This is a genomic window from Gilliamella sp. wkB72 (assembly GCF_001693745.1).
Classification (GTDB): domain Bacteria; phylum Pseudomonadota; class Gammaproteobacteria; order Enterobacterales; family Orbaceae; genus Gilliamella; species Gilliamella apicola_E.
In genome coordinates, this window is sequence record NZ_LZEI01000012.1 from 1 (window position 1) to 57671 (window position 57671).

The 57671-nt window shown below is 36.6% G+C and carries 52 protein-coding genes, 1 pseudogene and 1 riboswitch (1 of these 54 running past the window's edge); of the genes and pseudogenes, 28 read left to right on the forward strand and 25 right to left on the reverse strand.

Going from position 1 to position 57671, the window contains the following annotated elements; translation table 11 throughout:
• Nucleotides 1–72: 72 nt before the first annotated feature.
• The 3 genes from A9G07_RS07150 to sohB form a co-directional block, all read right to left on the reverse strand.
• Nucleotides 73–1455 (reverse strand): hypothetical protein, encoded by a 1383-nt coding sequence (locus tag A9G07_RS07150; protein ID WP_141677491.1) that lies wholly within the window; start codon nucleotides 1453–1455, stop codon nucleotides 73–75.
• Nucleotides 1456–2411: 956 nt separating this feature from the next.
• Nucleotides 2412–3746, reverse strand: a complete 1335-nt coding sequence (locus tag A9G07_RS07155; RefSeq protein WP_141677492.1) for a hypothetical protein — start codon at nucleotides 3744–3746, stop codon at nucleotides 2412–2414.
• Between the two features lie 595 nt (nucleotides 3747–4341).
• Entirely contained in the window at nucleotides 4342–5385 is a 1044-nt protein-coding gene (gene sohB / locus A9G07_RS07160; RefSeq protein ID WP_065734628.1) for a protease SohB, read from the reverse strand.
• A gap of 145 nt (nucleotides 5386–5530) precedes the next feature.
• Between sohB and A9G07_RS07165 the strand changes: the two genes are divergently transcribed.
• Together A9G07_RS07165 and A9G07_RS07170 are read left to right on the forward strand one after the other, a co-directional pair.
• A complete protein-coding gene (locus tag A9G07_RS07165; RefSeq protein WP_065563546.1) occupies nucleotides 5531–7237 on the forward strand; it encodes a formate--tetrahydrofolate ligase in 1707 nt (568 codons plus the stop codon).
• Nucleotides 7238–7250: 13 nt separating this feature from the next.
• The gene (locus tag A9G07_RS07170; RefSeq protein WP_065734629.1) at nucleotides 7251–7637 is read left to right on the forward strand and encodes an RnfABCDGE type electron transport complex subunit B; all 387 of its coding nucleotides are present in this window, start codon (nucleotides 7251–7253) and stop codon (nucleotides 7635–7637) included.
• A gap of 39 nt (nucleotides 7638–7676) precedes the next feature.
• Here A9G07_RS07170 and typA read toward each other — a convergent pair whose 3' ends face one another.
• Both typA and hemG read right to left on the reverse strand, forming a co-directional pair.
• Entirely contained in the window at nucleotides 7677–9500 is a 1824-nt protein-coding gene (gene typA, locus A9G07_RS07175; RefSeq protein WP_065734630.1) for a ribosome-dependent GTPase TypA, read from the reverse strand.
• 154 nt (nucleotides 9501–9654) lie between these two features.
• Nucleotides 9655–10191: a menaquinone-dependent protoporphyrinogen IX dehydrogenase gene (gene hemG, locus A9G07_RS07180; protein WP_081299578.1), complete on the reverse strand. Its 537-nt coding sequence runs from the start codon at nucleotides 10189–10191 to the stop codon at nucleotides 9655–9657.
• 153 nt (nucleotides 10192–10344) lie between these two features.
• Here hemG and glmU point away from each other — a divergent pair, with 153 nt between their 5' ends.
• Nucleotides 10345–11721, forward strand: coding sequence for a bifunctional UDP-N-acetylglucosamine diphosphorylase/glucosamine-1-phosphate N-acetyltransferase GlmU (gene glmU / locus A9G07_RS07185; protein ID WP_416380476.1), 1377 nt, complete (start codon nucleotides 10345–10347; stop codon nucleotides 11719–11721).
• 3 nt (nucleotides 11722–11724) lie between these two features.
• Complete coding sequence (glmS, locus tag A9G07_RS07190; RefSeq protein WP_065734632.1) at nucleotides 11725–13557, forward strand: glutamine--fructose-6-phosphate transaminase (isomerizing); 1833 nt, start codon at nucleotides 11725–11727, stop codon at nucleotides 13555–13557.
• Nucleotides 13558–13695: 138 nt separating this feature from the next.
• Here the strand turns inward: glmS and A9G07_RS07195 are convergent, their stop codons facing one another.
• The gene (locus tag A9G07_RS07195) at nucleotides 13696–14013 is read right to left on the reverse strand and encodes a hypothetical protein (protein WP_065563552.1); all 318 of its coding nucleotides are present in this window, start codon (nucleotides 14011–14013) and stop codon (nucleotides 13696–13698) included.
• Nucleotides 14014–14480: 467 nt separating this feature from the next.
• Between A9G07_RS07195 and A9G07_RS07200 the strand changes: the two genes are divergently transcribed.
• From A9G07_RS07200 to rlmKL, 5 genes are all read left to right on the forward strand, one after another.
• The gene (locus tag A9G07_RS07200; protein WP_141677493.1) at nucleotides 14481–15014 is read left to right on the forward strand and encodes a hypothetical protein; all 534 of its coding nucleotides are present in this window, start codon (nucleotides 14481–14483) and stop codon (nucleotides 15012–15014) included.
• Nucleotides 15015–15323: 309 nt separating this feature from the next.
• Complete coding sequence (locus A9G07_RS07205) at nucleotides 15324–17207, forward strand: PTS mannitol transporter subunit IICBA (protein WP_065563554.1); 1884 nt, start codon at nucleotides 15324–15326, stop codon at nucleotides 17205–17207.
• A gap of 70 nt (nucleotides 17208–17277) precedes the next feature.
• Nucleotides 17278–18438, forward strand: coding sequence for a mannitol-1-phosphate 5-dehydrogenase (locus tag A9G07_RS07210; protein WP_065734634.1), 1161 nt, complete (start codon nucleotides 17278–17280; stop codon nucleotides 18436–18438).
• A 6-nt stretch (nucleotides 18439–18444) separates the two neighbouring features.
• Entirely contained in the window at nucleotides 18445–18987 is a 543-nt protein-coding gene (locus tag A9G07_RS07215; protein WP_065563556.1) for an MltR family transcriptional regulator, read from the forward strand.
• Nucleotides 18988–19200: 213 nt separating this feature from the next.
• On the forward strand, nucleotides 19201–21321 hold the full coding sequence (gene rlmKL, locus A9G07_RS07220; RefSeq protein WP_065734635.1) for a bifunctional 23S rRNA (guanine(2069)-N(7))-methyltransferase RlmK/23S rRNA (guanine(2445)-N(2))-methyltransferase RlmL: 2121 nt from the start codon (nucleotides 19201–19203) through the stop codon (nucleotides 21319–21321).
• 329 nt (nucleotides 21322–21650) lie between these two features.
• Here rlmKL and A9G07_RS07225 read toward each other — a convergent pair whose 3' ends face one another.
• A complete protein-coding gene (locus A9G07_RS07225) occupies nucleotides 21651–22079 on the reverse strand; it encodes a universal stress protein (protein ID WP_065734636.1) in 429 nt (142 codons plus the stop codon).
• A gap of 138 nt (nucleotides 22080–22217) precedes the next feature.
• Here A9G07_RS07225 and A9G07_RS07230 point away from each other — a divergent pair, with 138 nt between their 5' ends.
• Together A9G07_RS07230 and A9G07_RS07235 are read left to right on the forward strand one after the other, a co-directional pair.
• A complete protein-coding gene (locus tag A9G07_RS07230; protein WP_065563559.1) occupies nucleotides 22218–22628 on the forward strand; it encodes a GNAT family N-acetyltransferase in 411 nt (136 codons plus the stop codon).
• Nucleotides 22625–23206 carry a Maf family protein gene (locus A9G07_RS07235; RefSeq protein ID WP_065734637.1) on the forward strand — a complete coding sequence of 194 codons (582 nt, stop codon included), beginning with the start codon at nucleotides 22625–22627 and terminating at the stop codon, nucleotides 23204–23206. The genes A9G07_RS07230 and A9G07_RS07235 overlap by 4 nt, the downstream gene beginning before the upstream one ends.
• Nucleotides 23207–23230: 24 nt before the next feature.
• Here A9G07_RS07235 and A9G07_RS07240 read toward each other — a convergent pair whose 3' ends face one another.
• The 10 genes from A9G07_RS07240 to A9G07_RS07285 form a co-directional block, all read right to left on the reverse strand.
• Nucleotides 23231–23896 (reverse strand): ABC transporter ATP-binding protein, encoded by a 666-nt coding sequence (locus A9G07_RS07240; RefSeq protein ID WP_065563561.1) that lies wholly within the window; start codon nucleotides 23894–23896, stop codon nucleotides 23231–23233.
• Nucleotides 23896–25101, reverse strand: coding sequence for an ABC transporter permease (locus tag A9G07_RS07245; RefSeq protein ID WP_081303378.1), 1206 nt, complete (start codon nucleotides 25099–25101; stop codon nucleotides 23896–23898). The genes A9G07_RS07240 and A9G07_RS07245 overlap by 1 nt, the downstream gene beginning before the upstream one ends.
• A 62-nt stretch (nucleotides 25102–25163) precedes the next feature.
• A complete protein-coding gene (locus tag A9G07_RS07250; protein ID WP_065734639.1) occupies nucleotides 25164–25631 on the reverse strand; it encodes a DUF4418 family protein in 468 nt (155 codons plus the stop codon).
• A gap of 20 nt (nucleotides 25632–25651) precedes the next feature.
• Nucleotides 25652–26311, reverse strand: coding sequence for an ABC transporter ATP-binding protein (locus A9G07_RS07255; RefSeq protein WP_065563564.1), 660 nt, complete (start codon nucleotides 26309–26311; stop codon nucleotides 25652–25654).
• An 11-nt stretch (nucleotides 26312–26322) separates the two neighbouring features.
• The gene (locus A9G07_RS07260) at nucleotides 26323–27468 is read right to left on the reverse strand and encodes an ABC transporter permease (RefSeq protein ID WP_141677494.1); all 1146 of its coding nucleotides are present in this window, start codon (nucleotides 27466–27468) and stop codon (nucleotides 26323–26325) included.
• Between the two features lie 10 nt (nucleotides 27469–27478).
• Nucleotides 27479–28747, reverse strand: a complete 1269-nt coding sequence (locus A9G07_RS07265; protein ID WP_065734641.1) for an ABC transporter permease — start codon at nucleotides 28745–28747, stop codon at nucleotides 27479–27481.
• 22 nt (nucleotides 28748–28769) lie between these two features.
• Nucleotides 28770–29990 carry a Fe-S-containing protein gene (locus A9G07_RS07270; RefSeq protein ID WP_065734642.1) on the reverse strand — a complete coding sequence of 407 codons (1221 nt, stop codon included), beginning with the start codon at nucleotides 29988–29990 and terminating at the stop codon, nucleotides 28770–28772.
• Nucleotides 29991–30088: 98 nt separating this feature from the next.
• Nucleotides 30089–30652, reverse strand: a complete 564-nt coding sequence (locus A9G07_RS07275) for an iron transporter (protein ID WP_065734643.1) — start codon at nucleotides 30650–30652, stop codon at nucleotides 30089–30091.
• Between the two features lie 132 nt (nucleotides 30653–30784).
• A complete protein-coding gene (locus tag A9G07_RS07280) occupies nucleotides 30785–31972 on the reverse strand; it encodes an FTR1 family iron permease (RefSeq protein ID WP_065734644.1) in 1188 nt (395 codons plus the stop codon).
• 11 nt (nucleotides 31973–31983) lie between these two features.
• Complete coding sequence (locus A9G07_RS07285) at nucleotides 31984–32610, reverse strand: nitroreductase family protein (RefSeq protein ID WP_065734645.1); 627 nt, start codon at nucleotides 32608–32610, stop codon at nucleotides 31984–31986.
• 223 nt (nucleotides 32611–32833) lie between these two features.
• Here A9G07_RS07285 and A9G07_RS07290 point away from each other — a divergent pair, with 223 nt between their 5' ends.
• The 13 genes from A9G07_RS07290 (at nucleotide 32834) to thiD (ending at nucleotide 44796) form a co-directional block, all read left to right on the forward strand.
• Nucleotides 32834–34276: an LTA synthase family protein gene (locus A9G07_RS07290; RefSeq protein ID WP_065563571.1), complete on the forward strand. Its 1443-nt coding sequence runs from the start codon at nucleotides 32834–32836 to the stop codon at nucleotides 34274–34276.
• Nucleotides 34273–34896, forward strand: coding sequence for a LysE family transporter (locus tag A9G07_RS07295; RefSeq protein WP_065734646.1), 624 nt, complete (start codon nucleotides 34273–34275; stop codon nucleotides 34894–34896). The genes A9G07_RS07290 and A9G07_RS07295 overlap by 4 nt, the downstream gene beginning before the upstream one ends.
• A gap of 170 nt (nucleotides 34897–35066) precedes the next feature.
• Nucleotides 35067–36029: an arabinose-5-phosphate isomerase GutQ gene (gene gutQ / locus A9G07_RS07300; protein ID WP_065563573.1), complete on the forward strand. Its 963-nt coding sequence runs from the start codon at nucleotides 35067–35069 to the stop codon at nucleotides 36027–36029.
• A 188-nt stretch (nucleotides 36030–36217) separates the two neighbouring features.
• Nucleotides 36218–36739, forward strand: a complete 522-nt coding sequence (gene aroK / locus A9G07_RS07305) for a shikimate kinase AroK (RefSeq protein WP_065563574.1) — start codon at nucleotides 36218–36220, stop codon at nucleotides 36737–36739.
• 60 nt (nucleotides 36740–36799) lie between these two features.
• Complete coding sequence (locus A9G07_RS07310) at nucleotides 36800–37609, forward strand: SPOR domain-containing protein (protein WP_065563575.1); 810 nt, start codon at nucleotides 36800–36802, stop codon at nucleotides 37607–37609.
• Between the two features lie 9 nt (nucleotides 37610–37618).
• Nucleotides 37619–38437 carry a Dam family site-specific DNA-(adenine-N6)-methyltransferase gene (locus tag A9G07_RS07315; RefSeq protein ID WP_065563576.1) on the forward strand — a complete coding sequence of 273 codons (819 nt, stop codon included), beginning with the start codon at nucleotides 37619–37621 and terminating at the stop codon, nucleotides 38435–38437.
• A 39-nt stretch (nucleotides 38438–38476) separates the two neighbouring features.
• On the forward strand, nucleotides 38477–39154 hold the full coding sequence (gene rpe / locus A9G07_RS07320) for a ribulose-phosphate 3-epimerase (RefSeq protein WP_065734647.1): 678 nt from the start codon (nucleotides 38477–38479) through the stop codon (nucleotides 39152–39154).
• Nucleotides 39147–39842, forward strand: coding sequence for a phosphoglycolate phosphatase (locus A9G07_RS07325; protein WP_065563578.1), 696 nt, complete (start codon nucleotides 39147–39149; stop codon nucleotides 39840–39842). Before rpe ends, A9G07_RS07325 begins: the two co-directional genes overlap by 8 nt.
• Nucleotides 39843–39865: 23 nt before the next feature.
• Nucleotides 39866–40861, forward strand: coding sequence for a tryptophan--tRNA ligase (gene trpS / locus A9G07_RS07330; RefSeq protein WP_065563579.1), 996 nt, complete (start codon nucleotides 39866–39868; stop codon nucleotides 40859–40861).
• A gap of 114 nt (nucleotides 40862–40975) precedes the next feature.
• Nucleotides 40976–42337 carry a Trk system potassium transporter TrkA gene (gene trkA, locus A9G07_RS07335; protein ID WP_065563580.1) on the forward strand — a complete coding sequence of 454 codons (1362 nt, stop codon included), beginning with the start codon at nucleotides 40976–40978 and terminating at the stop codon, nucleotides 42335–42337.
• 54 nt (nucleotides 42338–42391) lie between these two features.
• A riboswitch (TPP riboswitch) is annotated at nucleotides 42392–42493 on the forward strand.
• A 52-nt stretch (nucleotides 42494–42545) separates the two neighbouring features.
• Nucleotides 42546–43331, forward strand: coding sequence for a hydroxyethylthiazole kinase (gene thiM / locus A9G07_RS07340; RefSeq protein WP_065734648.1), 786 nt, complete (start codon nucleotides 42546–42548; stop codon nucleotides 43329–43331).
• A complete protein-coding gene (gene thiE, locus A9G07_RS07345; RefSeq protein WP_065734649.1) occupies nucleotides 43331–43972 on the forward strand; it encodes a thiamine phosphate synthase in 642 nt (213 codons plus the stop codon). Before thiM ends, thiE begins: the two co-directional genes overlap by 1 nt.
• Before the next feature lie 11 nt (nucleotides 43973–43983).
• The gene (thiD, locus tag A9G07_RS07350; protein ID WP_065734650.1) at nucleotides 43984–44796 is read left to right on the forward strand and encodes a bifunctional hydroxymethylpyrimidine kinase/phosphomethylpyrimidine kinase; all 813 of its coding nucleotides are present in this window, start codon (nucleotides 43984–43986) and stop codon (nucleotides 44794–44796) included.
• A gap of 196 nt (nucleotides 44797–44992) precedes the next feature.
• Here the strand turns inward: thiD and A9G07_RS07355 are convergent, their stop codons facing one another.
• Nucleotides 44993–45199, reverse strand: coding sequence for a heavy-metal-associated domain-containing protein (locus A9G07_RS07355; protein WP_065563584.1), 207 nt, complete (start codon nucleotides 45197–45199; stop codon nucleotides 44993–44995).
• A 431-nt stretch (nucleotides 45200–45630) separates the two neighbouring features.
• Between A9G07_RS07355 and A9G07_RS07360 the strand changes: the two genes are divergently transcribed.
• Nucleotides 45631–46803, forward strand: coding sequence for a M20 aminoacylase family protein (locus A9G07_RS07360; RefSeq protein ID WP_065734651.1), 1173 nt, complete (start codon nucleotides 45631–45633; stop codon nucleotides 46801–46803).
• 15 nt (nucleotides 46804–46818) lie between these two features.
• On the forward strand, nucleotides 46819–48243 hold the full coding sequence (locus tag A9G07_RS07365; RefSeq protein WP_081299565.1) for an MFS transporter: 1425 nt from the start codon (nucleotides 46819–46821) through the stop codon (nucleotides 48241–48243).
• A gap of 89 nt (nucleotides 48244–48332) precedes the next feature.
• On the opposite strand, the pseudogene A9G07_RS12100 reads toward A9G07_RS07365, so the two are convergent.
• Both A9G07_RS12100 and A9G07_RS07370 read right to left on the reverse strand, forming a co-directional pair.
• A pseudogene (locus tag A9G07_RS12100) lies at nucleotides 48333–48506 on the reverse strand (tRNA uridine-5-carboxymethylaminomethyl(34) synthesis GTPase MnmE); the annotation flags it as partial.
• Between the two features lie 282 nt (nucleotides 48507–48788).
• Nucleotides 48789–49691: a DMT family transporter gene (locus tag A9G07_RS07370; protein ID WP_065734652.1), complete on the reverse strand. Its 903-nt coding sequence runs from the start codon at nucleotides 49689–49691 to the stop codon at nucleotides 48789–48791.
• Between the two features lie 148 nt (nucleotides 49692–49839).
• Here A9G07_RS07370 and A9G07_RS07375 point away from each other — a divergent pair, with 148 nt between their 5' ends.
• A complete protein-coding gene (locus tag A9G07_RS07375) occupies nucleotides 49840–50730 on the forward strand; it encodes a LysR family transcriptional regulator (RefSeq protein WP_065734653.1) in 891 nt (296 codons plus the stop codon).
• 182 nt (nucleotides 50731–50912) lie between these two features.
• On the opposite strand, the gene mnmE is transcribed toward A9G07_RS07375, so the two are convergent.
• The 3 genes from mnmE to A9G07_RS07390 form a co-directional block, all read right to left on the reverse strand.
• Nucleotides 50913–52274 carry a tRNA uridine-5-carboxymethylaminomethyl(34) synthesis GTPase MnmE gene (mnmE, locus tag A9G07_RS07380; RefSeq protein WP_065734654.1) on the reverse strand — a complete coding sequence of 454 codons (1362 nt, stop codon included), beginning with the start codon at nucleotides 52272–52274 and terminating at the stop codon, nucleotides 50913–50915.
• Nucleotides 52275–52369: 95 nt separating this feature from the next.
• Entirely contained in the window at nucleotides 52370–52972 is a 603-nt protein-coding gene (locus A9G07_RS07385; RefSeq protein ID WP_081303381.1) for a YdcF family protein, read from the reverse strand.
• Between the two features lie 10 nt (nucleotides 52973–52982).
• Entirely contained in the window at nucleotides 52983–53534 is a 552-nt protein-coding gene (locus tag A9G07_RS07390) for a DNA-3-methyladenine glycosylase I (RefSeq protein WP_065734656.1), read from the reverse strand.
• A gap of 242 nt (nucleotides 53535–53776) precedes the next feature.
• Here A9G07_RS07390 and A9G07_RS07395 point away from each other — a divergent pair, with 242 nt between their 5' ends.
• Nucleotides 53777–55126 (forward strand): MFS transporter, encoded by a 1350-nt coding sequence (locus tag A9G07_RS07395; RefSeq protein ID WP_065734657.1) that lies wholly within the window; start codon nucleotides 53777–53779, stop codon nucleotides 55124–55126.
• Nucleotides 55127–55200: 74 nt separating this feature from the next.
• Here A9G07_RS07395 and gorA read toward each other — a convergent pair whose 3' ends face one another.
• Both gorA and hldE read right to left on the reverse strand, forming a co-directional pair.
• A complete protein-coding gene (gene gorA / locus A9G07_RS07400) occupies nucleotides 55201–56553 on the reverse strand; it encodes a glutathione-disulfide reductase (RefSeq protein WP_065734658.1) in 1353 nt (450 codons plus the stop codon).
• 192 nt (nucleotides 56554–56745) lie between these two features.
• Nucleotides 56746–57671 carry the 3' portion of a bifunctional D-glycero-beta-D-manno-heptose-7-phosphate kinase/D-glycero-beta-D-manno-heptose 1-phosphate adenylyltransferase HldE gene (gene hldE / locus A9G07_RS07405; RefSeq protein ID WP_065563591.1) on the reverse strand. 499 nt of this gene lie beyond the right edge of the window, so only the last 926 of its 1425 coding nucleotides appear in the window; its start codon lies beyond the right edge, outside the window; the stop codon is at nucleotides 56746–56748.

A 57671-nucleotide genomic window follows, 5' to 3' on the forward strand; every position in this document is an offset into this window, starting at 1 on the left:
CTTTTAATCACCTAATACTATTTTTTATCACCCCCGCCCCCGCCCTAAGGATTAAGGACGAAGAAATAAAAACTAAGGATGGGAGCAAAGGCCGTAGTAGCCGTAGTAGCTGTCGGCGCCCCAACCCACTGTACCGTAGTGCACTCTACCGTAGTTTGCGTCCACGACAAACTGGTTACTTCCACGCGGGTCACTAGTCCAGTACCAATGGTTGAGGAAGCCAACGCCTGAGTAAGTGTCCATTTTGCCCCACTCCGTGAAAAAACCAGAACCCATATGACGCATGTAAAGATTGTTAGGAGAAGAAGGAGTGGCGCCGACTGAACCCTGACACCAAGTGCCTGAATTACTACCACGACAAGATGAATTGGTTAAATCCTTTACCTTAGGAAGGCGATAACCAATACTATTACACCAAGATAATGTATTAGAATAAGAATAACCGTAAGAGTCAGTACCACGGTTGACGAACCACTGTTTCAAAGTAAAACCATATTTAACAACAGGAGTACCATTAGTATCACGACCGACCAACTCGAATGTCTGAGGCAAAGATGGTGTAGAAATACGACCAGGATTGTCAGAACGATGCTGGGATGAGGTAGCGTAAGGACCCGTTAAAGTAACGCGAACGCTTGTAGCAGTAGAATTAGACATTGTGACTGTGATACCACCCCGAGAAACAGAAGACCAAGACAATGGCTGACTACTACCACTAATATCTAAATCAAAGTACAATCCATTAGCACCAGTAGTAGGAAAGTTTCTACCGTAAAGTGACGGGTCAGTTTCTTGAGTGAGAAAACCCTTAGCAGGGTCCCACATCGAAGCTGGGCCAGCAAAATCCCAAGATGGATAATAAGAGTAATCACCAAGCTTACCATTCAATAAGTTAGGCCGAGCAAAACAAACCACCGGCGAAGCCTTAGGATTGACGTAATAAGTCTCACTACTGGCACTGAAAGTACTACGATTAGGAAATCCGTAACGAGTAGATAATGTACCGTTAGTACTAGATAACTTAACTTTATAAGGTGCATTACAAACTGTTAGCACGGAATTACGTGATACTGACTGATTGTTTTTATCGACGATAGATAAACTTAAAGAACCTGTAGCAGTAACGCCAGAATCACCATCATCATCCCCCCAATAATTATTAGGTGGACCGATAAGAGAACTCAAAGCGACTGAATTAGTATCAGTAGGAACGAACATACCAATATCAGCAAAACTCTGACCCTCAACCGGCAAGACGATTGGAGTTGTAGATGATGAATTGGTAGAAGGCGTGTACCTAGTTCCGTCAGATAAAGTAATCCCAAGCAGACCGTTAGCATCAACTGCACGAGTACGACCATCGTCGAAAGTCAAATAAGGTGCACTACCCTGTATCGCATTCCTAGTTGACTGTGATGTCAATGCGTGACCCGAAAAAGAAAGGAAAAGAGCCACGAGAAAAACAATCTGCCGGGATAATTGGGAAAAGGATCGAAAACCGGATCTGAGAAAGGATCCGGAAAACGATCGGAAAAAAGATCGAGAAGAGGATCGCGGAAGCGATCGCGCGATAATTCGCAGAATTTCACTTGATTGAGTAGAAAAATAAGCGTAAGTGAAAAATTTAAGCTGAGAGATAAACTTAGACGAATTTAAATTATAGGTTGGCCAAGTTGCCTGTTGCCTGTTGCCTGTTGAAAATTATAGAACATCTGCGACAATCCTGTCAAGTATACTTATGATTAATTTACAATTTTATGTTTTTCCTATCAAATTTTAGCCCATTAGCTAAAACCGTGTAAAAAGTATAGTGATTGGAAAAACACGATGCAACACTTTTTTTCGCTCAATTGCGTTAACTTTTGTAAATAGGATCTAAAAATAATCTAAGTTATAATTATTTAACCATTGTTTTAATTGAATATATCACAGTTACAAATCTTTAAAATTAGAGCAATTGATCCTCAAAAATTTTATTTTAAGGCTTTGGATTAGAAATTTAGTGATTTTGATATTTTAATAATTTTTTAAATGAAATTTGAAACCTCAAAAACCCCACTCCTCAACTTTTTTTGATAGAAAAACACAGCTACTAAAAAGCGCCATAGTTAGGGCAGAATTATTTATTTGAGGCAACATTGCAAAGCAGAATTTTAAACCCCAAAAACCCCGTTCCTCAACTTTTTTGATGGAAAAATAGAACTACTAAAAAGCGCCACAGTTAAAGCGGAATTATTTACTTGAGGCAACATTGCAGAATTTAGAACCCCAAAAACCCCGCTCCTCAACTTTTTTTGCGATAAAAAACTCAAAAAAACCGCCCCAATTGAGGCGGATGGTTTAAGTTTCGACACCATAAGTTACTAGAAAAATATAAGCTATTTTACTATCTCTCCCTCAAAAAATAAGAATTAAGGGGTGAGATCTGAAACACAAACCCCGTTGTAGAAGGTTGCAGGATCTACCCAATGAATAAGTCCGTGGTCGGCGTGCGCGTAAAAGTAATACTTATAATCACCACCATGGGTGTACATGTCATTAGTCCAATAATACAAATTAAAGTTAGTATTCGCGTAATATAACAGAAAGCCCCACTCGGTAATAAGACCTGCCCCAATGTTACGTTGGTAATGATTACCCGGTGATGGAGGTGTAGCGGTAATCAATTGGTCATTTGATGGATAAACCGCATTGGTTAAATCCCTTACATTAGGAAGGTGATAACCTATATTTGTACACCAAGATAATTGGTTGTCGTGATTTCCGATAACGTTCCCACGATTGACAAACCACTGCTTTAGTTCAAATCCATATTTAACGACAGCGTTACCACTACTGTCACGACCGACTATCTCGAATGTCTGGGGTAAAGATGGTTTAGCTACTTTATCCGGATTACTAGAATTCCATTGTTCTAAGGTTGCAGCAGGGCCAGTTAATGTAACACGGACACTAGTATTTGTTGAATTGGTCATCGTCGCAGTAATTCCACTATGAGAAACCGGATCCCACGTTAATGCCTGATCATTATTGCTAATATCTAAATCAAAGTACAAACCATTAGCGCCAGTAGTCGGGAAATTTAAACCATAAGATGATGGCGTCGCGGTTTGAGTTAGAAAGCCTTTACCATAATTCCAGATAGTTTCGGGACCTACATAGGGAGGTGCGGTATACGCTAGATTATTCGGTTTAGCAAAACAAATCGCAGGTGATTCTTTAGGCTTAAAATAATAGGTAACACTACCTGCTCCGAACTTAATGCTATTAGGAACGCCATAACGAGTGGTCAATGTGCCTTCAGTATTAGTTAATGTCGCTTTATAAGGCGCTTTACAATACATGGGTACAGTATTTCGTGATACAGTTTGATTGTTTTTATCAACAATAGACAAGCTTATACTGCCAGTAGCAGTGACTTCACTATCTCCATCATCATCCCCCCAATAATTATAAGGTGCAGCAACAATGGTGTTTAAATCAACGGTATTACTATCAACTGGCACCAACATGCTAATATCAGCAAAACTTTCATCAATAGTTGGTAATTCGATAGGATTGGTTGCACTAGAATTATTATTTGATGGCGAGTATTGTTGACCATTAGAAAGATGGATCCCGAGCAAACCTTCGGTATCCGTTACTCGTGTATTACCACCGTCAAACGTAAAATAAGGCACTTCACCGTGAATAAAATTGGATGTTGTGGATGTTAACGCTGTACTAGTAAATGAAAACGCTAACAATATGCTAAGTACTAAAGATAATAGGATCTGTCGGGATGATATTGATCTATGTGAGGATCGCGCAAAATTTAGCGTAATTTTATAGATCTTGGTGAAAAAATAGACTTTAGTGGAAAATGAAAAATAAGAGCTTAACTTTGACGAATTTAACTTATAGGTTGGCCAAGTTGCCTGTTGCCTGTTGCCTGTTGAAAATTATAGTGCATATTACTTAATCCTGTCAACTAAATTTATGATTTATTTACTCTTTATGTTTTTACTTAAATTTGGATCGCTTATATAAAACGGTGTAAAAGTATAGTGACTGAAAAAATACGATGCAACAATTTTTCACTTTAGATCGTTAATCTTTGTAAAGAAAAACATCTAAAAAAACAAAAATAACCGAGCAGATGCGGTTTAATTTAAAAACAGTTCATTTACAATTCTTAAAGGATCACATTTTTAAGATAAATTGTTTTGTATTAGAAATTAGACTTTTTAGTAATTTTGAGATTTTTAGATCAAATTTTAGGGTTAAAAAACCCCGCTCCTCAACTTTTTTTGAGGAATCGGGGTTTTAAAGATGTAAAATAGTGATTTTAGGTTAAACCTTTTACAGTCCGTTTCCTTGTCTAAAAAATAACTTTTCCATGCCTTTCACGACATTTTTGGAGAGCTTTTCGGACAGTTTTTGTTTGCGTTGATAGTTAACAGCAATGATTTTATGCGTTTCTAGGTGCGATAAGATAAAATCATCACTGGTGCTAATTTCGTCAACCAGCCCCATTTCTTTGGCTTGAGTAGCAAACCAGTGTTCGCCTGTTGCAACCTGATCTATATCGATATTTGGTCGATATTCTTTTACAAAGTCTTTAAATAATAGATGCGTTTGTTCAAGTTCTTGTTTGAATTTTTGGCGACCTTCGTCCGTGTTTTCACCAAACATGGTTAGGGTTCGTTTGTATTCTCCTGCCGTTTGTAATTCAATATCGACATCATGTTTTTTTAGCAATCGGTTGAAGTTAGGAATTTGGGCAACAACACCAATTGAACCCACAATTGCAAATGGCGCTGCGACAATTTTGCTAGCAGTACAGGCCATCATATAACCGCCACTGGCTGCAACTTTGTCAACCACAGCCGTAAATGGAATGTTACGTGTTCTAAAGCGTAATAGTTGGGAGGCAGCAAGACCATATCCATGCACTACTCCACCAGGGCTTTCAAGTTTTACGACCACTTGATCTTCAGGTTTGATGACAGCTAGGACTGCGGTGATTTCTTGACGCAGTTCTTCAACTTCATGTGCATCCATACTGCCGTTAAACGATAAGACAAATAATTTAGGCTTTGCATCTGATGATTTAGCATTATCATCTTTCTTTTTAGCCGCTTGTTTAGCTTGTTTCTTTTCAAGTTTTTTTTGTTTTTTGAGATCTTTTGTAAACTGTTTAGCTTCGATTTCATCCATGCTCGACGTTAGCATGTCATCTTTAACTTGTTCATATTCTTCGCTAATATCTTTGACAGATAAACGTCCAGCAATTGTTGATGATTTTCGGCGTTGACTTAAAATAAAAATTAATACCGCTAAAATAGCAATAACCACCGTTGCTGTTTCAGCCAAGAAGAGAGAATACTGCGAAAACCAGTTCATTTAATCATTATCCTTTAGTTGAAAATTTTCGCTATTATAACAAGATAATTAGAGATTGTGCCGAAAATCAATAAAGATTAAATTGTTGCTTTATTCGGCATTTTAAATTCTTTATACTGACAGCCTAATTTATTGTTATACGAGAATGAAAATGCCACTACGCCCAATAACTGAAATCGCTAAACAATGTCAGATCCCTGAACAATATGTGCTTCCTTACGGTAAATATGTTGCCAAAATTGATTTATCAATCCTTAATGCGAAGGAAAATCGCGCTAATGGTAAATTAGTTTTAGTTACCGCTATTACACCAACACCATTAGGTGAGGGTAAAACCGTCAATACCATTGGTCTAAGTGAAGGCCTTAATTATCTAGGTAAATCAGCTATCGCTTGTATTCGTCAACCAAGCTTAGGACCTGTTTTTGGCGTAAAAGGCGGTGCAGCCGGTGGTGGGCAAGCAGAAGTTTTGCCGATGGAGACGCTAAATCTTCATCTTACTGGTGATATTCATGCAATAACGGCAGCACATGATTTAGCATCTGCCGCGTTGGATTCTCGTCTTTATCATGAAGATCGTCTTGGCGATGAGTTTACCGCACAAACCGGTTTACCTCGTTTAAATATTGATGTTAATCGCATTGTATGGAAACGGGTTATCGATCACAATGATCGCGCTCTGCGTAATATCACTGTCGGTGTTGGTGGCGGTGTGAATGGTGTTGAACGCCGTGACGGATTTGAGATTACGGCAGCGTCTGAGCTAATGGCAATTTTGGCTTTGGCTTCTGATTTACATGATATGCGTGCACGTATTGGTCGTATTATTTTGGCCTATAATACGCAAGGCGAGCCAATCACAGCTGAACAGCTCGAAGTTGCAGGCGCGATGACAGTACTTCTTAAAAATGCGATTAATCCTAACTTGATGCAAACTGTTGAGAATACGCCTGTACTAATCCATGCTGGACCATTTGCTAATATTGCTCATGGTAATTCATCAGTTATCGCAGATCGCATTGCAATGAATTTAGCCGATTATGTGATAACCGAAGCAGGTTTTGGTTCTGACATGGGTATGGAGAAATTCTTTAATATTAAATATCGTCAAGCTGGTATTAAGGCTTCTTGCGTGGTTTTAGTGGCAACGGTTCGTAGCTTAAAATCTAATAGTGGTAAATATAATATCAAACCAGGACAAGCTATCCCTAAAGAGATTTCAGAATCAAATGTGGAGTTACTTGAAATTGGTGCAGCCAATTTAGCTTGGCATATTAAGAATGCCAAGAGCTATGGTTTACAAGTGATTGTCGCGATTAATCGATTCCCACATGATAGCGAAGAAGAGTTGGCGTTTTTACAAAAATATGCCGTTGAACATGGTGCTTTTGCTTGCGAAGTAAGCGAAGTGTTCACTCAAGGTGGTAAAGGTGCTGAAAAACTTGCTAAACATGTTATTGAGGCATGTGATATGCCAAGTGAAATCAAATTACCTTATCCTGACAGTATGCCATTGATGGATAAAATCCAAACTATGGTTAAAAAGTACGGTGCCAATAAAGCGAACTTGTCAGAAACCGCTCTTAAGAACATTAAAGAGATTGAAGCGTTAAAACTTGATCACTTACCACTTTGTATTGCCAAGACGCCGATGTCGATTAGCGCTGATGCTAATTTAAAGAATGTACCAACTGACTTTGATGTTGATATCAGCCATTTAGCCATTTCAGCCGGTGCTGGTTTTATTCGAGTTTATGCCGGTAATGTGATGACAATGCCAGGGCTTGGCACGAATCCAGCTTATCGACATATTGATATTGACAAAGATGGTAATATTGTTGGTTTAAGTTAATTTAAATTTTATTATGCAATATAAAGCCTTTATTGATGAAGAAAATTGTATTGGTTGTGGCAAATGTATCCGTGTTTGCCCTACTGATGCTATTGTTGGTAGTAAACAGGTGTTACATACGGTATTACCGCAATTTTGCACTGCGTGTAGTAATTGTATTAATACCTGTCCAACTGACTGTATTACCTTAAGTACTCTTGGCGTTGAATTAAGTGAGCAAGAAGAGTTGCTGTTAACTGAGAAGAAACAACAACGCTTAAATCGTAATCAATTGGTTCCACCGACTATTTTATTTCCTAAGTCGATGCCAGCAAGCAATGCAATGACTCAGAAAGATCGTAAACAATCGATTGCCGATGCTATTGCTCGCGTTAGAGCTAAAAAAAACCTCGCTAATTAGCGAGGTTTTGTTGTTTGATTATTAAAATCATAATTCACATTATTCTTTATTACTTCTAAATGCACGCTTACGATCGTTTTCAGTTAGATGACGTTTACGTAGACGAACAGATAATGGTGTTACTTCAACTAATTCATCATCATCAATAAATTCTAACGCTTGTTCTAACGACATTTTTACAGGTGGTGATAAGGTAGTCGCTTCATCGGTACCTGATGCTCGCATGTTAGTTAATTTTTTACCCGTTAAGCAGTTAACGGTTAAATCATTTGAGCGAGTATGGATACCAATAATTTGCCCTTCATAAACTTCAACACCATGACCAAGGAATAATTTACCACGATCTTGCAAGCTATAAAGCGCATAAGCCAAAGCTTTACCAGTACCGTTTGAAATCATTACCCCATTATTACGTTGGCCGATTTCACCCGGACGCACATCATCGTAATGGCTAAATGTTGAGTAAAGTAAACCAGTACCTGATGTCATGGTCATAAATTCAGTTCTAAATCCAATAAGACCACGGCTAGGAATCACATAATCTAGACGTACACGTCCTTTACCATCAGGTAACATATTGGTCAAATCACCTTTACGTAAACCTAAGGCTTCCATCACTGAACCTTGGTGTTGCTCTTCGATATCTAAAGTAACTTGTTCGAAAGGCTCTTGTTTTTTGCCATCGATTTCTCTGTAGATAACTTTAGGACGAGATACCCCAAGTTCATAACCTTCACGACGCATATTTTCAATAAGAACAGATAAGTGCAATTCACCACGACCAGAAACTTTGAATGCATCTGGATCTGGGGTTTCTTCAACACGAAGAGCCACGTTATGTACAAGTTCTTTATTTAAACGTTCAAGAATTTGACGAGAAGTTACATATTTACCTTCTTTACCTGCAAATGGTGAACTATTTACATTAAAGAACATGGTAACGGTTGGTTCATCAACACTTAGTGCTGGCAGAGCTTCAACACAGCTGTTATCACAAATTGTGTCAGAAATACCAAGTTCACCTAATCCAGTGATAGCAATGATATCCCCTGCTTCTGCAACTTCAGCTTCATAACGTTGTAAGCCTAGGTGACCTAATACTTGTCCGACTTTGCCAGTACGTTTGTTACCTTCGCTATCGACAATAGTAACTTGTTGATTTGGTTTAACGCGACCGCGTTTAATACGACCAATCCCAATAACACCAACATAGTTGTTGTAATCAAGTTGAGAAATTTGCATTTGGAATGGACCATCTAAATCAACTTTAGGTGGTTCTACATGTTCAACAATTGCTTCAAATAGTGGTGTCATGTCTTGTGCCATATCTTCATGATCAAGACCTGCAATCCCCATTAAAGCTGATGCATAAACGATTGGGAAATCAAGTTGTTCATCAGTTGCACCAAGGTTAACGAATAAGTCGAATACTTGATCCACAACCCAATCTGGGCGCGCACCCGGACGGTCAACTTTATTAATAACCACAATTGGTTTTAAACCATGAGCGAATGCTTTTTGAGTCACAAAACGTGTTTGTGGCATTGGTCCGTCCATTGCGTCAACAAGCAGTAGTACAGAGTCAACCATTGACATTACACGTTCTACTTCACCACCAAAATCGGCATGGCCTGGAGTATCAACGATATTAATTCGGTAACCATTCCAATCGATAGCCGTATTTTTAGCTAAAATAGTAATACCACGCTCTTTTTCAAGCGCATTTGAGTCCATTATTCTTTCATTGTCATCACCACGCAAATTATCAAGCGTGCCTGATTGTTTTAATAGTTTATCAACCAAGGTTGTTTTACCATGGTCAACGTGAGCAATAATGGCTATATTTCTTAAATTTTCAATCACAATTAAAATCCCAGTTAGGAGACAGATTCTTTAGGCGCAATATTGTACACCTTTTTAGTAAAAAAGTTGATCTATATCACAAAGTTTCTTCAAAACAACTTTAAGACTTGATATTTAACGAAAATAGTGACTTATTTTATCAAGATAACTAAGACTAATTATCAATAAGTTCCACAAATTGCTCGGCAAATTCATCCACTTTTGTCCAATTTGTGTACTCTATTACTTCTTTTGTCACATCTGTATCACCCTTACCTAACCACATAATAAATCGAATCATATTACGATCAAACCAGTTATATTTAGGATAATAAAGCGCACCAGCAAATACCGCTTTGATAGTCGGTTGCCAAGCAATTTTGGCAAGGAATTTTTTAGTATATAGGTTAGTTTCAGGTGTATTTTTATTTGGTTTTCTAGCCACCACATTTACCCCAAAAAAACCAGTTTTTAACGCATTTAATTGCTGATAATTGGCATCAATAAACTTCTTCATGGTTTTACTGTAAAAACCATATCGAATTGAACAACCAATTAATACGGCTTTGTAGTTACCAAGATCAATCTTGGTATCGGGCAATAACTCAATCAAATCACAATCACATTTACCCTCAAGATGTGTTTTTATTCGTTGCATAATTTTAAGGGTTTGCTTTTCGTGAGTGGTGTAAAGCAATAAGACCTTGGTAATGCTATTCATAACAATGCTTCCTTTTATTAAAACACTTGGTAAATTTCAATAATTCTTTTTTTAGGATAAAAATTAACAATTACGGGATGATTTCGTGGAAAACTTTGATTATAGTATTAGCCTTATTTAACCAGACCGGAACTGATTATGGCAATTTCACCTCCAAAACGTAGTGCAATTATTTTGGCGGCAGGAAAAGGCACACGGATGTATTCCAACCTACCTAAAGTTTTACATAAAATCGGCGGTAAGCCGATGTTACAACATGTTATTGATACAGTTCAACAACTTAATACTGATCGCATCAATATTGTTTATGGTCATGGCAAAAGCGAGTTAGAAAAATCGTTACAAGATCAACCTGTGCAACTTGTTTATCAAGCAGAACAGTTGGGTACAGGACATGCTGTTCAACAAGCTATTCCCTTTATTGAAGATGATGAAGATATCTTGATTTTATATGGTGATACACCTCTTATCTCAATTGAAACCTTACAGAATCTAATTGCCAGTAAACCACAAGAAGGCATTGCCTTATTGACTGTGATTTTAGATGATCCTACTGGCTATGGGCGAATCGAACGCAAAGACGGTAAAGTGGTAGCGATCGTTGAACAAAAAGATGCCAATGTTGAACAACAAAAAATCAACGAAATTAATACCGGTATTATGCTGGTTACCGGCAAGTTACTTAAAAAGTGGCTATCTCGTTTAACCAATAATAATGCGCAAAAAGAGTATTATTTGACCGATATTATCGCCTTTGCCCACCAAGATGGTTACGACATTTTAACGTCTCACCCAGTTAAAAAATTCGAAGTTGAAGGCGTCAATAATCGCTTGCAACTTGCAACTTTAGAAAGGCATTATCAACAGCATCAAGCTGAGCAACTTTTACTTGCCGGTGTCACGTTGCTTGACCCTGCGCGTTTTGATTTACGTGGTAAATTGACTCATGGCAAGGATGTCACTATTGATACAAATGTGATTATTCAAGGTGATGTTACATTGGGTAACAATGTCGTTATCGGTTCAGGTTGTATTTTAAAAAACTGCACCATCGCTGATGATAGCGTAATTAGCCCTTTCTCAGTAATTGAAGATTCAATCATTGCCAAACACTGTACTATCGGACCTTTTGCTCGAATAAGACCTGGTAGCCAACTGGATGATCATGCCCATGTTGGTAACTTTGTCGAATTGAAAAAAGCTCATCTTGGTCATGCTACCAAAGCAGGACATTTAAGTTATTTAGGTGATAGCGAAATAGGCTGTAACGTCAACATTGGCGCAGGCACAATTACTTGTAACTATGATGGTGCGAACAAATTTAAAACCGTGATCGAAGATGATGTATTTGTGGGTTCCGATACTCAACTAATTGCACCAGTCAAAATTGGCAAAGGTGCAACCATTGCAGCTGGAACAACGGTAACCAATGATGTCAATGACAATGAGCTTGTGGTTAGCCGGGTAAAACAGAAACAACTTGCAGGTTGGAAAAGACCAACTAAATTGAAAGAGGAATAAACAATGTGTGGTATTGTGGGCGCGATCGCCAAACGTGATGTGGCAGAAATATTATTAGAAGGTTTAAAACGATTAGAATATCGTGGTTATGATTCTGCTGGGCTTGCTATTATCTCTCCAACAGGTGAATTACAGCGAGTAAGACGTGTCGGAAAAGTAAAAGCGCTTAAAGATGCGGTAGATGAGCATCCAATCAAAGGTTCAACTGGGATTGCTCACACTCGTTGGGCGACACATGGCGAACCAGTCGAACACAATGCACACCCTCATGTATCGGGTTTTATTGCCGTTGTGCACAATGGTATTATTGAAAATTTTGAGCCTCTGCGTGAAACACTCATCGCAAAAGGATATCAATTCCGTTCAGAAACCGATACCGAAGTTATTGCCCACTTAATTCACGATATTATCTCAACCGAAGATTGCTCACTTTTTGAAGCAGTACAAAAAGCAATCCCACAATTACGAGGTGCTTATGGCACCGTTGTAATGGATACGCGTAATCCCGATATTCTCGTCGCGGCACGTTCAGGTAGTCCACTAGTGATTGGTTGTGGCGTTGGTGAAAACTTTATTGCTTCAGATCAATTAGCTTTATTACCGGTTACTCGTCAATTTATCTTCTTAGAAGAGGGTGATATTGCACTAATCACCCACCGCACTGTGAATATTTTTGATAAAAACCATCAAGAAGTTAACCGTCCATGCATCGAATCTGATGCGAAATATGACGCAGGCAGTAAAGCTGGCTTTAATCATTACATGCAAAAAGAGATTTACGAACAACCTAATGCTATAAAAAATACCCTTGAAGGACGAATGGCTCATGGCAAAGTGGATTTATCTGAACTTGGCGATAATGCGGAAAATATTCTTAAGCAAGTTGAACATGTGCAAATTGTTGCTTGTGGTACCGCCTATAATGCCGGAATGGTTGCTCGTTATTGGTTTGAGGCATTAGCTGGTATTCCTTGTGATGTGGAGATCGCTTCGGAATTTCGCTATCGAAAACCCGCTCGCCGTAAAAACAGTTTATTCATCACCCTATCACAATCAGGTGAAACGGCAGATACGCTTGCAGCATTACGCTTAGCAAAAGAGAATAATTACTTAAGCACTCTTGCCGTTTGTAATGTGGCTGCCTCTACCTTAGTTCGTGAAGCTGATTTGGTGTTACTAACCAAAGCTGGCGTTGAAATTGGCGTTGCTTCAACTAAAGCCTTTACCACACAATTAACCGTATTATTGCTTTTAGTTGCCAAATTAGGCCGACTTAATGACATGGCTGAAATCACTGAACAAGCGATCGTCCATGCCTTACAAACTTTGCCAAATCGCATTGAGCAAGTGTTAATGGCCGAGCCAGAAATCAAAAAACTTGCTGGACACTTTGTCGATAAACATCACGCCCTATTTTTAGGCCGTGGCGATGAATATCCAATCGCAATGGAAGCGTCATTAAAACTAAAAGAGATCTCCTACATTCATGCAGAAGCGTATGCCGCAGGTGAATTAAAACATGGTCCTTTAGCGCTTATCGATGCAGATATGCCAGTTATTGTTATGGCTCCGACCAATGACCTACTCGAAAAACTTAAAGCTAATATCGAAGAAGTTCGTGCCCGTGGTGGACAACTTTATGTATTTGCAGAGCAAGATGCAGGCTTTGTGAGTGATGACACAATGCATATCATCAACTTACCTCATATTGAAGAACTTACAGCGCCAATCTACTACACGGTACCAACCCAATTGCTTGCTTACCATGTAGCTTTAATCAAAGGTACAGATGTCGATCAGCCTCGTAATTTGGCAAAATCTGTGACTGTGGAGTAGAAAACTGAACATTTGGCTTATCACTTGATAGGTCAAATCATCAAATATATGAAAAATTAGTCATTAATTAACAATATAAAATAACCCAATGAACTGATTAGATTCATTGGGTTATTATAATTTCTATTTTTTAGCTTTTTATGCAGCTTTTTGTCTTTTTTTCATGATAATAAAATAAATAAATGCAATTAACATTGCAACAACATGAAAACCAACATAAAAACCATAAGTACCAACACCGTTTGCACCTTGAGCACTAGAAGCTATTACCAACGATGGTGATAAAAATGCAGTACTGATGATATTAACACCAAAAGTAATGCCAGAAATGGTAGGTTGTCCACGAAAACTAATTAAAGCTAAAACACTACAACCCATAGCAATAAATAATCCAACAACCGGTACAAAAATAGAAATGATAGCGAAAATTAACGCTATAATAGATAGAGCTTTCATTTTTACCTCAATGTAAAATAATGATCCTTCATTGAATCCGTTTTAAATATTTATTTACTTACTTAAATAATTATTTTCCATAAGCACCAGTATGATATCAAATTGTTAATAAAAGTAAATTAAATATAATTGAAAAATCATGGTATTAAGCATATTGACGAGCCACCTCTTTAAATTAACTAACCGTTCTTATCAAAAACTTAAAAAACATATGTGGTTATTTATAAATTCTAATAACATTTGTGTGGTTAATAAATAATGCCATTTTGATTAAATTATCAAAAATTTCCGAGCTAGCGCATTATGTAATACTCTATGTTTTCCAGCCATTTCGCTAATTCTCGTGAATTTAAGTATTTAATTTACTATATTGCCAAAAAAGGTATGAAGATGTAGCATATCAATCTGATTTTAAAAACAAAACTATTTAATATTTCAATTTCAACAATTCAAAACTGTAAAGGATTATGATGAAAAAAATTATTTTCGCATTACTAGCATTTAGCTTATTTGGATGTTCAACTAGCCTACCGGTTAATTATATTCCTGCCCCTTCAATTAAAGGTACTGAAAAAGTATCTATTAATGAAGTTAAATATCAACCTTTCATAAATGGAAAAGTAAAGGCGAATGAAATTCAAAAAGCAAAAGGAGCTATTGGAACAGTTTACACATCAGTAAACGTTGATACATTAGTTAGAGAATCTTTCAAAAAAGAACTAATCGCCGCTGGATACGATCTTAATAATTTACCTAATCTACAAATTAACCTCACTATTGATAAGTTTTTATATGACTGGATAGGCTTTGTAGAAGTCGATTTTTATCTCGATATTACTTACACTATTACTAAAAATGGCGTAGAAATTATGAGATTTTCAACACAAGAACATCAATTAGCGCCAAAAACTATGACTTCTGACAGCGAAGCAATTAAAGCTGCAATGTCTTCTTCTTTTACTCATTTCTTATTAGAAGCAAGAAGAAATAAAATTCTATAACTAAGTGATAAAAATAATTTAAGCTCATAAGAGCTTAAATTATCCCTATCTTAAAGTTTACGATTTAATCGTTTTCTGACAAAAAATTACCTCACCAAAACTCAAAACCACCAAATAAATTTAGAAAAATTTAGCTTAAAAGCGTTCTATCACTGCATTAATGTGATCTAGCTCACAAAACCTAAAAATACCCCACTTTTAACAGTGTGATATATGTCACATTTTTTGATTATTTTGGATGAATCCAGTAACTAAATGATTCTACAATAACAGCATAATGATTATATCAATCAATAAGGAAAGATTTGTATGACAACATCAAACATTAAACTTAAAGTCCAAAATTTTGGGCGATTTCTAAGTAATATGGTGATGCCTAATATCGGCGCATTTATTGCTTGGGGCTTTATTACTGCAATTTTTTTATATAATGCTAACGATCCATCTGCTGGAGGATGGTTCCCAAATGAAGGCGTATCAACTGCTTTTATTGGACCAATGATCACTTATCTACTTCCATTATTAATTGGTTATACTGGTGGTAAATTGGTTTACGGTGATCGTGGTGGTGTAGTTGGTGCGGTCACCACAATTGGGGTAATTGTTGGCGTATCGATTCCAATGTTTTTAGGCGCAATGATCTCTGGACCTTTAGGTGGATGGTGCATTAAACAGTTCGATAAATTCATTGATGGTAAAATCAAAAGTGGCTTTGAAATGTTAGTTAATAACTTTTCAGCTGGCATTATTGGTATGATTCTTGCGCTTATCGCGTATTTTGGAATCGGTCCAGCTGTTGCTTCGTTAACTAATGTACTTATTGTTGCAGTACAATTCATGGTTGATCATGGTTTATTACCACTTACTTCAATTTTGGTTGAACCTGCAAAAATACTCTTTCTTAATAATGCTATCAATCATGGTGTATTTACTTCACTAGGTGTAACACAAGTAGCAGAAACAGGTAAGTCAATCTTCTTCTTGATTGAAGCAAACCCAGGTCCAGGTTTAGGTTTATTACTTGCTTATATGTTCTTTGGTAAAGGTGCGGCAAAAGGATCAGCAAGTGGTGCGGCAATTATTCACTTCTTTGGTGGTATCCATGAAATTTACTTTCCTTATGTTTTAATGAATCCTCGACTAATCATTGCTGTAATTTTAGGTGGTATGACAGGTGTATTTACTTTAACTTTATTTAATGCAGGTTTAACAGCACCCGCATCACCAGGATCTATTTTTGCGGTAATGAGTATGGCAAAAGGTTCATATTTAGGTGTAACGTTATCTGTGCTTGCAGCAACTACAGTATCATTTATTGTGTCGGCTATTTTATTAAAAACAACAAAAGATAATGGCAAAAGTTTAGACGAAGCCATGTCTGATGTCACTGCAATGAAAAGCGAAGCCAAAGGAGTAAGCGAAAATAGTAAACTTGATCTTGCTAAAGTGAAAAAAATCATCGTTGCTTGTGATGCAGGTATGGGCTCAAGTGCTATGGGTGCGGGTGTTTTACGTAAAAAAGCAGAAGATGCTCATTTAGATATCAGTGTTACCAATTTAGCAATTAATAACTTGCCAACTGATGCGGATATCATCATCACACATAAAGATTTAACCGCACGAGCAAAACAATATGCACCAAACGCTTATCATATTTCATTAACTAACTTTTTAGATAGTGATTTATATACTCAGTTAGTGAATGATTTAGTCAAAGCAAAAGGTGGTCAACAAGTTGTACAACCAACACCTACCCACCAACCGCTGTTTAAGTTGAATGCAAAAAATGTCTTTTTAGGTTTAACGGCGCAAACTAAAGAAGAAGCCATCCGTTTTGCAGGCCAAAAACTAGTCGAAAATGGTTACGTAAAAACAGCTTATATTGATGCCATGTTAGAACGTGAACGATTAACATCCACCTATTTAGGCGAATCGATTGCTGTACCTCACGGCACAATTGAGTCTAAAGATGATGTGATTAATACAGGTATCGTATTTTGCCAATATCCAGCAGGTGTACAGTTTGGCGAAGAAGAGCAAGATAAAGCAAAAATCGTAATTGGAATTGCTGCTCGTAACAATGAACATCTTGATGTTATCGCCAAGTTAACCAATGCACTTGATGACGAAAAGATTATTGCAAAACTGACTACCACTAATGATATTGAAGAAGTTCTAGCAATATTAAGCTAACTTAACCACTTCCTACAGAAGTAGGAAGTGTCCTAATATACTAAAAGATTCAAAATTAAGGGTTATTATTATGCAAGCATTACATTTTGGCGCCGGCAATATTGGCCGTGGTTTTATTGGTAAATTATTATCTGATGCCGGTGTCCACGTCACTTTTGCAGATGTTAATCAACAAGTTATTGATGAACTTGCTAGCCGTCATCAATATCCAGTCAATGTGGTTGGTGAGCAGTCGGTTACCGAAACGGTGAAGAATGTTGATGCCATCAACAGTACTTCACCTAAAGTCGCTGATTACATCGCGAAAGTTGATCTAGTTACCACTGCGGTCGGTCCTCAAATTTTAGCGCGCATTGCGCAAAGTGTGGCACAAGGCATTATTGCTCGACATGCTCAAGGTAATAACGCTCCACTCAATATTATTGCTTGTGAAAACATGGTACGTGGCACGAGCCAGTTCAAACAGGAAATCGTAAAGTATCTACCAGAAAATCTTCACCAATGGGTTAATGAGCATATTGGTTTTGTTGATTCTGCGGTTGACCGCATTGTGCCACCTGCAACTTCTAAAACAGGTGATATTTTAGAGGTGACGGTTGAAACATTCTCTGAATGGATTGTCGATAAAACTCAATTTATTGGCACAATCCCTCAAATCAAAGGTATGGAGCCCGTTGATAACCTAATGGCCTTTGTGGAGCGTAAACTATTTACTTTAAATACCGGACATGCTATTACAGCCTATCTCGGTTTTTATAACAATATTGCGACCATTCGGGATGCGATTTTAAACGATAAAATTCGTAAAATTGTACGTGGAGCCATGGAAGAAAGTGGACAAGTACTGATCAAACGCTATGATTTTGATCCAGCCAAACATCAAGCCTATATTGAAAAAATCCTAACTCGATTTGAGAATCCTTATCTACATGATGATACCGCACGAGTAGGACGTCAACCAATACGCAAACTAGGTCCTGGCGATCGTTTGATCAAACCATTACTTGGCACATTTGAATATAAACTTAGCAATCAAAATCTGCTTATCGGTATTGCAGCTGCGCTTAACTATCGTAATGATGACGACGAACAAGCAATCGAACTGGCAAATCAAATTGCTAACAAGGGTTTAAAACAAGCATTTTGCGATATTTCTGGTATTGAAAGTGATAATCCAGTTGTTAGCCAAATCGAACAACTTTATACTGCTATGCAAAATCATCAATTTTAAGTGACAATGCAAACATTAGCAGAAGACACCATACTTGAAAAACTCAATCAGCAAGCGGATATACACAGCTTGCTGAAAGTTGCGATCAATTTGATTAATGACAGTGTCAATCAATTGATTCTAAAGGTTTTTCGTAAAGAGCCTCATGCTATCAAGTTTGTTATTCCATCATTGGTGGGCAAAAATGGCCCACTTAATGACACCTCAGTCTGTTTGAAATTACTTTATGCACTAGGCATCATCACGCGTGAAGATTATGAAGATATTGAATTGTTAATGGCAATTTTAGATGAGCTAGAACAAGACGATAAAAATTACACCTATCTGGATGACGAAATCCTAGGTCCAATCAGCTTACTGCACGACATGATCCTTCCCCCTAACTCTCCATTAAATAACCCGCAAGAGAACGGTATTGTCGATACCTTAAAATCATCCATGTACCAAAACCGTTATCAACAAATGATTCGCTCAGCGTTGATCATCGCCATTACAGATTTAACCTTACGTATCGTAAATAAACAGAAAATTGATTATTTCCCTGAGTAATATTAATTTATAAAGATGAATTTTAAGTATTAATATAAAAAGGATGTTAAGTGAATCGTCAAAAATTGGGCGATTTTTAAGCTCAAAAACCCCGTTCCTCAACTTTTTTTTGATTACTTTTTAGTTAGATTGGCTATTGTTTAGGGCAATCATTTCCCACTCTGGTAATTAGTCGGTATAATGCCTGCAATTTTATTGTTAAGTGGATTATGCATGAAAACGCTATTTGCCAGCACATCACGCGGGCTTGAAGAGTTATTAAAAAAAGAGTTAGAAAATATTGGGGCGAATCATTGTCGGGTGGCGCAGGGTGGTGTCTATTTTGATGCTAATGAGTCAACTATGTACCAATCGTTATTGTGGTCTCGTTTAGCCTCTCGTATTTTATTGCCAATTGCCGAGTTTGACATCTATAGTGATTTAGATCTTTATTCATGTGTGATGAATATCAAATGGACCAATATCTTCGCGGTAGATAACTCATTTGTTATCAACTTTGTTGGTGTTAATGACTTTATTCGTAACAGCCAATATGGTGCGCTAAAGATCAAAGATGCCATTGTTGATCACTTTATGCGACAAACCAATCAGCGCCCAAATGTTGCAAAGCAAAATCCTGATGTTCGTTTACATGCTTATCTTAGCAAAAATCGAGTTACACTATCATTAGATCTTAGCGGTGAAAGCTTACACCAACGTGGTTATCGCCAACAAACAGGGCAAGCACCGTTAAAAGAGAGTCTAGCCGCGGCTATTATTCTCCGTTCTGGCTGGCGGTTTGATGAGCCACTTATCGATCCAATGTGTGGTTCAGGAACTTTATTGATTGAAGCTGCGATGATGGCGTCTCATATCCCTCCAGGACTGCTACGCAAACAATGGGGATTTTTTGCTTGGAAAGAATTTAACCCAACACTTTGGAATGACTTACTGTTCAGCGCTAAGCATAATGTAAAAAAAACTAACACCATTTTTATCGGTTATGATAATAACCCTACAGTACTGGAGCGAGCCAAACAAAATGCGATCCAAGCAGGAGTTGGTGATTTAATTACGTTTGCATTGCAGGATGTGACACAATTAACCAATCCACTTGATCACCATATACATGGCATGATCATCAGCAATCCGCCTTACGGTGAACGGTTAGAAAGCGAACCAGCACTTGTAGCTTTACACTCAGCACTTGGTCGCCAAATTAAACAACAATTTGGTGGGTGGAGATTATCGTTATTTAGTGGTACTCCACAGCTTTTAGATTGTTTACAAATGCGTGCTGACAAACAATTTAAAGCCAAAAATGGCCCTTTAGATTGTCTACAAAAAAATTATTCGATTGCGGATCGTCAAGTGGATCAGGCGGTCATATCAACAAATTTACCTGCTGCCGACTTTGCCAATCGTTTACGTAAAAATTGTCAAAAATTGGAAAAATGGGCCAGTCAAGAACAACTTGAATGTTACCGTCTTTATGATGCTGATTTGCCGGAATATAATGTGGCTATCGATCGTTACAAAGATAAAATTGTGGTACAAGAATACGCTGCACCTAAAAATATTGATCCACAAAAAACGCGACAACGACTATTTGATATTATTAATGCTACTATGTCGGTATTGAAATTAACCGCCGATCAATTGGTACTAAAAACCCGTGAAAAGCAAAAGGGAAAACAACAATATCAAAAACTTGGGCAAAAACAGGATTATTTTTTAGTCCATGAATATCCAATTAATCACAAAAAAACGCAGTTTTGGGTTAATGTGGTGGATTATTTGGATACTGGTTTATTTTTAGATCACCGCTTAGCCAGAAAAATGATCGGACAAATGAGTGCAGGCAAAGACTTTCTAAATCTATTTGCCTACACGGGTAGTGCAACCGTCTACGCAGGTCTTGGTGGAGCAAAATCGACCACGACAGTTGATATGTCACGCACCTATTTAGAGTGGGCCGATCGTAATCTAAAACAAAATGGCTTAACCGGTAAAAATCATCGATTAATACAGGCTGACTGCTTGCTCTATTTATCTCAAGCTGATGAGCAGTTTGATTTAATTTTTATCGATCCTCCAACATTTTCCAACTCTAAACGGATGAACGATACTTTTGATGTTCAGCGCGATCATCTTAAATTAATGAGTGATTTAAAACGATTATTAAGACCAAACGGTGTAATTGTCTTTTCTAATAACAAACGAGGCTTCAAAATGGATGCCGACGGTATGCAAAAATTAGGTCTGACGTTTCAAGACATCACCGACAAAACCTTATCGCTCGATTTCAGACGCAATAAACAGATCCACTGCTGTTTTCTTGTTAAACATCAATAATAAAATACCGCCGAAAGGCGGTATAATCTTAGCTTAGCTATGATGTTCAATTCTTTAGGAAAGCCCCACGAGAAATCATGTCGGCATACCCCCTACTCCATCATTCCATCTTCGCGTACACTAGATTATGCCATTAATTATCTCTAATTTATAAAAAGACAACCTTTTGCACAACAATCTTATTTGGAGTAAATAAATTCTTTATTATCGTTTCCAGCACTTACTTTTTGTGAATATATTGGAGCTTAAGATCTTTTTTAAAATCAAAAAAGGTTGAAGATTTTGAGCAAAAACTGATGTCCTTTTGGAGGACATCAGAAAAATAAAAATTAACGTACTACTAGCACTGATGTTTGTGCACCTCTCACTACACCAGAAGCATTTGATCCAAGTAGATGTGTTGAGATATTTGGGCGTCTTGACCCTATGATAATTAGATCGGGCTCAATCTCTTCCGCTAGATGTAAGATCTCATCTCGTGGATTACCAAACGCGATTGAAAAAGATAAATTTTCTTTTGGTAAATTAATTGAGTCAATCAAGCGATGTAGCCATTGCTCTGTTTGTACTGTAGCTTGATCTTTAAACTCATCAAAACCAAATGAGTAAGCATTTACAATAGCCGATGCAACCGGTAAGGTATGAAAAAAGATAACTTGCGCATTGGATAACTTCGCTAAACACTCAACATGGGGGATCACTTTTTGAGTGAGTTCATCTTCAAGGACATCAATCGGAACTAATATTTTTTTGTACATACCGCCTCCTCATTTTAACTTATCTTTCTTAATTAATTTAAGATGGTGTTAATTTTAAATTAAATCTAATATTGTTATCCTAACGCTAATTTAAAATATTGAAATAACTTTTTTGCAAAATCATGATGGAGATCAACTATGGATAATATTATTTATCGCCATGACATCAAACCCAGTATAGAACAAGCGACATTATTATATTCTCGCTGCTCATTGGCGGAACGTCGACCAATAAGTGATAAACCTCGTTTTCAAGCAATGTTAGATAATGCTAATTTAGTCATTACCGCATGGCATGATCAGAAACTTGTCGGTATTGCCCGCTGTTTAACTGACTTTGTCTACATAACTTATTTAGCTGATTTAGCCGTTGATGAAGCTTATCAAAAATCAGGTATTGGTAAACAGTTGATAAAAGAGATTCAAATTCATACCGATAATCAATGTGCAATTACTTTGCTTGCAGCACCTCAAGCAGTCGATTATTATGGTCATATTGGTTTTAATGCTCATCCTTCCGCATGGATTTTACAAGAACAGTTAAAATGAAAATTATCCTAGCATCAACATCACTATCACGTAAAAAAGTACTTGAAAAATTAGCTATTCCTTTCGATTGTGTGCCACCGATTTGTGATGAAACACCACTGCCAAATGAAAGTGCACAGCAGCTGGTGGTACGATTGGCTAATGCTAAAGCGCAGTCATTGGTGGCAAGCAATCCTGATAGTTTAATTATTGGTTCCGACCAAGTAGGTGTTTTAGATGGAAAGATTGTATGTAAACCCCTCACTATTGAAAACGCCCAGCAACAATTAAAAAATAGCAGTGGCAAAGCGTTTTACTTTTATACAGGAATGACGGTCATTAATACTCACACAGGCCAATCGCAAACGATTTGTGAACCGTTTAAAGTCACCTTTCGTCAGTTAACTGATGCAGAAATCGATGCTTATATCGCTAAAGAGATGCCACTACAATGTGCTGGCAGTTTTAAATGTGATGAGTTAGGGATTACTCTTTTCGATAAGCTTGAAGGCGATGATATAAATTCTTTAGTCGGATTACCGCTAATAAAGTTAAATAAAATTATGATTGATATGGGCTGTAATCCGCTGTTTTTATAATTGATGATAATGACAGCGCCGAATTTAATCGATTAACCGCCCCGCTGACATTTTTAATGTTTTTTGGCTGTAACTTGCTACATCATTATCATGAGTAACAATCAATAGTCCTGTGCCTTGTTGATGAATATCGGCTAATAATGCCATAATTTGTGTTGAACTTTCATCGTCAAGATCGCTGGTGGGTTCGTCGGCAATGACTATTTGTGGTTGGCAAATTAGTGCACGTAAAATAGCTATTCGACGCATTTCACCACCTGACATGTTGGCTGGATAAGCATCTTTTAAATAACTAATTTGGGCTTTTTCTAGCAGTTCCATTGCAGAATTTAAGCTCGATTGGTTTTCACGTTTCGTTAAAGAAAACGGTAAGCGAATATTTTCCAGAGCAGTTAAATTAGGTAATAAACTGCTGCCTTGTGGAATGTAACCAATATTTTGATTACGAAATGCTGATACTTGTTTGTCATCAAGATCGAATAAATTGGTGCCGTTAATCGTGATTTTACCTTGAGTAGGCGTTAACAACCCAGCAATCATATTAAGCAGCGTCGTTTTACCACTACCTGATTTACCCATAATGCTGATAAAGTCACTTTGTGCCATTGAAAAACTAACATTATTCACCGCTGAAAAGTGTTGTGATCCGCGCTTGTAATCTTTGCGAAGGTTTTTGATATCCAATAACATTATTCACCCTCTCTTAATGTTTGATAAGTATCAAACTTAGTTAATGATAATGCTGAATATATACTAGACAGCGGACCAATAATTAATGTCAGCAAAAATACGATGAATGCATAAATTAATCCATCTGTAATTGAAATATTCATACATGGCAAACCTATCGTTTGGCATATCAATAAGCTGAAGGCATAAATTAATACGCCAGCAACCACTATACCAGCAAGGCCACCTAAAGCACTAATGATAAGGGATTCTCGCAGTAACATTTTAACCAGATCACTGCGCGATGCACCTAGAATACGTAATAAGCTGATTTCGCGTTTTCGTTCATTAAGAGATGATGAAAATATTACAAAGATCACAATAATCGCTAACACCCAAAATATTGCCGATAAGCTATAGACAATAGTTGAGAAGCCATTTAACCATTTAGATATATTACTTAACATACCTTTGGTCATCACAAAATCAATATTGTAATCGATAGCATATTTGGGCATGATTTGATTAACAATATCTTTAGACTGATAGTCAGGGTCGACTTTAACAAAAATCGATGACACATAGTTAGCAAAGTGGTCAGTATCGCCTTCAATTAAATTGGCTTCTTTCATAAGCGAATGAGCAGCAGGGATGGTCATAAAAACTGAGGTGTCAAAACCCATTCCTGTACTATCCATTTTAGCTGCAATTTTAAAGGGATGATTGAAAAATTTAATTTCATCACCTACATTTGAGGTAATTTTACTGCCTACCACGACCTGATCGTCTTGCAGTGGTTGTTCTAACTGTGATTGTAGCCAAGGTTTGATCACAAAATCGCTTTGCTGATCAAAACCAATTAATTGAACTTTTGATGTGCAACAACCAGCACTTAACGAAGCAATAAATAGTTGTGGCGAGACGGCTTCGATCCCTTTTATATCTTTGATTTTATCAACTAAGTCAGCTTTTAGATAAAAGCTACTTGGTTCACCACGTAATAAGGCGACTTCAAGATTTTTTTCATAACCATAAGGTACAATAAGAATGTCCGCACCTAACCGATTAGCCATGCCTGAAATTCCTAAGCTTAGGTTTTTCATCAATACACTACCACCAAATAGCGTAGCGGAAAAAAGCATAATGATGATAATCAAGCAACAACTTCGAAATGGTCGTCGTTGGATATTTCGCCATGCTAAATTCGCTATAGTTATTTCTTGCATGTTGGAGTTCTCTATAATTGGTGTTAAGGCTGACTAATGCTTTTAATAGTTGCTAATAGTTACTAGCGATTAGCTTGTTTATTTAAATATATCACATTGATAATAGCAACAATCGCTAATACTACTGACAATAATATCAATGCTGGTTTAGCTCCCATATTGCAACGCATCATTTCATTACCACATACACCAATTAAAATAGTTGGAATCGCTGCTGCTAAGACCGCAGTACAAGCTATAGCCATACTTAATCCCATACGTACAAATAACGAACGGCTAAGTAATACTAAGGCACCAATGGCTATCACTAAACTACCAATACCAATTTCCGCCCTTGATGTCCAAAAACATTTCATGATTTTGCCACCAGCATTGTGCATGTGCCCATCCATTGGCGCAGAATGCATAGCATCGGCTGGCATAGATTGCACATCCGGTAGTGGGCAGACAGGTAAAATATAGAGCGGGAACAGAATAAGTAACGCTCCGATTAAGATAAATAGTACAGATGAAACAATGCGATTTTTCATAAATATAGACCTTATAATCATTAATTATTGATAATACTTGCTACTTTACCATGTTCAAGAACTACCGTTGTTTGCGCATGTTTTGATACTTCCGGTGAATGCGTAACAACGATGATTGTGCTTCCTTCTTCGTGAAGTTGATGTAGTAAGTTCATGACCATTGCTTCATTGCTTTCATCTAAATTACCGGTTGGCTCGTCAGCTAAAATCAGTTTTGGATAATTGATTAATGCCCTAGCAATACAAACGCGTTGTTGTTCACCCCCCGATAATTGACGCGGTAAATGTTTGGCCCGCGCTGCAAGCCCCACACGCTCTAATGCTTGTAAGGCTTCCTTTTCATCTACCATACTATGATAATATTGCGCCACCATCACGTTTTCTAATGCGGTTAAATAAGATACAAGGTGAAATTGTTGAAAGATTAAGCCGATTTTATCCCGCCGAATTTCCGTTAGTTGGGGTAATGAAAGTTGGGTAATATCTTGTCCATCTAGAATTACTGAACCCAGCGACGGTTTATCCATGCAACCAATAATATTCATTAACGTGGTTTTACCACTGCCTGAAGGTCCCATAATGGATAGCCATTTACCTTCTTCAACGGTTAAGTTAACTTCTGACAAGGCATGTAAAGAGCCATAGATCTTTGAAACATTATTAACTTCTAGCATATTCATACTTTACTATCCTATTCGCCACGTAAAACTAATGCTGGTTCAACTTCAAGTGCACGTTTTACCGGAATCAAACACGCAATGATGGTTACCACAGCCGAAATGACAATCGTTGTTGGTATCAAATAAAATTCAATGACAATTGAGCGCCCAAATACATTGTCGCTAATCACTTGAGCAAAAATTAAACCACAAATTACCCCTATCACCCCACCAATAATACCTAAAATTAGCCCTTCTACTAAAAACTCTTTGGCAATACTCCTATTGGTTGCACCGATGGCTTTTTTCAGTCCTATCTCTTTGCGACGCTCCATTACTACAGTCATCATGGTAGTGGCCACACAGATCATAGTCAAAATTAACACCACTAAAGTTACTAGGTAGAGTAAAGATGATAGCTTACCGAGCACAGATGCTTCTGATTGCGTTACCCATTTTATAAGATGCGGTTCGATTGTGGTGGAGTGTTCTTTGATGGTTTGAATATAGTGCTGTAACTCATCTTGGGTTGCTGTAATACTAATTTCGACTACTTCAGCTTGATTGCTTTCTTCAAGTAGCGTTTCAAGAACGCTAAGATCGATAAAGATAAAATTATCTTCAACACGGCCAGTTTTCACGATACCAGTAATAGTTAAATCTTCATCAAAACGAGAGTTTTCTTTAGATTTTCCTGAAATCGGCATGGTGCTACCAATGCTAAGTTTAGCAAACTGGGCTATATCGGTACCGATCATAATTTCATTGGCTTTTTGAGGTAATTCACCTTCTATTTTCCAATAAGGACTGGTTTTGATGACCTGATCAAATTGTGTGCCAACGATGGTATAGGGTTGTTGATTACTGCGGATGGAGTTATAACGAAAAGGTGTGACACCTAGTACTTTATCTCTCGGTAGTAAGTCAACCGCTTTTTTCACCTCAGTCATTGATATGGTAGGTTGATTATTGGCTGGCATCATTAATAAATTTGCGCCATAAGAGCGGAACTCTTGTCCCATTTGTCTTGGAATATCATAACAAAGCGTCACCATACCAAGTAATACTGTCGCTCCAATTGCTACGCCGAGTAGAGCAATAATAATCCTAGAACGACGGCGAATTAGCGAGCTAAATATCGTTTTTAAAATAAAACGTTGGTTTCTATTCATCATCATTTAGCCTCGCTTATCGTCCATGCAATACATCGGTTGGGCGTAAGAACATCATAATACGTAATGCTGGCAAGCTACCTAATAAGGTAATCAGGCTTACCATAATTAATACCAATGGAACAATAATCATTTTAGGCTCAACATACGAACCAAACACCGTCTGGCCAATAATTTGTGCAAAGCCGAGACCAATAAAATAGCCGGCCATACCGCCGAATAATGCAATAATCAGTATTTCGCTAAGAATCAACATGGATACTGAGGTATTAGTTGCGCCTAGTGCTTTTAATAAGCCAATTTCAGTGCTACGTTCAATCACGTTAGCAGTAACTAAGTTAGATATCGCCAGTGCCGAACAGATTAACGATAAAATTGTCAGCAATAACATTAATAATTGTGTTTTTTGTAAAATAGAGCCTTCTGATTCAGCTACTTGCATTATCGCTTTTACTCGAATATCTGGCATTAATTCTTCTAATTGATAGGCGATCGAACTGATGTAAGCAGTACAATACCATTTATCCCACTCAGCTCGCGTTAAGCTGTTGGGATCTTGTGCTGCTTTACGGGCTAAATCGTTTTCAGGAGTGGTGAGAGCACTTACTTCAACCCGTTCTACCAAACCTTCTTTGTTCGCCATATACTGAGCAACTGGCAGTGATACATAAAGATCGTTGTCTTCAACACCACCACTATGAAAGATGTTATTCACAGTTAGGGTAGTTTTTTTAGTAGCTGAAGTTATCTCAATATTATCACCTAATTTAAGATTCAATTGCTTGGCAATAGTTTCTCCCACCATTACGCCTTGCAAATTATCATCCTTCATGGTGTTGCCTTCAATCGACCACCATGACTTCATGGCTAATATTCCAGTATCAACTTTGTCACCAGTTGGAATAGTCAGATGTTTATTAAACCATGTTCCAACTAGTGTAACCGGTTTATCATTAACCGTAACTTGGGTGGTTAAATAAGGGGCAAAATCAACAATGTTATACGCCCAGAAAATCATTTTAATTTTGACTAAATCATCTTGCTTAATATATGCGTTTTGTTTGTCATCGAGCTGATATAACTCATTAACCATCGACGCACCTTTTGGCACAATGCTTAAGTTAGCGCCATAGGCTTTTAACTCTTGGTTAACTTTGTCACCAACATCAAACATCACATTTAACATGGCAGTCGCAAGTGAAACACCTAAAGCAACGGTTAAAGCAATTAAAAATAGCTTCTTTTTTTGACGAACTAACACGCTAAGTAACATTCTACGAAACATATTTTCTTCCTTTTTATACCGTCTACTTAAAGCGGCTCTTTTCTGCTTCAAGATGAGTAGGTCGAATAATCATATTGCCATCTAAAATTTCGTATTTGAGCGGGACAGGATTACAGCCACCAGAAAAACCAATCGTGGCAATGTTCATCACCACATCACACAAAATGCAGACAACTTGATTACCGCGCTGATAGTAACCACTTGCACCACAGATGTCACAAGCATCAAAGCCAACACCATAAGCATTTTCACTTTTCTTTATTACAATAAATCTGATTAATGTTCCATCCGTTGCTTTGTAACCATAACGATGCAGATTGCCATCATTGACTTTATCTAATGGGATTACAATCAAACCATCGGCATTAGGTGTTACTGGCTCAGCCGGGGTTAATTCCACCCCTTTTTCAAAAATATAGCGCGCACGAGTAACGGTGTAAGCGGTGATAGCAATGCCCGCCATTAATAATAATGAGGTCCGACGATCCCGGCGTAAACTTGCTTTCAATTTACGCACTTGGGCAGGATTACTGCCGACTAAGGAGGTAGTTTTGGATTTAATGTATAACAAAATGCTTAGTACTAGCACCAATACAATAAAGATAAAGGTAAACAAATTGACATGATCTAAAACGGAAGTCACTAAATCCATCATCCACTTTTGTGGCGAGATAAACCGTCTCACAATTAGGATTCGAAGTAAGTTAATTGCATTTTGTGCAGTAAAGAAAATAATGGCTAGCGATGTAATGGCAATTACAAATCGAGTTGAAAACCTTGTACAAAGCCGATAAACAAACAATCCAATTAAAATACAAACGAATAAAGAAAAACCGTAACCCACCCATTTAAACAGATAATCATTATTGAAAATTGAGTCCATGCCAACATCAAATTCAAATGGGTAAAGCAAAATATTCGGTAGGTTTTGTGAGGTGATAATTCCGGTAGCAATCACTATTAATAAAATATTGAGAGCTTGAGATTTTCTAAAAAATAAACTAATAAGCAATGGAACAACAATGATGCACCAAGCAACATTGGTACCAAGATCATAAAATTCACGAACTGCAATACCCGTATTTCGTTTTAATATTGCATAAATAAACGCGGCTATCATGCCCAATACAAAACCGATGATAAGATGTTTTTTACTTAATTGAATAACTGTCGCACTAAGTAATGCAAACATGATCACTGGTATAAAAGTATTATCGGTAATTTTGATAAGATATTGGAGCATAATAATTGCCTAAAAATTACAACGTCTATTGGCGAGCTGTTATACTCGCCAATATTACAACTAATTATTTATTAATTTAATTCAATTAAAAATAATTATTACCATGCATGAGGGATATAGTTAAAGTCCCAAGAAACTTCAATTGGTTTAGTCCAGAAACGACCTTCAACACCAGTTTCTTTATCAACATGTAATAAATAACCTTGTTTTTCAGGGTTTTCGATAGTAAAGGTTACTTTATATTTACCAGCACCATCTAACTTAATATTGTTACCATAGTGAGGACCATCTGAAGCATTCATAGGCATAAAAGTACCTTCGATAGCTTTATCACTGCCTTCTTTTTGGATTTTATATTTTACAGTTAAGTAAGGCACGAAATCACCAGTACCAAAACCTAAGTTATTACCTTCAGCCGCTGAAATATCAGCTTCAATATGCATATCAGATTTTGAAGCAGGTAACCCCCCCATACCAGCAGGTTCCATATCAACAGGTTGGAAATAAACTGCACCGATATGTAAAGGACCAACAGTTACTTCATCACCAATCGGAAACTCTTCGAAGCCTTTTTCTTCACCTGGTGCAGGTGCAGCAGCATAAGCCATTGAAGAAAGTGCAAGTATTGATGAAATACCAGCAGAGACTAATAGTTTTTTCATTGAAAACTCCTTAATTTTGTTTTTCACTTTTGATCACTAATCAATAAAATCATGACTAGTCAATAACAATTTACTACCAATGTATTTACGATTTATCACTAATCATTAATCGTTTTTAATGTTTTATATTAATTATTTCTTTTTATATTTTGTGGAATAGATAATCGACCCTATCACTGCCACTACCATGAACAACTGTGGTAGTAATGTTTCAACTGTTGGATAGATACCCAATATCTCAACCGAATGAACAAAATCGACCGGTGTAACCTGAATAATATCAGCTTCTTGCAACTCTTTTACACCACCACCAGCAAACGCAATCGCCATCAGATACATTAAGGCACTGGTACAAATAAAGAACGGTTTAAGTGGCAATTTAACCGTACCAAAGCGAATAATAACAAACACAAACGCTAATACAATCATTCCCACGGCCAAACCATACCACACCATATCCATATGCTCATTAGCATCTGCTAACATGGCTTGATAGAAGATGATAGTTTCTGCGCCTTCACGAAATACTGCTAAAAAGGCAGCAAATCCTAAAGCAAAACTACTGCCTGTAGAAACCGCATTTTGGACCTTACCTTCCACATAGTTTTTCCATGCTATGGATTCTGACTTAGACAGCATCCAATTACTAATAAAGAACAGCATTACCGTTGCCAATAACATGGCGCAACCTTCCATAATTTCTTGGTTGGCACCGCTTAATCCTACAATTGTATGTAACGCTATCGCCGCTAAAATACTAGCGAACACCGCAAACAAACTGCTAAGATAAACGACTTTAAGCATCGGTTTATTATTTGAGCGAACAAGATAGGCAGAGATAGCCGCGATAACCAATATCGCTTCTAACCCTTCTCGGAAAATGATGATAAACGACGCCAAAAATACACTCCAACCACTCTCTTTTTTACCATCTAACTCGTTGGCATCTTCATGGAGCATTTTTAAAATAACGTCAATTTCTGCTCGCACCGTTTTATTCGGCGCATTTTGTGTCATTAATCGTTTAATTTTTGCAAACTGGTATTCAGTGTCAGTACCGCGCTTACCTGAAATATAAGACATCACTGCGCGCTCAACGCCATGCTTTTCGTAAAATCCAAAGTAAGCATTGTTAACACGGGCTTTAGCACCTTCGACGTCTTTCATAAAATAGATGTTGTAGGCATCATTCAAAATGATATCCATCTCATCAATAATTGCATTCCAGCTTTCATATTTCTTTTCGGCTGCATAAGAAGGGGAACTAAAAACAGCTAAACTGGCAATTAGTAGAACAACTAAAGTTAAATACCTTTTCACTTCCTACTCCTTTATTTTCCTAACAACATAATCCCTATTGGTTTGCTGTTTTCTGGCAATTGTAATGATTGACTAATAAATTCAGGATTGATTGAATGGATATAACGTGTGCTGAGTTTTAATGCTGTCGCCGACAAATAAACATTTTGGCTCATTGCGCCAACAGCAATTTGACTAAAATCATTGGCTTGTTGGGTATCATAATCTTTAAGATTGTCACCATCAGACACAAAAATAAAAATATAAGGTGCACGTTTAGTAAAACTTTGTTTACCGATGTCGCCACGAATATCTTGATTATTGATCTCACGAAGATAGTGCCCTTCCCACTCGTATATAAAGGCTCCCTTTTCACTTGCAACATACAGGCGAACATAAGGCGGTTTACCACTTGCCATTGGTACTGTCCAACCGTTTTTACCTCGATTTAAGCCACTGGCTGCCCAAAGTACACTTGAAAGCTCATCGTCAGACACCATACCTGTTGGAAATCCTCCACCCGGCGTTGAAGCACGCTTTTTAAGACTATCAAATAATCCCATACCCTCTTTCTTTTGTGGGGCCGGTAAAGTGACATCAGCATAGCTATAGGAAAAACAAGATAATAGCAAAACAATGGCAAATCTACGTAACAACATAGCATAAACCTTTCAGCTTTAGGAAATAAAATAATTGTTGCTATCTTATTGCTAATGCTTTCAATTATCAACAACAAACAATAATAATTATCATTAAGCTTGTTACATATAATAAAATCAACGCATTAATATTACCTTGCAATCTACGATTTTTATTTTTCTGATTAAAACGTATATACTGATGCAATATTCCCGTTTTAAGAAAATCTGAGTATCATTAACTATGCCGTTTTCGACTTTAATCGTATTACCACTTTTTATCTTAACTATTACCTTAGCTTCTTTTTTTAAACAAAAAAAATGGCAACTTCTCACTATTGTCTTAATGACCGTCATCATTGTTATGGAACTCACCTCTATCTATTTTAGTGGTGGATTTATTGATTATCAGTTTTACGTGAATTTAAATGTGAATGACATTATTGAAGGATTATTTATCTTCAAGTTACAGGCTGTATTAGTGATTGTAGTCTTTTTAGGATTAGTTTTTATAATTAGTAAATTAGCCAACTTATTTCGCAATAAATGCCGATTGTTATGGCGCTTATCGTTTGCTGTCATCGCAATTGCTTCAATTAGTTATCATAATGGTCCAATTAGTCGCCTCTATGAAATCTATCAAGTCACCTGTGCGCCAAAAGCAACCTTCGAGCAAGCATTACAAACGCTTAATATGAATGATTATGTTGCAAAATCACAGTTAAACAGTCAAAAAGGCAAAAATATTATTGTGTTATCGTTAGAATCTTTCGAGCAAGGATTTTTAGATTTTGCTGATATTACGCCTAATTTAAGACAGCTAAAGCAACAATATACCTTTTATCCAAATATGCCAATGAGTGCAGGTAGTACCTGGACAACCGCCTCAATGTACACTTATATGACCGGTGTACCATTTTTAATTGGTGAGCATTCAACATCCCCTTTAAAAAACGCTAACTCGACTAAATTAGTCACTTTAGGTGATGTATTAAAACAAGCAGGCTACCAAACTCGTTACGTTATGGCTGGTCCTGAATTTGCGAGCATTGGCCACACAGCAGAAGTAGTTGGAATGCAAGTGGTATCTGAAAAAAACTATCCAGGCAAATACCCAAATGCGCCATTTGGGTTATATGATAAAGATATATTAGACATCGCCGAACAGCAAATACAAGAGATGAAAAATAATGACAAACCATTTGCGCTATTTGTTTCGACCGTCTCAACCCATGCACCAAATGGCTTTAACGATGAACGCATGACCTCTGTTATTAGCCCAAAGCATGACAACATGTCTTTTGTAGCCGCATCTCTCGATTACAATTTAGGGCAATTTATTAACCACCTAAAAGAGCAAGGTTTACTAGACAATACCGTATTTTATATCTTCCCTGACCATTTAATGATGGGTGCGGGTACCGAAACCGTTAAAAAATTGTCGGAAAAAGAACGCAAATTGTACTTATTAACCAATGCGAATAGTGATGATTTACAAAAATCATCCAACCAAACCATTTACCAAATCGACTTACCAAGAATGATTTTGAATGGTGCACAAATTAAAACGAATGCAAAATTCTTAACTGATTACTTAATTGGTGAAAACTTCGATAAAAAGCAATTTATCGAACAACATAAATCAAACATCGCCACGTTAAACAATGCAGCACAAGAGCAAAAATGACAGTCGATACCTTAATTTTGGTCATAACCATTAGTTGTTTAGGCATGATATCACCCGGGCCAGATTTTTTTCTGGTCTTAAAAAATAGTTTAAGCTATAACCGAAAAATAGCATTAATGACCTGTTTAGGAGTAATTAGTGCTATCGCCATTCATATGAGTTACTGTGTGGCAGGCATTGCTGTATTAATCACCGCCACCCCTTGGCTCTATAATGCATTACGTTATGCCGGTGCCGCTTATTTGTTATGGATTGGCGTTAAAGCGTTACTAGCCAAAAGCAGTGGCACCGCCTATGTTTCCAAACAAACGCAGGAACTGAATGTCACAGCCAAAGCTGCGTTTATGCAAGGGCTATTGTGTAATTTACTTAATCCAAAAGCCACGCTGTTTTTTCTAGCTATCTTTACTCAACTACTTAATGCCAGCTCAACGATGGTAGATAAACTGGTAGTTGCTTTTATAATCTGGCTTGAAGCTGCAATTTGGTGGCCGATGGTAGTATTCGTCTTCCAAACCCAAATTGTCCAACGTCGTTATTTTAAGTTACAGGTGATTATTGATAAGTTGTTAGGCGTGATATTAATCGTGCTTGGAGTGAAAGTTGGATTAGGATTCTAAAGCTTTAAAAACCCCGTTCCTCAACATTTTTTATTCCAAAAAGTGCGCTCCTCAATTATTTCTTATCTTTTTATTCTAAAAGGCTTTTGAATATTGAATAGTTAATTGCTAGACTATTAATAATTTAATCAATATATATTTTTTAGTTTTAATTTGATGAGTGGCTAAAAATGGACAAATTATTACAATATGGTCGAGAATTACTTGAACTTGAGCTTCATGAGGCACAGAAGCTGCCAGCTCGGCTTGGTGAGAGTTTTGTTAAGGCCTGCCAATTAATTTTGTCAACAAAAGGCAAAGTTGTAGTGTCAGGCATTGGTAAATCTGGTCATATTGGTAAAAAGATCGCAGCATCATTAGCCAGTACTGGTAGCCCAGCATTTTTTATGCATCCATCTGAAGCATTACACGGTGATTTAGGAATGGTGACCGAGAATGATGTCGTGATTTTGATTTCTTATTCAGGACGAGCTAAGGAATTTCAATTTATTTTACCCATTCTTGCAGCAATGAATATTCCAGTTATTGCCATAACAGGTGGGCTTGATTCCCCATTAGCATTAGCTGCGCAAGCAGTGCTGGATATTTCAATCGAAAAGGAAGCGTGTCCAATGGGATTAGCTCCAACCTCAAGCTCAACTAATACGTTAATGATGGGCGATGCGCTGGCAATTGCCGTTATGCGAGCTCGTGGATTTAAGGAAGAAGATTTTGCTCGTTCACATCCAGCTGGCAGTTTAGGCGCTAAACTATTAAATCATGTAAAAGATATTATGCGTAAGGGTGATTTAATTCCTAGAGTACCACAATCTGCAACAGTTCTTGATGCCATGTTAGAATTAAGTCGTACTGGTGTGGGGTTAGTTGCAATATGCCAAGATGATAATAAAATAGTTGGCGTTTTTACAGATGGCGATTTACGCCGTTTGTTACTAAAACATGGTACATTACAAGATAATATTGTCGATGTAATGACAAGTCCAGGACATCAAATACCTGAAACTTGGAAAGCGGTCGAAGCTTTAAAATCATTTAATGATCATAATATTACTGCTGCACCTGTGGTAAATAATCACGGCGAATTGGTTGGTGCGCTGAATATTCATGATCTGCATCAAGCAGGTATTAGTTAATCGATTAATAAATACCTGTTGCAAAATGGGGCTATCTATTGAGATAATTACCGACCTAAATTTTTGTCGTTAGACGGAGATCCAAGTAAGTTACACAATTCAATACCGAAATGATGAGTTATTTAAGTCATTATAAATTGATATTGTGTTGTAAATTTTAACCAAAATTAATAGATGATGAAACTACAATGGCAGAAAAGCGAAATATCTTTCTAATTGGCCCTATGGGGGCAGGAAAAAGCACAATAGGCCGACAAATTGCACAACAGTTAGGTATGGAATTTTTTGATTCTGACCAAGAGATCGAGAAACGTACAGGTGCTGATATTGCATGGATTTTTGACTTAGAAGGTGAAGACGGATTCCGAGCCAGAGAAGAGAAAGTCATTAATGAGTTGACTGAAAAACAAGGTATAGTTCTTGCTACTGGTGGTGGTTCGATTTTATCTAAAGAGACACGTAACCGTTTATCAGCTCGCGGTATTGTAGTTTATTTAGAAACTACAATAGAAAAACAGATGGCAAGAACCCAGAAAGATAAGCGTCGTCCTTTATTACAAGGTGGCAATACTCCCCGTGAACTTTACGAAGAATTAGCCGAAGAGCGTGATCCACTTTACGAAGAGATCGCTGATATTACGATTAAAACTGATGAGCAAAGTGCCAAAGGTGTTGCTGGATATATTATTGAAAAAATAGAACAAATTTAAAATTTCAATTTTTTAAATTCGGCTGGCCATGAGGCAATAAACCATTTGAAAGGAGTTAATATGCGTGTAGATAAAGATGATCGTTATATACCAGAACAATCAAGTAAGTCTTCTACGCCTTCTTTTAGTATATCAACTTTTTTTCAGCATTATTCGAAGAAAAAATTGATTATTATGGGATTAGCTTTAGCTATTATTGTCTTGTTGGTTTGCTTTGTGATATCTCGTCCTTCAAAAAAAACAACCATACTGACTCCTCCTGAAGTCAATGGTGTTTCGTCGACGCAAACGCCTGATTCAACAATCAGTGGCGATAGTGGGGCGTTAGCGCAAGGTCAACAAAATTCTGCACCTGTGCCACCAGCCCCAATTAATAGTAATGTTAATGAGCACGATAATGGGGTTAGTCAACCTCCAGCATCAACACAGTCAACATCGGGTTCTAGACCAGAGCTGCAACCAACGGGTAACAGTACAACTCAAAATACTAGTGGTTCATCAACTAATTTAAATAAACCAATAAATCCAGATAGAGGCAATCCTACTGTTTCTAACTCAAATAATAGTGTAATAACAGGTAATAATTCAACTTCGATTGCCAAAATTAAGAATGATCAGTTTTCAATTCAACTTAGTTCTTCTAGTTCAGTTGATGGTTTGAAAAGATTGGTTAAAGAACATAATCTTACTAATTACCAAATTTATGAAACCAAACGAAATAATGTTAAATGGTATATCTTAGTTAAAGGTACATATGATTCTGCTGACGAAGCCAGAAAAGCGATCAAATCTTTACCAAGTGCACTACAAAAAGATAAGCCTTGGATTAAATCTGGCGAAACAATTAATAAAGAAAAATCAGCAAAATAGGAGTTTCCTTTGAAGAAGCAACGAGCCTTTTTAAAATGGGCTGGAGGAAAATATGAGCTTGTGGACACAATTAAACAATATCTACCAGAAGGGGACCAACTCATTGAGCCCTTTGTAGGCGCTGGTTCTGTTTTTTTAAACACAAACTTTAAAAGTTATATTTTAGCTGATATCAATCATGATCTAATTGCGTTATTTAGGTTATTACAATCCAATCCTGATAAGTTTATTAATGATCTTAAGCTATTATTTAATCATCAGAATAATCAAGCTGAGGCTTTTTATCAGCTACGAGATGTCTTTAATTATAGTAAAGATCAATATCTACGATCGCTTTTGTTTGTCTATTTGAATCGCCACTGTTATAACGGTTTATGTCGCTATAATAATAGCGGGCTTTTTAATGTACCCTTTGGACGTTACAAAACTATCTATTTTCCTGAGAAGGAGCTCTACTATTTTGCTCAAAAAGCACAAAAAGCTGAGTTTATCTGTACTCCTTATCATGAAGCAATGAAAATGGCAAAACGCAATTCTGTCATTTATTGTGATCCGCCTTATCTTTCTCCAAATGAATCTATCGGTTTTACGGCTTATTATTCCAATAATTTTGGTTTTGAAGAACATAAGCGATTGTCACAATTAGCTGAAAAAATAGCTTATAAAAAAAATATTCCTGTACTACTATCAAATCACGATACAGAGTATACCAGAACGTTATATAGTAAAGCGCGACATCTTTACCGTGCAGAAATGCGACGCTCAATTAGCTGTGCTGGCGAAGGACGCAAAAAAATTGATGAAATATTAGCCTTGTACCAAAAATAACCTATTTTATGTATAAGGTTTTATTAGTAGAGGTATGTTATGAAAGAGTTTATTATTGCACCATCAATATTATCCGCTGATTTTGCTCGACTTGGAGAAGATACGCAGAAAGTATTAGACGCTGGTGCCGATGTTGTCCATTTTGATGTAATGGATAACCATTTTGTACCAAATTTGACGATGGGTAGTATGTTTTGTAAGGCTCTTCGTGACTATGGTATTAAGGCTCCGATTGATGTTCATTTGATGGTTTCGCCGGTTGAAGATTTAATTACCTCATTTGCCAAAGCTGGCGCAACTAATATCTCTATTCACCCTGAAGCTACTATTCACCTTGACCGTTCTTTGCAATTAATTAAAGATCATGGTTGCAGTGCGGGAATTGTACTTAATCCTGCAACGCCGTTAGATTATTTAGATTATGTGATGGATAAAGTCGACATTATTTTATTAATGAGCGTTAATCCAGGTTTTGGTGGACAATCATTTATACCAAGTACTCTAAAAAAATTGCAACAAGTTAAACAGCGCATTATTGAGTCTGGCAGAAAGATTCGTTTAGAAATTGATGGTGGTGTTAAAGTTGATAATATCGCTGAAATTGCCAGAGCGGGTGCTGATATGTTTGTTGCTGGTTCGGCAATATTTGGTCAACCGGATTATAAAGCCGTAATTGATGCAATGCGTAAAGAATTAGAAGGTGTTAACCATGGCTAAGTTAAATGATATTCAAGCTATTGCTTTCGATTTAGATGGAACTTTAGTCGATAGTGTGCCTGGCCTTGCCTTAGCTGCACAAAAGATGTTAGCAGATTTGGAGTTACCCACCGTTACTAATGAGCAAGTAAAAAACATGGTCGGTAATGGCATTGATGTCATGCTCGAACGCGTATTCAACGTGATTGGTCGCAATCCGTCTAAAGAGGATTTCAATAAAGCGAAACAGTTGTTTAATCATCATTATGATAAGGTTATGGATGAGCAAACAACGCTATTCCCGCATGTTAAAGAAACCTTAAAAACGCTTTATGAAAATCATTATCCCTTAGCTTTAGTTACCAATAAACCTGCACAATTTTTACCTGCTTTATTGACGTCATTAGGTATTAAAGAATACTTTTCATTGGTACTTGGTGGTGGTGATGTGATTAAGTTGAAACCACACCCTGCCCCACTTTATCAAGTCATGGCAACCTTTGGATTGTTTAGTGATCAGTTGCTGTTTGTTGGTGATTCAAAGAATGATATTACTGCTGCTAAAAATGCTAATTGCCCGACTGTAGCATTAAGTTATGGTTATAATTATGGGGTGTCGATTGCATCTAGCAAGCCTGATTTTTTATTTGATGATTTTAAAGATATTTTAACCTTATTACCTCAGCCAAAGGCTGATGCAAAAAAATAATGAGTATAAATTAGGAATAAATTATGAGTAAACCAATTGTATTTAGTGGCGCTCAGCCATCAGGAGAACTAACATTAGGCAACTATTTAGGGGCTTTGAAGAATTGGGTGTCTTTGCAAAATGAATATGATTGCGTTTATTGTATTGTCAATCAACATGCGATCACGGTCCGTCAAGATCCTAATAAGTTGCGAAAAGCAACACTTGATACGTTAGCGCTTTATTTGGCCTGTGGTATCGATCCACAAAAAAGTACTATTTTTGTTCAATCACAAGTACCAGCTCACGCTGAATTAGGTTGGGCGTTGAACTGTTATACTTATTTTGGTGAACTGAGTCGTATGACGCAGTTTAAAGATAAGTCATCTCGTCACTCTGAAAATATTAACGCCGGGCTATTTGATTATCCAGTATTAATGGCTGCTGATATTTTGTTATATCAAGCTAATTTAGTTCCTGTAGGTGATGACCAGAAACAACATCTCGAGTTATCACGTGATATCGCTATGCGTTTTAATGCACTTTATGGCGATATTTTTACTGTTCCTGAGCCGTTTATTTCTAAAGTAGGTGCTCGTGTGATGTCTTTACAAGATCCAACCAAAAAGATGTCTAAATCAGATGAGAATCGTAACAATGTTATTGGTTTACTTGAGAATCCGAAAGATGTCGAGAAGAAGATTAAACGGGCAATGACCGATTCAGACGAACCACCTGTTGTACGTTATGATTCAAAAAACAAAGCCGGTGTTTCAAATCTGTTAGATATTTTGACAGGTATTACAGGTAAGCCGATTGCTGAACTTGAAAAAGAGTTTGAAGGCAAAATGTATGGTCATCTAAAAACCGAGGTGGCAAATCAAGTTATCGAGATGTTAACCGGTTTACAAGCAAAATATCATCAATATCGAGATGATGAAAATTATCTTCTTTCAATTATGCAAGAAGGAGCACAAAAAGCTCGCGCTAAAGCAGAGCCTACGTTGAAGAAGGTTTATGACGCAATCGGTTTTGTATAATCTAAAATAAGATTGCGATTATTACTAAACAATATCAAACGGCTTTAATTGATATGAGCTCTATTGTTCTAATAATGAGTTAGCTTGAGGCCTTTTGATTATAATAGGTTTATTATGAAAATTATCATTCTTGGTGCAGGCCAAACTGGTAGTGCACTTGCTGAATATCTAGTAACTGAAAAGCAGAACGATGTGACTGTCGTTGATGAAGATCATGATAAATTGCAATCTTTGCAAGAGCGTTTTGATTTACAAGTCATTTGCGGTAAATCATCTTACCCACAAGTATTAGAGAGTGCTGGCGCGGAATCAGCCGATATGTTAGTTGCCGTTACCAATTCTGATGAAGTAAATATGATGGCTTGTCAGATTGGGCATGTGATGTTTAATATTCCACAAAAAGTTGCTAGAATCCGTGCTCCTGAATATAACGATGAAAGATACCCATTCTTCAATAAAGATTGTATCAACATCGATCATATTATTGCTCCTGAAAACTTAATTACAAATCATATTAGCCAATTAGTTCAATATCCTGGTGCTCTACAGTTTGCTTCGTTTTATGATAATCGTGTCTGTTTGGTTGCTGTAACCGCTTATTACGGTGGTGCGTTAGTGGGGAGCGAACTGTCCGAACTTAAAGAGCATTTACCACATGTCGAAGCGCGTGTTGTTGCTATTTATCGTCAAAATCGTTTTATTCGTCCAATAGGTTCGACTTTAATTGAAGCTGGAGACATGGTTTATTTTATTACCCCTCCCCTCAACATTAAAGCAGTAACCAGTGAACTACAAAGGCTAGAAAAACCTTATAAACGTATTATTATTAGCGGTGGTGGTGGCGTTGCCATTGCTTTAGCTAAACGTTTAGAGAATGATTATCAAGTTAAGTTGATTGAACGTAATGCAGAAAAAGCTGAATTAATAGCTGAGCAGTTAGTTAATACCACCGTGTTACATGGTGAATCATCAGACCAAGAATTATTATCGCAAGAGCAAGTCGAGTTAACCGATCTGTTTGTGGCGGTCACTAGCGATGATGAAGCCAATATTATGTCATCTATGCTGGCAAAAAGAATGGGGGCAAAAAAAGTCATCGTTCTTATCCAGCGACAAGCCTACTTAGAATTGATTAACGATAGTGTTATTGATATCGCGATTTCACCACAACATGCCACTATTTCAGAACTACTAAGCCATGTTAGGCAAACGGGTGTAGTTAAAGTTGTCTCATTACGCCAAGGTGAATCAGAAATTGTCGAAGTAGTTGCTCGTGGTGAAGCCGAAAATTCAAAATTAGTCGGTAAAAATATCAACAGTTTAAAATTACCTTCAGGTGCTACGATTGGTGCCGTGGTTCGTGGTGAAGATGTAATTATAGTAAATACGGATTTAATGATTGAAGATGGCGATCATTTAATAATTTTCTTACCGGATAGACGCGCCATTAGTGATATAGAAAGATTATTACAATAACTTGTTTAATTTTTAAACTCAGTTCATAATAGATTCAATTTTATCCAAATTTGTTATTTAGACTCGGGGTGTTTTTTGTTAGAGCAAAAAACTGAGAATTTACCCGTTGAACCTGATCTGGATCATGCCAGCGTAGGGAAGTCTCTGTCTTAATTACCGCTTTTGACACATTCTTCCCTTAATATTATTTATTAGATAAGGAAAGAATATGTCGGTCATTAAATTATTTTCAAATCAAGATGCCATTCCTTTTATTGAGCAAGTTCATCAGAAGCGACCTTTAATCCATTGTATTACCAATGATGTGGTACAAAATTACACCGCTAACGTTCTTTTGGCGATTGGGGCTTCACCAGCGATGGTGGTAGCTGAGCAAGAAGTTGAGGACTTTGTTGCCATTGCAAATGGTTTGTTAATTAATATTGGTACGATCAATAGTCATAGCGCTAAAAGCATGTTACTAGCCGCCGCAAAAGCTAATCAAACTCCTTGGGTATTAGATCCTGTCGCAGTTGGAGCAGCATTGAAATATCGTACTGAAATTGCTAAGCAATTATTAACATTTAAACCGACAGTTATTCGAGGAAATGCTTCAGAAATTCTAGCATTAAGTGGTCAACAATCATCATCAAAAGGGCCTGATGGACTGGATTCTACTGATTCTGCATTAAATGCGGCAATGCTATTAGCCAAGAAATATCAAACCATTGTTGCAATAACAGGTGAGACCGATTATGTCACAGATGGTGAGCAGGTTTATAGAATTGTTGGGGGTGATATCGCGCTAACACAAGTAACTGGTACTGGTTGTTCATTATCTGCGATTGTAGCTGCATTGATTGCAAGTTCTGAAGATCATTTAAAGGCTACTGCTTCAGCCTGCTTTATGATGAAAAAAGCGGGTGAACTCGCTAATAAACAGCAAGGGTTAGGTACTTTTGCTATGTCAATTATTGACCAACTTTCTCTTTTCACCACAAATAAGGATTTTTGATGAAGAAGCAACTTGATTTAACACTCTATTTAGTACTTGATCCAGTACTTTGTGATGGCATAAATGGTATGGTTAATACCACTAAGTTTGCAGTTGAAAATGGTGTTACTGCCGTTCAATTACGTTCAGAACAAGAATATTCAGGTAGAAATTGGTATAAAGCCGCCCAAGCTTTAAAAGAAGTATTAATCGACACTCAAGTTCCACTATTGATTAATAATCATATTGATATAGCTTTAGCTGTCGATGCCGATGGTGTTCATGTTGGACAAAGCGATCTACCTGTCGAAGTTGCACGACGATTAATTGGAGAAGATAAATGGATAGGGCTTTCAGTCTCTAATTATTCGCAACTTGAGCGCGTTCCTTGGCAACTAGTCGATTATCTAGGTATTGACCCTATCTATCCAACCCCCACCAAAAAAGATGCAGCAGAAGCAATAGGCATCGCCCAATTGACTGAACTTGTTAAAGCAAAACAATGCCCTGCCGTTGCGATCGGTGGTATCGGTGTAAACAATTTAACTGAAGTGATTCAAACTGGCATTGAAGGTATTGCCGTTGTATCCGCAATTTGCGGGCAAGGAGATATTGCTAAGGCCACATCTGATTTGATTAGAAAAATAAGACAAGCAAGATAGGAAATTAAACCATGACAACAGTTTCATTAACTATAGCGGGTAGCGATCCTAGTGGCGGTGCAGGTATTCAGGCCGATTTAAAGGCCTTTTCAGCGCTTGGCGCTTATGGGATGTCAGTCATTACTGCTTTAACCGCACAAAGTACACAAGGTGTTAATAGCATATACCCGGTGCCACCCGAATTTGTTGAGGCTCAATTTAACACACTATATCAAGATATCCATATTGATAGCGTTAAAATCGGTATGCTGATGAATAAAGAGATTGTAACCACGGTTAATCATCTATTAAGCAATAATCCTATTGCCAATATTGTTCTTGATACGGTAATGATAGCCAAAGGGGGGCATCCTTTATTGAGAAATGATGCCATTACCGCTATTCGAGAATTGCTATTACCATTCGCCACCATCATCACCCCTAACCTTCCAGAAGCAGCAGCATTACTTGATTGTCATGAGGCACAAAACGAAGATGAAATGCAACAACAGGGTTATGAGCTACTCAAATCAGGCTGTCAGGCAGTATTAATGAAAGGAGGGCATTTGCCAAGTCAAGAAAGTCCTGATTATCTAATCACGCCAACAAAGATCATCAGAATGGCATCACCACGTATCCAAACTAAAAACACACATGGTACAGGTTGCACATTATCGGCAGCTATTGCAGCACTACTACCAAAATATGAGTTAGAAGAAGCCGTTAAACAAGCAAAAAAATACCTACAAGGTGCCATTGAAAATGCAGATAATTTGAAAATTGGTAAAGGAATTGGACCTACTCACCATTTTTATCAATGGTGGGACACCGCAGGAAAAGGCTAGAAAGCTAAATGTGGTATTTTCGGCAAACGCTATTTTCAACAGCTATATACTTCATCGACAATCCGTGCCAATGAAGTATATGAAAACTTTTTTAGTGCATTATCTAGTAAAATAGAGGCTATTGGATATTTGTATTATCTAGTATTTAAGCGATTGTCTTAATCGTTTAAAATGAGAAATTGTAAATAGTATTGCCTTAATACGAAATACCCACAAACTCAAACCCCGCTTGATTAACGGCTTGAATTGCAGCTTCTTGTGAGATAGTACCACCTTCTATATCAACCTCATGCTTCGCTAAATCAACGGTCACTTTAGCTTTAGGATCAATATCGTTAATTGCTTTAGTAATAGTTTTAACACAATGTTGACAACTCATATTATCGACGATTAATTTCATCATTATCCCCTTTTGTTATCTAATAATTCATCTAGTGCAACGTTGGAACATCTATAATTAAAATAAATTTGCCTGCCATATAAAGTATAGTGATTATATTACGCCAATAAGCCTACAAAAAAAACACCTCAGAATAATGAAAATTTATAAGATTTATATCTGTTATTAATAAATCGTAATGATTGAGCGTTTCTGCTCCTTTATACTCAAATAAACCATCGTGCCAAGAAAAATAAGAAAGGTTATCCTTCAAGAATAAAAATTGAATAACAGAAATAATCGACTTATACAAAATTAGATTGTATATTTATTCATCTATGTGGTTTTGATAACAAAGTTAGTTTTTGTTTTTAAATATAATTTTAACTTAGATGTATAGTTCCATTTTTATTTTTTTTCTCATAAACGATATTCAGGTTAATTAGGAGCCTAAAATGCAGCATATTATGGAAACGATTAGAAAAACAGAACAAGAATTTGTTGATATTCGACATCAGATTCATAAACATCCTGAGTTAGGTTTTGAAGAGAAAAAAACCAGTGATTTAGTTGCAAATAAGCTATCTGAATGGGGCTATGAGGTTCATCGTGGTCTAGCAAAAACTGGCGTCGTTGGTGTTTTGAAAAATGGCGCTAGTAATAAGAAAATAGGTATTAGAGCTGACATGGATGCATTACCTATTGTTGAAGCTTCGGGTAAACCTTGGAGCAGTGTTAGCCATGGTAAATTCCACGGTTGTGGTCATGATGGGCATACCACTATTTTGCTATGTGCAGCTAAATATCTTGCCGAAACACGCAACTTTGATGGGACTTTACATGTCATTTTTCAACCAGCTGAAGAGTTGTTATATGGTGGGAAAGTGATGGTCGATGAGGGTTTATTTAAACAATTTCCTTGTGATGTGATTTTCGGTATTCACAATATGCCCGGATTTAAGGAAGGCCATTTTTATTTTAAAAGCGGTGCTCTTATGGCTTCATCCGATACGATTCATATCACCATCAAAGGGAAAGGTGCTCATGGAGCCATGCCTGAGCGAGGAATTGATGCGACGCTTGTTGCTTGTTATATTAGCATTGCTTTACAAAGTATTGTTTCCCGCAATGTTTCACCCTTTGAGAAAGCTGTTATCACGATTGGTTGTATTCAATCTGGCGAAGCCCCCAATGTGGTGAATAGCGATGCATTGATGAAGCTAACCATCAGAGCATTAGATAATAATACCCGAACTTTATTGCTCAAGCGTATTACCGAAATTGCCACTTCGCAGGCGGAAAGTTTTGGCGCCTCAGTTAAAATCGAACATATCAATGGTAGCCCTGTTTTACATAATGATGCTAATGCAACAAAATTTGCATTAGAAGTTGCTCAGAAATTAGTCGGTAAAGATCGTGTTCATGATAATTGCCATCCTTTTATGGGCAGTGAAGATTTTGCTTTTATGTTAGAGAGCAATCCAAATGGTTGTTATATGATTATCGGCAATGGAGACGAACCAGGATTTTGTAGTGTTCATAATCCTGGTTATGATTTTAATGATAAATGTATTGTTCCTGCTGCGTCATATTGGGTTGCATTAACTGAAACATATTTAAGTAAATAAGGATAAATCGCTTCTATGTCTGGTTTAAATATGTCAACTTCAAAGAGTTCTAGCACCGCGCAATTTAAAAGTTATAACCGGTTAACATTAGGCATTGTATTAGGGGTTATTACTTTTTGGCTGTTTGCTCAATCAATAGTCAATGTTGGACCGGCTGTTCAGCATACTGTTGGTATCACTCCAGCCTCTTTTAATTTAGCAGTAAGTTTGACTGCACTTTTCTCTGGCTGCTTTATTGTGGTTGCTGGTGGTTTAGCTGATCGCTTTGGACGAGTTCGTTTTACTTACTTTGGTTTTATTTTAAGTATTATTGGTTGTCTTTGTTTGATTTTCGCCCAAGGAGAAATATTATTTACCTTTGGACGCATTATTCAAGGCTTATCTGCAGCTTGTATTATGCCATCGACTTTAGCATTAGTGAAAACCTATTATCAAGGTAAAGATCGTCAGCGTGCATTGAGTTTTTGGTCGATTGGATCTTGGGGCGGCTCGGGCACTTGTGTGCTTGCTGGCGGTGCAATAGCGACTTATTTAGGTTGGCAATGGATCTTTATAATCTCTATTATCTGTGCTGTATTAGGTATGCTTTTGTTGAAAGGAACTCCTGAAACCAAAATTGAAGATCCTTCGAGTCTGCCAAAATTTGATTATGTAGGGCTATTTGTTTTTGTTATTACGTTAGTTTCATTAAATCTTGTGATAACCAAAGGTTCTACTTTTGGATGGACTAGTGTAGCAACATTATCGTTGGCTACCGTTTGTTTTGTTTTTATGATTTTATTTTTTGTTATTGAAAAAAGTAAAGCGAGTGGCGCTTTCATTGATTTTGCATTATTTAAAAATATCCCTTACCGTGGTGCTACCTTATCCAACTTTATGCTAAATGCTGTTGCAGGCACGTTAATTGTGGCCAGCACTTATACCCAACAGGGGCGAGGGTTTACCTCTTTCCAAAATGGATTATTAACTATTGGTTATTTAGTTTCGGTTTTATGTATGATTCGTGTTGGTGAAAAAATCTTACAAAAGGTAGGTGCGAAAAAACCAATGTTAATGGGACCGTTAATTACTGGTTCCGGAATTGCATTGATGACGCTGACATTTTTACCAGATATGCTTTATATTATTTCAGTATTAGGTGGCTACATTTTATTTGGTCTTGGTTTAGGTTTTTATGCGACACCTTCGATCGACACAGCAATTTCTAGCGCCCCTGAAGATAAAGTTGGTATTGCATCAGGAATATATAAAATGGCAAGTTCATTAGGCGGTGCTTTTGGTGTCGCCATTTCAGCATCAATTTATGCTGCAGTTATTGCCAGTGGTCAAAGTATAGCAACTGGCGCAGCAATTGGATTATGGATTAATGTCGGATTTTGTCTGTTATGTTTTATTTCAATTTTATTTTTAGTTCCAAATAATGCCGGCAAGAATAAATAGCTTAAGTTAATTTTTAATTCTTAAAACACTTCATAGGGATATGACTTCTTATTTTTATCCCTATATTTCTAACCGACAGTATGATCAGCTTATTTACCAATGCAAAATGAGCTGAATATGCGCCCAAGTAGATCATTGGAGGTAAATTCGCCAGTGATTTCACTCAATGACTCTTGCGCAAGTCTAAGTTGTTCTTCTAATAGTTCACCAGCATGAAATGTTGTGAGCTGATATTTACCATTATTTAAATGCTCTGCTGCTTTTTAAGTACTTATAAATGTCAGTAATAAGCCAAAAAGTCTCATTCTGAGCTACAAGAAAACACATTACCTGTTTGATATGATCACATAATAGGGTAATAGCTTATCCTTTTCGTACTAATAATTGAATGAGGGAATAGCCATAACGAGTACAAATCTACTTAACCGTCATTGCACAAAACATTAAATGACATTTTACTCAAAAAATCTTTAAACAAAAAAACTCTCGAACTTATGGTTAATTATGTCAAATAATGATTATTGAATTGTGATATTAGGACTTTTTTAACGATTAATTTTTAATATTTGATAAGATCCTGTCGCATATATCACTCCACTTATAACTAAAAGGGCTCCAGCTAACTGTAATAAATTGGGTATTGTACCGGTTATAAAAGCGAGTAATAAAGTAAAAACAGGTACGAAATTGAAAAACAATGAAGTATTAGCTGCACCTAGTTCTTTTATCCCAACATTCCAAAATAAATATGCTAATACTGAACCAACAAGTCCCATATAAATAAGAATAATTTGATTGTATGTTGAAATTTCTTCAATCTCTTTTATTAAGTCACTTTGATAAAAAGAAAATACAACTATTCCTATAGTACCAAATAACATCGTAAAAGCTGTTGTTTGTAATGGTGTCGAATCGGATATAAATCTACGACATCCAACAGTGTAGGTTGCCCAAGCCAGATTTCCCAATAAAATAATCAAATCACCACGAGTAAAATGTAATTTAAGTATATTATTTATATCACCATGGCTTATCACTAAAATTACACCAATCAAGCTGATCAACATCCCTACAGTTTGTGGCAATGAAACACGGTGTTTTTCTATAATTGAAGATATTAATATGGTTGTCACTGGCGATGTAGCCATAATAAGTGCACCATTTAAAGCGGATGTAGTTTGTAATCCGATAAAAAAGGCTAAATTGAAGCCTGTAATGCCACATAACCCAAGTAAAATTAATGGTTTCCAATTTAATCTAAATGTGCTGATGTTGCCTTTATCTTTAATGATCATAAAAACAAAAATAGCTAATGTTGCAATAATAAATCGTTCAGAAGCTGCTGTAAGTGGCGATACGGAAGAGACAACTATTGAACCTGCATTAAAATTAGTTCCCCAAAAAAAGGTTGATAGTGTAACAAGTAAAATTGTAATTTTTTTTTTCATTTTAATCTCTATTTTATTCATAAAAAGGCATCTGATGATATCAAGTTAGTCCTCGTTTCTTAAGGTAGGTCAATAACTGATAGATTTTGATTTTATGAATAATCCATTTATAATACAATAAACAAAAAAAGAAGGTTAAATTTCAAAAATGAAATTATCATTAGATGATTTGGTCATTTTCATTAATGTAATTAAAGAAGGTAGTATTGTTAAGGCATCGCATAAACTTTGTATGCCTTCACCAACTATAAGCAGACGTCTAACTCAATTAGAAGAAGCTATTGGCGGTCTTTTGATGCATAGAAGCAGTAGGAAGATCACCCTAACGACATTAGGACAAATGTATATTGCTAAATTTACTACCTTAGTTGAGGAGTTTGTTGAAACAGCTGAAGATTTGTATGATTTTAACCAAAAGTTATCCGGAACAATAAGAATAACTGCACCATTAAGCCTAACACATCAATGGTTTGGAAACTGTGTGTTTTCATTTATGAAAACATACCCTGATATAAAAATAGATTTAATGGCTACGAATCAAATTGTCAATTTAGCTGATATGAATATAGATATTGCCATACGTGTGGGAGATTTGACCGATAGTGATTGGATAGCAAAACGAATACTATTGTCGAAAAATATTTTGTGCTCATCCAAAGATTATTTAGAACAAATACCTATATGTACACATCCCATTGATTTACTCGATAAAAATTTAATTAATATAAGTCATAACTTAAGCTGGTCACTCACTAATACCACAAATAAAGAATATTATGAGGTACAAGCAAATCCTTATTTGATTATGGATGATACTGAACTAATAATTGACGCAACCAAAGCAGGAATGGGGATATGTTTTGTTCCATCTCAGTTTGTTCAAAAAAGTTTAGCTAATGGAGAGTTAGTGCAAGTGTTACCTAATTGGATCGGTAGCATTCGACCGATCTCTCTAATATTCAAGGATAGAAATTATATGCCAAACAGAGTAAAGATTTTTAAACAATACATTGAAAATTATGTAAATTTAATGCTTTAAAATCCATACCTAAACGATTATTTCTCGTATTTACTAAGTATATTTTTTATATTTTTTCGAATAACATTGATTTTTCTCCAGAAATTACTGTAGTTCAACTCTTTTATTTCATTATGTTCAAAAACCAAAACACTAAATTCTGTTTTTTGACAAGTATTAGCTCTCTAACTGTAAAACTTAAATTATTTACCAATACAAAATGAACTGAATATTCTTCCTAATAAATCATCTGATGTAAATTGACCAGTGATTTCACTCAGAGCTTCTTGAGCTAATCTTAGTTCTTCTGCTAATAGTTCGCCAGCATGAAATGTTGTGAGCTGGTATTTACCATTATTTAAATGCTCTGCAGCTTTTTCAAGTGCTTGTAAGTGTCGTCGACGAGCTAAAAAGCCCCCTTCTGTACTACTAGTAAAGCCCATTACCTGTTTAAGATGATCACGTAATAAGGTAATACCTTCTCCAGTTCGTGCTGATAGTTGGATAAGGCAATAACCATTTTGTTCACTATAGCCTAATGGTTCACCTGTTAAGTCTGCTTTGTTTCGAATAACGGTTACTGGCATATTTTTAGGCAAGCGTTCAATAAATTCTGGCCAAAGTTTTTCTGGGTTGGCCTCATTGGTTGTTGTGCTATCAACCATAAATAACACCCGATCCGCTTGGTCAATTTCTTGCCATGCCCGTTCAATACCGATTCGTTCTACTTCATCGCTGGCTTCGCGTAGTCCGGCAGTGTCAATGATATGCAAAGGCATACCATCGATATGAATATGTTCACGCAAAACGTCACGTGTTGTCCCTGCTATGTCAGTAACAATAGCCGCCTCACGACCGGCTAATGCGTTAAGTAAACTTGATTTACCCGCATTAGGTCGACCGGCAATGACAACTTTCATGCCTTCCCGCAGTAATGAACCTTGTTTGGCTTCATGACGAACTTCATTTAATCGTTGAATAACTTGGTCAAGCTCTGCTTCTATTTTTCCGTCAGATAAAAAGTCTATTTCTTCTTCAGGAAAATCAATAGCTGCTTCAGTAAAAATACGCAAATGAATAAGCGATTCAACTAATTCATTAATCTTCTTGGAAAACACGCCTTGTAAAGAGGACAAAGCAGATTTGGCCGCTTGCTCTGAACTTGCATCAATTAAATCTGCAATGGCTTCAGCTTGCGCAAGATCTAATTTATCATTTAAGAAAGCTCGCTCTGAAAATTCACCTGGTCTTGCTATACGCACACCAGATATTTCTAATATACGTTTTAGCAGTAGATCTAAAATAACGGGTCCACCATGGCCCTGTAGTTCAAGCACATCTTCACCTGTGAACGAGTTTGGATTGGGAAAGAATAAAGCAATGCCCTCATCTAACGTTGTTCCATCAGCGGCTAAAAACGGTAGATAATGAGCATATCGCGGTTTAGGTAAGATACCTAAAACTGCTTTGGCAACCTCTTGTACTTTAGGACCAGAAATACGCAATATGCCAACACCACCACGACCAGGTGGTGTTGCCTGTGCAACAATTGTGTCTGAATTCATATTTATTAATTGTAATTAAAAATAGCAATGATTAATCATACCATGACTATCATTAAAAATCTGTAAAGGCAAGCTATCTAACTTAATTAGAATGGCTAATTATTATTTTCCACATAATCTAATGGATGGTCAAACAGCCATGAATTAAGTAAAGCTAATGGCTCTCTTATCATTGCTATATATTTATCAATATTGGTATAAGCTAACGGTGCAGGTAAACCAGTAATATCACTAATACCCGAGCGTTTAGCTAGCATAATTGAACGAAGAATATGAAAATCATTGGTCACAACAACTGTTTTGCCTAGTGGTAAAATTTGATTAGCATAAACAAACTGTTGAGCCGTTCGCCTTGATCTGTCTTCAAGATATACTCTTGAGGAATCAATACCTTTTTTAATTAGGTAATCAGCCATCACACTTGCTTCAGTTGCAGATTCATCGCTTCCTTGCCCACCACAAACAATTACTTTGGTATTTGGATTACTCTGCAAATAATTAAATGCTGTATCTAAACGATTTTGTAAGGTAAGTGGCGCTTCAGCTGGTGTTCCAACCACTTGTGATCCTAATACGACTAAAGTATCAGCATTAGTTGATGGCTTTTGATTAGCGTAAATAAAAATAATGATATTACAAACGATGAAATAAACTAATATTAATATTAGGCAATATTTTATTAATTTCATGATTGTCATCAATTTCTCCTCATTTTTTAAAGCAATCTTCGAAATGGTCGTTAACTAAGCCCATAGATTGCATAAATGCATAACAAATTGTTGATCCTACGAATGAAAATCCTTTCTTTTTCAGTGCTTTTGACATTTTATCGGATATTTCTGTACTAACAGGAACCTCACTTTTATCTTTGTAGTGATTGACTATTGGCTTACCATCAACGAATGACCAAATAAATTGTGAGAAATCCTCATTATTATTTTGCATAACTAAATAGGCATGGGCATTTTTTACAATGCTATTAAGTTTTAAACGATTTCGAATTAATCCTTTATTTTTAAGTAATGACTCTATGTCAATAGCGTTTAATTGAATAATTTTTTCTGGGTCAAAATTAAAAAAACATCGACGATATTCTTCTCTTTTTTTTAGTACGGTAATCCAAGATAATCCAGCTTGTTGTCCTTCAAGACAAATTTTTTCAAATAGTTTAAGGCTATCATATTGTGGATAACCCCATTCATTATCATGATAATTTATATATAACGGGTCTTTTGTAACCCAACTGCATCGTTTTGCCATATTTTTATCCAAATATTTTAAAATTATTATATGCGATATATAGATAGAATTTTAGCTTAATATCATTTTTTATACATATTATAAATCAAACAAACATATCGTTATTGTTGATTAAATTTTTTTATGATTAAACAAAAGACTACTTTTTATGGCAGAATGCCTTTTCAAGATTAAAATTTATCAAAGAATAGTCATTTCCTTTACTGGCTATATTCATTTAATAATAAAAATAAGGTTTTTTCATGAGTCAATCTGAAATTAACGCTGAATGGCAACCGGTCGCCCGACCATTGAATAGTAAGGATTTTAAAACATTAATATTGTCATCTTTAGGCGGAACGCTTGAATTTTATGACTTTGTTATCTATGCGCTATATATTGATACCATTGTCAAGCCACTATTTTTACCACATACCTTGTCACCATTAACCTTAGATTTATTTGCATGGGGGATTTTTGCTGCTGGTTATTTAGTTCGTCCTGTTGGCGGAATTATTATGGCCCACTTTGGAGATAAAGTTGGCCGAAAACGGATGTTTACCTTAAGTGTAGCAATGATGGCTTTACCTACTTTTATTATCGGTATTTTACCGACCTATGAAGCAATTGGTATTGTAGCACCATTATTATTGTTGTTGATGCGTATGTTACAAGGCGCAGCTATTGGTGGAGAAATGCCTGGTGCATGGGTATTTATCGCAGAACATACACCAAAACAACGCTATGGTTTGGGCGTTGGTACGTTAACATCAGGTATTACAGGCGGAATTTTACTTGGATTTTTCGTTACAATTATTGTTGATCTCTATTTTACTAGCCAAAATATTTTAGATTATGCTTGGCGTATACCGTTTATTATTGGTGGAATTTTTGGTGTGATTTCAGTCTACTTACGAAAATTTTTATCTGAAACGCCAATCTTCAAGGAATTAGCTGCACGTAAAGCATTAGAAAAAAGCATTCCTGTTGTTACCGTACTAAAAAAACATAAGACAGCTTGTTTGATAGTCGCTTTGTTAACTTGGTCATTATCAACAGCAATTATGGTTGGTATTTTAATTACTCCTGGCCGTATCGTTGGCGGTATGTATCATTTTGCTAATCTGGATTGGCGTATTGGTGGATGTATTGCTGCCTTAACATTATCAATTGGCTGTGTTATTTCTGGTTGGTTAGATGATAAATTAGGTACAGCAAAAACAGTCGTCATAACTTGGGGTGGATTGGCTGTGGTAAGCATCTATTTCTATAGTTCACTAACGCCAGATATGTCATTAGCTAAATTATATTCGATTTGGGCGATATTTGGCTTATTTATCGGATCAATCGCTATGACACCAATTATAGGAACTAGAACCTTTCCACCAGCCATTCGCTATTCTGGTCTATCATTATCTTACAATTTAGCCTATGCATTGTTTAGTGCAATAACGCCGACTTTAACTATCTACTTATTAAGTCCCGATCATATATTAGGTGAATACAGTTATCTGGGAGCAGGTATTTACATCTCAGCAGTGGCTTTACTTGCTGTTTTAGTTGGTTTTTCATCATTAGCTCAAAAGGGTTGGCAAAATAGATTAGATAATTAATCACTTAACACCATATAAAAACAGGGCTAAAGCCCTGTTTTTTTTTTAACAAGATATAATAAATTTTCAATACATTAGCGCATTGTAACAAACTCTTCTGCCGCTGTTGGGTGAATGGCGATGGTGTTATCAAAGTCTTTTTTTGTTGCACCCATTTTTAATGCGACAGCAAAACCTTGTAAAATTTCGTCCATACCATAGCCTATACCATGAATGCCGACTATTTTTTCTTGTTCACCAATACAAACTAATTTCATTTTACACGGTTGGCGATGAGAAGTTACGGCAGTATACATAGCAGTAAACGTAGATTTATAGACCTTCACGTTTTCAGGGCCATATTGTAACATTGCTTGTGGTTCTGTTAACCCAACTGTCCCGATCGGTGGATGGGTAAATACCACCGTTGGAATATTAGTATAATCTAGATGTTCATTTGGTTTATTGTTGAAAAGTCGCTCAGATAAGCGTCGACCAGCAGCAACTGCAACTGGAGTTAATGCCGCAGCTCCAGTATCATCGCCAACAGAATAAATTCCTGCTACATTAGTATTTTGATACTCATCAACAATAATAAACCCATTACTGTCAACTTTAATGCCAGCTGCAGATAAATTCATTTCTTTAGTTGCAGGTTCTCGTCCTATTGCCCAAATTAAACAATCAACAGTATAACTTTTACCATCTTCTAATGTTAACGTTAATGATTCATCAACGTTTTTAGTGACAGAAGATGGAATTGCAAAAGTATGCAAATGCTGACCATCATTAGTTATAACTTCCATTAATGTTTCAACAATTAATGGATCGAAAGCACGTAATGGTGTGCCTTGCCGAACAAATTGATGAGTTTCAGCACCTAGCGAGTGTAAAACACTGGCAATTTCACAAGCTATATAGCCTGCACCAACAACGGCCACTCTTTTTGGTAATGCTTTTAATTCAAAGAATCCATCAGAAGTAATTCCATATTGCGCTCCGGGAATATTGGGTATACTTGGCTTACCACCGACAGCAATAAGAATATGATCGGCACTATAATGCACACCATTGACATCAAGCGTTTTGCTATCAATAAATTTGGCATATCCATGAATAACATCGACATTATTATTGTTTAATACTCGATCATAAGATTGATGAACACGATCAATATAAGCTGTTCGGCTAGCGATTAGTTTATCCCAATCAAAATGATTAATTGTCGTATCAAAACCATAATCAGGGCCATAATGATTAATCGCCTCAGCAATTTGTGCACCATACCACATAATTTTTTTGGGAACACACCCAACATTGACACAAGTTCCGCCTAATAATTTAGCTTCAATAATAGCGCACTTTTTACCGTAAGATGCCGCTCGATTAATTGAAGCAATACCCCCACTACCACCACCGATAGCAATATAGTCATAGTGTTTAGTCATAAAAGAAATCCTTTAAATAAATTAGCATTTGGTAGTTGATAGGTTTGCATAAAGCAGATAATAAAAAAAGTATTAATTATGAAATTTAACGATAGTTAATACCTATTGATTGGTTTTAAAATATACCCAAACCTAAATTATTCGATAATTGACTAATTAGCTACTTAAATAAATAGCTAATTATTATATTATTTATTTCCGTTTAATCTTATCAATGATGTTTGTGGTCGAACAACCATCTTCAAAATTAAGGACTTTAACTACTCCACCTGCTTCTATAACTTCTTTTCCACCAGCGATATCTTCAGGTTTATAGTCACCACCTTTTACTAATACATCAGGTAAAATACTGGCAATCAACCTTTGTGGAGTCTCTTCTTCAAAAGGAACAACCCAGTCAACTGAATCAAGTGCACCTAATACTATCATTCTTTGCATTAATGGATTTATTGGTCGGGATTCCCCTTTTAATTGTTTTACTGAGGTATCACTATTTACTGCTACAATCAAACGGTCACCAAGCTTGCGAGCATTAGCAAGATATGAAACATGCCCAGCGTGTAAAATGTCAAAACAGCCATTAGTCATGACAATTTTTTCACCACGTAATCGTGCTTTACGAATTTCTTCTTTTAATTCATCTTCAGTCATCACCCCAAAACCATCATCTGCGCGAGCCCGAATAGCATTACTTAATTCAACTTGCGAAACAGTTGATGTTCCCAATTTACCGACAACTACACCGGCTGCAGCGTTTGCTAAATAACAGCTTTCTTCAAGTGATTGCCCTGCAGCTAATGAAGCTGCTAAAGTTGCGATTACAGTATCACCCGCACCGGTAACATCAAATACCTCTTTAGCTTGAGTTGGTAGATGGTAAACAGGTTTATCTAATTGTATTAACGTCATGCCTTTTTCACTACGAGTAACAAGCAAGGCTTTAAGATCATATTGCTTAATAAGTTGAGAACCTTTTTCAATGATCTCTTCTTCTGTTTTACATGTTCCAACTACAGCTTCAAATTCAGACATATTTGGTGTCAGTAATGTTACACCACGATAACGCTCAAAATCAGTACCTTTAGGATCAACCAATATTGGTACATTAACTTTTCGTG

Bases quoted from the DNA above. Each gene is read 5' to 3' on its own strand.
- sohB (WP_065734628.1), bottom strand. From the start codon at position 5,385: ATGAACTGGTTTTCGCAGTATTCTCTCTTCTTGGCTGAAACAGCAACG.
- A9G07_RS07165 (WP_065563546.1), top strand. From the start codon at position 5,531: ATGAAAATGCCACTACGCCCAATAACTGAAATCGCTAAACAATGTCAG.
- A9G07_RS07170 (WP_065734629.1), top strand. From the start codon at position 7,251: ATGCAATATAAAGCCTTTATTGATGAAGAAAATTGTATTGGTTGTGGC.
- glmS (WP_065734632.1), top strand. From the start codon at position 11,725: ATGTGTGGTATTGTGGGCGCGATCGCCAAACGTGATGTGGCAGAAATA.
- A9G07_RS07195 (WP_065563552.1), bottom strand. From the start codon at position 14,013: ATGAAAGCTCTATCTATTATAGCGTTAATTTTCGCTATCATTTCTATT.
- A9G07_RS07200 (WP_141677493.1), top strand. From the start codon at position 14,481: ATGATGAAAAAAATTATTTTCGCATTACTAGCATTTAGCTTATTTGGA.
- A9G07_RS07205 (WP_065563554.1), top strand. From the start codon at position 15,324: ATGACAACATCAAACATTAAACTTAAAGTCCAAAATTTTGGGCGATTT.
- A9G07_RS07210 (WP_065734634.1), top strand. From the start codon at position 17,278: ATGCAAGCATTACATTTTGGCGCCGGCAATATTGGCCGTGGTTTTATT.
- A9G07_RS07215 (WP_065563556.1), top strand. From the start codon at position 18,445: ATGCAAACATTAGCAGAAGACACCATACTTGAAAAACTCAATCAGCAA.
- rlmKL (WP_065734635.1), top strand. From the start codon at position 19,201: ATGAAAACGCTATTTGCCAGCACATCACGCGGGCTTGAAGAGTTATTA.
- A9G07_RS07225 (WP_065734636.1), bottom strand. From the start codon at position 22,079: ATGTACAAAAAAATATTAGTTCCGATTGATGTCCTTGAAGATGAACTC.
- A9G07_RS07230 (WP_065563559.1), top strand. From the start codon at position 22,218: ATGGATAATATTATTTATCGCCATGACATCAAACCCAGTATAGAACAA.
- A9G07_RS07235 (WP_065734637.1), top strand. From the start codon at position 22,625: ATGAAAATTATCCTAGCATCAACATCACTATCACGTAAAAAAGTACTT.
- A9G07_RS07240 (WP_065563561.1), bottom strand. From the start codon at position 23,896: ATGTTATTGGATATCAAAAACCTTCGCAAAGATTACAAGCGCGGATCA.
- A9G07_RS07245 (WP_081303378.1), bottom strand. From the start codon at position 25,101: ATGCAAGAAATAACTATAGCGAATTTAGCATGGCGAAATATCCAACGA.
- A9G07_RS07250 (WP_065734639.1), bottom strand. From the start codon at position 25,631: ATGAAAAATCGCATTGTTTCATCTGTACTATTTATCTTAATCGGAGCG.
- A9G07_RS07255 (WP_065563564.1), bottom strand. From the start codon at position 26,311: ATGAATATGCTAGAAGTTAATAATGTTTCAAAGATCTATGGCTCTTTA.
- A9G07_RS07260 (WP_141677494.1), bottom strand. From the start codon at position 27,468: ATGATGATGAATAGAAACCAACGTTTTATTTTAAAAACGATATTTAGC.
- A9G07_RS07265 (WP_065734641.1), bottom strand. From the start codon at position 28,747: ATGTTTCGTAGAATGTTACTTAGCGTGTTAGTTCGTCAAAAAAAGAAG.
- A9G07_RS07270 (WP_065734642.1), bottom strand. From the start codon at position 29,990: ATGCTCCAATATCTTATCAAAATTACCGATAATACTTTTATACCAGTG.
- A9G07_RS07275 (WP_065734643.1), bottom strand. From the start codon at position 30,652: ATGAAAAAACTATTAGTCTCTGCTGGTATTTCATCAATACTTGCACTT.
- A9G07_RS07285 (WP_065734645.1), bottom strand. From the start codon at position 32,610: ATGTTGTTACGTAGATTTGCCATTGTTTTGCTATTATCTTGTTTTTCC.
- A9G07_RS07290 (WP_065563571.1), top strand. From the start codon at position 32,834: ATGCCGTTTTCGACTTTAATCGTATTACCACTTTTTATCTTAACTATT.
- A9G07_RS07295 (WP_065734646.1), top strand. From the start codon at position 34,273: ATGACAGTCGATACCTTAATTTTGGTCATAACCATTAGTTGTTTAGGC.
- gutQ (WP_065563573.1), top strand. From the start codon at position 35,067: ATGGACAAATTATTACAATATGGTCGAGAATTACTTGAACTTGAGCTT.
- aroK (WP_065563574.1), top strand. From the start codon at position 36,218: ATGGCAGAAAAGCGAAATATCTTTCTAATTGGCCCTATGGGGGCAGGA.
- A9G07_RS07310 (WP_065563575.1), top strand. From the start codon at position 36,800: ATGCGTGTAGATAAAGATGATCGTTATATACCAGAACAATCAAGTAAG.
- rpe (WP_065734647.1), top strand. From the start codon at position 38,477: ATGAAAGAGTTTATTATTGCACCATCAATATTATCCGCTGATTTTGCT.
- A9G07_RS07325 (WP_065563578.1), top strand. From the start codon at position 39,147: ATGGCTAAGTTAAATGATATTCAAGCTATTGCTTTCGATTTAGATGGA.
- trpS (WP_065563579.1), top strand. From the start codon at position 39,866: ATGAGTAAACCAATTGTATTTAGTGGCGCTCAGCCATCAGGAGAACTA.
- trkA (WP_065563580.1), top strand. From the start codon at position 40,976: ATGAAAATTATCATTCTTGGTGCAGGCCAAACTGGTAGTGCACTTGCT.
- thiM (WP_065734648.1), top strand. From the start codon at position 42,546: ATGTCGGTCATTAAATTATTTTCAAATCAAGATGCCATTCCTTTTATT.
- thiE (WP_065734649.1), top strand. From the start codon at position 43,331: ATGAAGAAGCAACTTGATTTAACACTCTATTTAGTACTTGATCCAGTA.
- thiD (WP_065734650.1), top strand. From the start codon at position 43,984: ATGACAACAGTTTCATTAACTATAGCGGGTAGCGATCCTAGTGGCGGT.
- A9G07_RS07355 (WP_065563584.1), bottom strand. From the start codon at position 45,199: ATGATGAAATTAATCGTCGATAATATGAGTTGTCAACATTGTGTTAAA.
- A9G07_RS07360 (WP_065734651.1), top strand. From the start codon at position 45,631: ATGCAGCATATTATGGAAACGATTAGAAAAACAGAACAAGAATTTGTT.
- A9G07_RS07365 (WP_081299565.1), top strand. From the start codon at position 46,819: ATGTCTGGTTTAAATATGTCAACTTCAAAGAGTTCTAGCACCGCGCAA.
- A9G07_RS07370 (WP_065734652.1), bottom strand. From the start codon at position 49,691: ATGAAAAAAAAAATTACAATTTTACTTGTTACACTATCAACCTTTTTT.
- A9G07_RS07375 (WP_065734653.1), top strand. From the start codon at position 49,840: ATGAAATTATCATTAGATGATTTGGTCATTTTCATTAATGTAATTAAA.
- mnmE (WP_065734654.1), bottom strand. From the start codon at position 52,274: ATGAATTCAGACACAATTGTTGCACAGGCAACACCACCTGGTCGTGGT.
- A9G07_RS07385 (WP_081303381.1), bottom strand. From the start codon at position 52,972: ATGACAATCATGAAATTAATAAAATATTGCCTAATATTAATATTAGTT.
- A9G07_RS07390 (WP_065734656.1), bottom strand. From the start codon at position 53,534: ATGGCAAAACGATGCAGTTGGGTTACAAAAGACCCGTTATATATAAAT.
- A9G07_RS07395 (WP_065734657.1), top strand. From the start codon at position 53,777: ATGAGTCAATCTGAAATTAACGCTGAATGGCAACCGGTCGCCCGACCA.
- gorA (WP_065734658.1), bottom strand. From the start codon at position 56,553: ATGACTAAACACTATGACTATATTGCTATCGGTGGTGGTAGTGGGGGT.